We start from the raw sequence: 57671 nt of genomic DNA, 5'->3' as shown, positions 1-57671 counted from the left end.
AATTTCTTCTGATAAAGCGTCCCTATGAATGAATCTTGCGAACTCCATACGCCAGACACCCAATAAAACAGTGTTCATTATATTGATATTCGATCACTATAAACAACGACTAATACCGTACGCATGTCATAAAAAAGCACGAAAAAATATGAAGTTAGCGATATTATTAATCAACTCATTACATTGTGTAATGAGTTGATGTACCAACATAAATAATGCCAAGGTAAACGACTTGGAGACAAAGAGGCCTTTACACCAGAGCTAGCATTAAAAAAGCCCTCGTGACTAGCGAGGGCTTAAACTTTCAGGAAGGGGGATCACTTAATCAGTATCTTTTGAGAATCTCAGCAATCGCAGACTCATTTTCCGCTGCAATAATCGCTTCAACATCCTCATCGTTTTGAAACAGTTCAGACAAAGCAACAATAGTTTGTATATGGCTATTTGAATCCAACGCGGCCAAAGTGACTGAGAAGAACACATCACCATTATCTTCAGACTCTAAATCAACACCATGTTTAAACACTGTGATTTGTAATGCTGCTTCCTTCACACCATCTTCTGGTCGCGCATGAGGCATTGCGATTTTAGGAGCCAAAACATAGTACGCACCGATTTCTTTATGCTTAGTTTTAATCGCTTCTAGATAACTTGCTTCTACCTTGCCCTGCTCTAACAACTTTGAGCAAGTAATGTTTAGTGCCGCATCAACCGTTAAGTTCTGTTCATTTGAGATAACGATATTATCGCCAATTAAATTCAAAAGACTCATGATACTAACCAACCTAGAATCAGACCAACTACACCAAAATCAAAGTCAGCAAATGTTGTCGCTTCAAGCCCTAGACCACCCAGTACTGGAAGTAGCAACATAGGCAAGAAGGAAATACATAGACCTTGTGTAAATGAGCCAAGTACTGCACCACGAAGACCGCCCGTTGCGTTACCATAAACGCCAGCTGCACCTCCTACGAAGAAGTGAGGTACGACACCCGCAACGATAATAGTCCAGTCAAACATGCCCTGAATACCCATCGCCACAAGACCGGCAGAAAAAGATGACAGGAAGCCGATAAGCACAGCATTTGGTGCCACTGGGAATACCATCGGACAGTCTAGTGCAGGTTTTGCACCCGGTACCAATTTGTCAGAGATGCCTTTAAATGCCGGAACAATCTCAGCGATAAGCATCTTCACACCTTGCAGGACAATATAAACCCCACCAGCAAATGTCAGTGACTGCATGAAGGTAAAGACGACCCAGTTCTGACCACCAGACACGGTCTCAACAAAATCACCACCAGCGATAATAGATGCGAACATAAAGAACACCGCCATTGTCGTAGCAACGGCTACCGGTGTATCACGCAAGAACATAAGGCTTTTCGGTACATTGATATCTTCTGTTGTCTTCGAAGTATCACCGAACTTACTGCCGATGTAGCCTGAAACTAGGTAAGAAAAGGTAGAGAAGTGGCCCATCGCGAGTTGATCAGTGCCCATGACTTTCTCTGTATATTTCTGCGCAAGCGCTGGCATGATCACCATTAAAGAGCCGACAATCACCGAGCCCATTGCAACTAACATTGCACCCTTAATGCCTGCTGTCGATAGGATGACCGCAACAAGCATCGACATAAACATCGTGTGGTGACCCGTTAGGAAAATATATTTCAATGGCGTAAAACGAGCCAACAAAATATTAACCACGAAGGCAAAGAACATAATGAGTGCCATTTCATAGCCAAATGCTTCTTGTGCTAATGCTACGATAGCTTCATTATTTGGAATCACTCCGCTTACACCAAAAGCTTCTGTGAATACTGTTGAAAAATGATTTAACGCTCCAACAAGAGCACCAGCACCAAAACCCAAAATTAGGAAACCCATTACGGTTTTAATTGTGCCTTTCAAAATAGTAGAAATATCAGATTTTTGCGCTACAAGACCGATAAAAGCGATTAATCCAACCATGATTGCTGGCTCTTTTAATAAGCCAAGCATAAACTCAAAAAAGCTTGCCATAATAGAAGTTCCTTACATGAATTTCTTTAATTGCTCTTCAATAGAAGCTTTATCAAAAATATTAGCTAGGCTGACGATATTGTTTTTTCCTGCCTCTGCTAACTGATTTGCCACGTCTGTTGCCGCAACCCAAATATCCGCATTGCTTGATGCAGCTGATGATAAATCTTCATGATCAACTTCAGCAGTAAAGCCAAGTTTATTAACGACTTCTTTTACAGCCATTTCCATCATTAGTGATGTACCAAGACCATTACCGCACACAACCATAATCTTTTTCATAATATTCATCTCGTAGGGGTTTTAATCGAAAGCTATTTCGCTTTCGTTTCTTTGTTGAAATGAATCATATCCAAATGGCCCAAAAACAGAATAGATCGCCATCACAAAATCAAAATGACCTTGTGACGCAGATCTCGTAAATTAAAGTTTAAACCAGCGAAATTAACACTAAGCAAGCAAAAGGAGCTGTGGCAATTGAGTCTATTTCTAGTTCGTTATTTTCAGAGTGAATGGAAGTGTGATCTGGCAATATGAATGCGGTTAAATAATAGCGTGAATTATTTCCCGTAATCGGTAAGCATTTTCTTTAGAAGGCTATTAACATCTTTGGTCTTTTTATTTCTCTTAGTCAGTGCACTTAAAGAAGTTGGCATTTCTGGCTTAGAAATTTCTGATTCATCTTCTAAACGATCTCGAAGTTTTTGAACAGCAGGAAGTAGCATACGGATTTCTTCACCATATTCATTTTCAAGAACCACTATATTTTCAGACTCTACTTGAATAATGGTTAAGATACCGTGTTTAACCGATTCTACTTTTTCTCCAACCATAGAAGATTGTGGTGGAACGGAGCGATCTGAAACTTGTCCACTACGGAGTTTAGCAGCGGTAATGGATCGAATATTCCCAGTATTTTCAAACGCAACAATAACGGTATGTGTATTGTAGTATTCAATCACAGTTACATAGCCATGTTTTTTTGTTTCAAATCGAGCACCTATCTGCATATCATGTGGTGCTTCTTGTTTTTTTATTAACATCCAGTGTACCTAGGACTTCATGTAAAATCCGACATAGAGTAAGTATATACTCTATAGACAACATTATAAATGGCTACCATTTCGCATAATTCAGTTTAACTTTTAAATGACTTCGCCTTTCTTGCCGCTTTTAACACCTCATATAATACAAACAAAAAAGCGCCATTTGAGATAGGCGCTTTGATTCTGCATGATTAGCAATATTAGATAATTGGGCGCTGGCCACGGTCAATCAACTTCATCAGAACGTTGTCAGCCGCCTCTCCAGCAAGACCTGCAAGCTTTGAGGTGAGCTTCTTCTTCTCTACGTAATGAATGGCTAGTACGGTTTTGTCCTTGCACGCTTCAACGACAATGTCATCGGACGTTTTGATCTCATCAACCAAACCAAGCTTATAGGCTTGAGTCCCAAACCAATGCTCGCCGGTCGCGACTTTATCCAACTCTAATGCTGGACGACGCTCACGGATAAAATCTTTAAAGAGATCATGCGTCTCTTCTAGCTCTTGCTTGAATTTCTCGCGCGCTTTATCTGTGTTTTCGCCAAACATAGTCAGCGTGCGCTTGTATTCACCGGCCGTCAGTTGTTCATATTCAATATCGTACTTTTTCAGCACTTTATTGAAGTTTGGTAACTGGGCAATCACGCCAATAGAACCGACGATGGCAAATGGTGCTGAAACAATCTTATCGGCGATGCAGGCCATCATATAGCCGCCACTTGCCGCGACTTTATCAACAGCAATCGTCAAAGGAAGTTTCGCTGCCTTGATACGATCCAATTGAGACGAAGCAAGACCGTAGCCATGTACCATGCCACCACCAGACTCTAATCGTAGTAACACTTCATCGCCTTCACGAGCTACAGCTAAAATCGCCGTCACTTCCTCACGCAGCGAAGCCACTTCTTTAGCATCAATACTACCTTTAAAATCAAGGACAAACAGATGAGGTTCACGTTTGCTATCCAGCTCGCCCTCTTTTGATGCCTTCTTAATCTCTTTTTCGCGCGCTTTATTCTGTTCTTTCTCTTGCTTCTTCTCAGCCTTATCGCGAGCCTTGATGAAAGCGTCGTCATGTAAGTGATGTTCTAGCTGTTCAACGGTATTTTTATGCTGCTCTGTTAAGTTGGTGATTTCGAGTTCACCCTTAGCAGCGCCACTTTTTCCGCTCACTGCTTTAGCAATAACCAATATCGCAATCACCGCGACTACAACAGTCACAATCTTGGCCAAAAACAGGCCATAGTCCAACAAAAATTCCAATGTGAGATCCCCAAATGTGCGAATTAGTGTATTGTAACCACCAAGTTATGGATTCATAAAGCAGAACATTACAAAAGGATACACATCGTGGAATATGCTGTTTCTTCAGATGCCCTGAAAGGTAAAGTCATTCTGGTGACTGGCGCAGGTGCCGGCATCGGTAAGCAAGCGGCGCTCTCTTATGCAGAGCACGGCGCTACCGTGATTTTACTTGGTCGTACAGTGAAAAAGCTGGAGCAGACTTACGACGAAATCGAAGCGGCTGGTTATCCTCAACCAGCGATTATCCCGCTTGATATGAAAGGCGCGACTAAACAAAACTACCTCGATATGGTTGATACCATTGAGGGTCAGTTTGGTCGTTTAGACGGTGTTTTGCACAATGCCAGCTTACTCGGCGTCATTAGCCCATTTGATCAGATCGGTGAAGACACTTACGACGATATCATGCAGGTTAACGTTAAAGCGCAGTTTCTGATGACTCAAGCTGTGTTGCCACTACTGCATAAATCGCCAGATGCTCGCATCATTTTTACCTCATCAACGGTTGGTCACAGTGGCCGTGCGTTCTGGGGAACTTATGCGATGTCCAAGTTTGCGACTGAGGGGATGATGCAGATCCTTGCTGACGAATTGAGCGAAAGTAACATTCGTGTCAACGCCATCAATCCAGGTGCGACTCGTACAGGCATGCGTGCTAAAGCTTACCCTGCTGAAGATGCAGATTTGCTAAAAACACCTCTCGATATTATGCCGCTCTATCTGTACCTGATGTCAGCAGAAAGCAAGTCAGTGAACGGTGAGTGTATCGACGCACAACCAAAACGATAAACGTAAAAAATTATTTTACATTGTAATCAACGCCTTGTGGTCGGTTTCTAATCGCACAAGGCGTTTTTTTATCCATTTAAATCTCTCTCCTCTTGCCGTTCATACTCAATAAATTATACTGTATGTATATACAGGTAAATTATTATGTATGAATTAATCGAGCATCTGAAGCAAAAACAGTGGCTTTGGTCAGGAATCCAAACACCTGAGCACCACGATTACTACTCAACAGGCTATGAACTTTTGGATCAAAAGCTCGAAGGTGGCTTTCCAAAATATGGCGTCGTCGAGTTACAAAGTGAGACCAGCATTGGTGAATTACGCCTAGTGCTGCCACACCTGAAAAACACCAGCCAAGATCGATTATCTGTCTTCATTCAAGCACCAGGTTACTTGTGTGCTGAGCAGCTTCATCATTTGGGTTTAGATACGAATAAAGTCCTGATGATCTCCCCTCGCAACCCGCACCAAGCACTGTGGGCGGCTGAACAGTGTCTGCGCAGTGGCGCGTGTAGCAATGTGTTACTTTGGCATCCTGAGCTTGAAGTTCACCAAGCCAGACGACTGCAAGTCGCAAGTGAACGTGGCAACTGCCTACACTTTGTCTTTAAAAGCGTAGCAAAAAGTCTCTTTTCTCTACCTGTCAGCTTAAGTATGACATTACTGCCCCACCCGCTTGGTATTGAAGTGACCATCACTAAACGCAAAGGAGGCTGGCCACAGGGCAGTTTCGTCATCGATATGAGTGCAAGTTGGCCAAGTTTGACCCTGCAACCTAAAGCACCCGTGGTTATCCCATTCCCGATCCGTCAGCAAGGCTAACTATGCAAAGTTGGATCTACCTTCATTTCCCAACCTTGCAGCTGGATGCATTATTTGCAGAAAACAGCGCATCACCACTGGCGATTGTTGAATCAAGCCACTTTAAAGTGGTGCAATGTAACCAAGCGGCTCTCGACGAAGGTATTCAGCTAGGTATGGGATTAGGGAGTGCCAGTGCTTTGTGCCAGAAGCTACAAGTACACCCCTACGATCCGAAAATCGAACAGCAAACGTTGCTCAATATTGCCCAATGGCTGTATATGGTCACGTCTGATATTTGCTTATTTCCTCCGCAAGGCGTGTTATTGAAAGTCACGGATATGCTGTCACTCTACGGAGGGCTAAGCGCCTATTGGCAACGGGTCTCACACCATCTTGAAAAGTTACAGCTTAACTATCTGTACTCCATCGGTTTCTCGCCATTCTCGGCCATGCTGCTAGCAAAATCAGGTGTCGCACTACTGACGCTCGATAAAGAGAAAATTATCTCGGCGATGGCTCCTTTTCCGCTCTTCGCCACTGAATTGGAGCACAAGCAAGTTGAAAAACTACAACGAGTTGGAGTGACGACCCTTGAGCAACTTCTCGCTTTACCTATGCAAGAGGTCGCTCGTCGTTTTGATATTGATCTGGTCAACTACGTAGGACGTCTGATGGGGCAATTCAAACATCCTGTCACGTTTTATCACCCTCCTGAACATTTTGAATGCTATCAAGAACTTCTGTTCGACATCGAAAATGTCCAATGGCTAGAAAAACCTTTAACCAAGCTACTCGATAAACTCGAATGCTTCCTGACGCTACGCAATCAAGTGGGCTACGAACTGGCACTGCGATTACATCAACGCGATAAAGAAGAGTGCACAGTAAGCTTTTATTCCGCTAGTGGGGATTATCTCACCACACGGTGGCTGACACTTTGTCGCCTAACAATGGAATCAATCAAACTGGAAGCTCCGGTTCAAGGATTAACCTTGCGTCTCATTCGTGCCGGAGAGCTTGAATCCACCAGCGCCGATCTCTTTAACGGCGTGCAAGGCGAACAGACCGAACTGGAACTGATTGGCCTTCTGCAAGCGAAGCTAGGTAATGAACTCGTGCGTAAAGTCGCTCACAGCCATGATCCTCGTCCTGAAAAGGCGACCTTTCTCTGTGACCCAACTCTACCAATCCCTATACGTCATATCAGTTATCGCTTACGTCCGAGTTTATTGTTATCTAAACCCGAGCCGTTAATGGAAAAGATTGCCATTATTCAAGGTCCTGAACGTCTCGTTACTGGCTGGTGGGATGGCGATGATATGACCCGTGATTACTTCGTTGCTCGCAGTCACGCAGGACGTTGGCTATGGGTATTTCGTAATCACGATCACCAGTGGTTCGTCCACGGCATGTTTAGCTAACGAGTGTTGATATGGCTTACGCTGAACTGTTTTGTCAAAGTAACTTCTCTTTTCTTAGCGGCGCTTCGCATGCTGAAGAGTTGATCTTACAAGCGGACTTTCTTCGCTATCACTCGCTGGCTATCACTGACGAATGCTCTGTTGCGGGAGTCGTCCGAGCTTATAGCGCCAGCCAACAGCATAATCTTAATATTAAGCTGATTATAGGCAGCATGTTTTGGCTCAATGACGACTGTCAGGTCGTTCTGTTATGCCCCAACAGAGAGGCCTATGCTGAACTTTGTCGAATTATCACCAATGCCAGAAGACGTTCTGAAAAAGGCAGCTATCAGCTATCAGAATGGGATTTGATGTCGGCTAAGCGTTGCTTACTCATCTGGCTTCCTTGTCATAAAACCACTGACAATAAGTGGGGACAATGGCTCACTCAGCATCACCGCCATCGACTTTGGGTCGGCGTACAGCGTCATCTTAAATCCGATGACAAACAATACCTAGAACACTGTCAGCAACTCGCCACTCACCACCAATTACCCATTACCGCTTGTGGCGGCGTATTAATGCATACCGCGACTCGTTTACCACTGCAACACACTCTGACTGCGATAAAGTACGGTTGTAGCGTGAGTGAATTAGGTGAACAACGATTAACAAACACCGAACGAACGCTACGCAGTCAGGAAAAGCTCACTAAGTTGTTTAAAGCCGAATGGTTGCAAGAAAGTATAGCGGTTGCCAAACGCTGTACCTTCAGTCTAGGAGAGCTTCAATACGAATATCCAAGCGAACTGGTTCCTGATGGACACACGCCGATGAGTTACCTAACCAAGTTAGTTGAGCATGGCAAAAAACTGCGCTTTCCAGATGGCGTTCCAAGTGATATCGAAACGACGATTAATAAAGAACTCGCACTGATCGACGAACTCAATTATCCATTCTATTTTTTGACCATTCATGACATCGTCATGTTCGCCAAAAACAACCATATCCTCTATCAGGGGCGGGGTTCAGCCGCCAACTCAGTCGTCTGTTACTGCTTAGAGATTACCTCTGTGGATCCCAGACAAATCTCCGTCCTGTTTGAACGGTTCATTAGCCGTGAACGCGATGAGCCGCCGGATATTGATGTTGATTTTGAGCATGAACGACGCGAAGAAGTCATCCAGTATATTTATCAAAAATATGGTCGCGAACGAGCCGCACTCGCCGCCACGGTCATTTCGTACCGTTTCAAAAGTGCCGTGCGGGATGTGGGTAAAGCGTTGGGAATCGAAGAGAGTCAATTGGATTACTTTATCAAAAATATCAATCGCCGCGACCGAGATCAGGGATGGCAAGCTCAGATAGTGGAGCTTGGTCTTCAACCAGACTCGCTAAAGGGAGAACAGTTCATCTCGTTGGTGAATGATATTCTTGGTTTTCCGCGTCATCTCTCACAGCATGTGGGCGGTTTTATTATTGCCGCAGGGCCGCTATATGAGCTCGTCCCAGTAGAAAACGCATCGATGGCAGACAGAACCGTTATTCAATGGGATAAGGATGATCTAGAGTCACTGAAACTGTTGAAAGTAGACGTATTAGCGTTGGGAATGCTGACTGCGATTCGTAAATGCTTTGACCTCATTGAACGTCTCCACCACCGCACACTCACCATTGCGGAAATCACCCGACGTCAGGATGATAGCAAGGTCTACCGCATGATTCAGAAAGCCGATACTGTCGGTGTGTTTCAAATCGAATCTCGGGCACAAATGAGTATGCTGCCACGCTTAAAACCCGCCTGCTATTACGATCTCGTCATTCAGATTGCCATTGTTCGTCCAGGCCCGATTCAAGGTGACATGGTTCATCCCTACCTAAAACGCAGAAATGGAGAAGAAAGTGTCGAGTACCCATCACAAGAGGTGCGCAGCGTACTTGAGAGAACTCTCGGTGTGCCTATTTTTCAGGAACAAGTGATTAAAATTGCGATGGTTGCTGCGGGCTTCAGTGGTGGTGAAGCGGATCAACTTCGCCGTGCTATGGCAGCGTGGAAAAAGAGTGGTGACTTAGTCAAATTCAAAACCAAGCTGGTAGAAGGTATGCTCGCCAGAGGCTATGAGATTGAGTTTGCTGAACGCATCTTCGCCCAGATACTTGGATTTGGTGAATATGGCTTTCCAGAAAGTCACTCCGCCTCTTTCGCAGTACTGGCTTATTGCTCGGCATGGCTCAAGCATTACTACCCTGAGGCTTTTTATACATCGCTTCTCAATAGCCTGCCGATGGGATTTTATAGTGCCTCACAACTCGTACAAGACGCTCGTCGCCATGGTGTTCATATTTTGCCAGTCTGTGTGAATGCCTCGCAATATGATCACCACGTCGTTTGTGAACAGGGTAAGTGGGCGATTCGACTTGGACTCAGACAAATCAAAGGCTTCAGCGCTCAAAGTGCTAAACAATTGCTTCATGCCAGAGCCGAAACGGGATTTACTCATATCAATCAACTTAAACATATTGGTCTCAGCCAACGTGATCTTGAGTTGCTAGCGTCCGCTAACGCCATGCATAGCCTATGTAATAATCGCTATCAGACCCGTTGGGCAATGATGGATTCACTCTCTGAGCTCCCTCTATTTCAGCATATGCAAGAAGCCGAACTCCCCACTGTGAATGTACCTTCCGAAAGTCAAACTATCCTTGAAGATTATGCCGCAACTGGTCTATCTCTTGCCAAGCACCCTATCACTCTATTGGATGAAAACGGTGCTCTCGGTCGCTTTACTCGTATGCGTGATTTGGCACAGAAAGCGCATCAGTCTTTAGTCACGGTGACCGGTGTCGTAACGGGGAAACAGTCACCAGGAACCGCCGCAGGAGTGACGTTTTTCACGCTAGAAGATGATACAGGCAACATCAATGTCGTGGTTTGGAAAGCAACCTCACGGGCCCAAAAAGCCGCCTATTTGACCGCAAAGATCTTGCAGGTGAAAGGGATTTTAGAGAAAGAAGGGGATGTTCATCATGTTATTGCCGGCCGTTTGATCGATATGACCGATAAGCTGCAAGATTTACGCAGTAAATCGCGGGACTTTCACTAAGGTCAACGATATAAACCCATTATAAATCAAAGAAAAAGGGAGCAATGCTCCCTTTAATCAATACAGATATCGATCATTTCTATTTATTCAATACATCGCGAAGACGATCTTGCGCCACTTGAACCAATAAGTCCGGCTGGAACTTAGAAATAAAACGATCACAGCCTACCTTTTTCACCATAGCATCATTAAAACTGCCACTGAGAGAAGTATTGAGTGTGACAAAAAGGTCTTTCATTCGGGGATCACTACGAACTTCATGAGTCAGCTTGTAGCCATCCATTTCTGGCATTTCGGCATCGGTGATCATCAACAACAGGTCTTCAACGACGTTCTTACCTTCGTCGCACCACGACTTAAGTAAATTGAGCGCTTCTAAGCCATCACGACATTCAATAATATTCAAACCAAGCTGTGACAAAGTACCACGCACTTGAGCTCGTGCTGTCGAAGAATCATCAACAATCAGAACGTTACGGCCAACCATCTCGGTCACCAAATCGTGATCGAGTACCCCTTCCGAGATAGAGATGTCATAGTCAATAATCTCAGCCAGCACCTTCTCTACATCGATGATTTCAACGATATCGAGATTGTCACCACCTTTAACATGCGTGATCGCCGTTAAGTAGTTTGCACGACCTGCGGTTTTTGGCGGAGGCTGAATTTCCGTCCATGCGGTATTAACGATATTGCGCACCTGACCAACCAGAAACCCTTGTATGGTTCGGTTATATTCCGTGATGATAAGGTTTTCTTCTTGATTCTCTAGACGAGATGGAGGAAAACCAATTGCTGCACGCAAATCAATAACAGGGACGGATACACCACGAAGAGAAGCAACGCCGGTGATATGGTGGTGCGAACCGGGCATTTTGGTCAACGGTGGAACCTTGATCACTTCACGTACTTTGAATACGTTGATGGCGAAAACCTGCCTGCTATTCAAGCTAAACAACAGCAGCTCTAGGCGGTTTTCACCCACTAGATTAGTTCGCTGATCAACGGTATTTAAAACTCCAGACATACTACTTCTCGACCGATGTGTATATAACAAAAGTAGTCTATAGCAAGACTAACATAAAAATAAACCCATATATCATTCAAGATTATATGGGTTTACTAGAAAGATAAAGGAGCTACAGCTCAGAAACTACTATCCTTCGATAACCTTCATCAACAATAGACCATCATAAAGAGCTTGCTTGATTAATGCTGCTCCTGGCATCGTTGCCTGCTTATAGAAACGTGACTCTACGAGCTCTAAGTCTTGGTGATAAACGGGTAAGCTTTGCTCTTCAATACAAGTTTGAATCGCTGGGTAAAGTACTTCTTTCGCTTGGTTAATCACACCACCAATCAACACTTTTTCAGGGTTGAAGAGGTTAATCACAATGGCAATCGCAGAGCCAAGGTAACGACCAAGTTTTTCAATCACATCAACAGCGAGCGGGTCGCCATTTTCAGCCGCTTCACAGATATCTTCTACGGTGATCTCTTCTATTTCCGATAGAGAAGAAGCTTCGCCCTGAGCGATACGCTGAGTCACCTCCCCCCTAATTGCCTGAGAACTGGCAACCGTTTCTAGACACCCACGGTTTCCACAATGACATAACTTGCCATTGGGATCGATTTGGATATGACCGAGTTCACCAATATTGCCATGACGCCCTTGCAGTACACGTCCATCCAGCACAATCCCTGCACCTAAGCCGTGGTGAATAGAGATCAGAACCGAATTCTCATTATCTTGAGAATGACCAAACAGCTTCTCAGCTAAAGCCCAAGCGCGCGTATCGTTGGCAATAAATACTGGCAACCCCGTCGCCTTGTATATTTCTGGCCCTAACGGCAAATTCTCAACATTGTAGTGCGGCATCTGCAGCACTATCCCCTGCTCAGAGTTAACGAGACCTGGCAAAGTAATTGCGATACTGGTTACGCGATCTAACTGCTCTGAGTAGGTTTGAAAAAACTCATCAATTTCATGAAGTAAGCGAGCGAGAACATCATCTTGGTCCACTTCATGGATATCGATTTTGGTGTCGATTAGAACGTCCCCACCCAACTCATGCAAAGCGATCGTTAAGTAGCCGCGTCCAAGACGCATAGATAGAAACTGCCAACCTTCATTGTTGACTTGCAAACCAACAGCAGGGCGCCCACGACTGGTCGCTTCTTGAACTGTGGTTTCATGAATAAGATGCGCTTCGATGAGCTCTCGGGTGATTTTGGTAATGCTAGCAGGCGCCAGCTCACTCTGTTTGGAGAGGTCAATCCGCGAAATAGGTCCTTTTTGATCAATAAGTTTATATACGCGGCCAGCATTGACCTGCTTGATATGATCAATATGGCCGGGTTGAGCCATGTACATAGAGTGCTCCAAATATCAACAACTCGACAATTTTTTTACTTTGCGAAGTAATTGTGAAGAGCTTTGATAGATTGCCGTGACAAGTGTCACGTATAAACATGATTCTTTGTGTTCCTAATCAAATAGCGAAGGATTTATCACAAATCGATTCGCATTTTTTTGCGTTAATAAATATCTCTTCCATCACCTTTTCACAGACCGACATCGAATTGTAATGTGATTTATCAGCACAGATTTTACTCAGGTATATACTTATAGCTAACCTGACGTAAGGACGGAAAAAGCACAGGTGCCGCACGTTAATCAGTACGCGGCAAAGTCAAACCAAGGAGATCCGAATGACTGCAATCCAAAGAAGAACAAAAATTGTCTCTACTCTAGGACCTTCTACCGATCAACCCGGCATGCTTGAAGCAATTATCGAAGCTGGGGTTAATGTAGTACGGATGAACTTCTCGCACGGAACCGCAGACGATCATCGAGAGCGAGCGACTCGAGTTCGTAACATCGCAGCAAAACTGGGCACTCATGTTGCTATTCTAGGGGACCTTCAAGGACCCAAAATTCGTGTGTCCACATTTAAAGAAGGCAAAATCACCCTCTCTATCGGCGATATTTTCACTCTGGACAGCGCCTTACCTCCAGGTGAAGGCAATAAGGACGCAGTCGGCCTTGACTATAAAGAACTACCAAATGACGTCTCGACAGGCGACATTCTACTGCTTGACGATGGCCGTGTTCAGCTACAGGTCATTGCCGTTAGCGGTACAGAAGTTCGTACCAAAGTCATTATTGGTGGTCCGCTATCAAACAACAAAGGGATAAACAAAAAAGGCGGTGGTCTCTCTGCTGAAGCGCTCACAGAGAAGGACAAGAGAGATATCAAGCTCGCGGCCGAAATTAACGTTGACTACCTTGCGGTCTCATTTCCTCGCAACGGGGAAGATATGAAGTATGCCCGCAGACTGGCGACCGATGCGGGGCTACAGACTCGTCTCGTCGCCAAAGTGGAACGTGCCGAAACGGTAGAGAGTGAAGCGAACATTGACGACATCATCATTGCTTCGGATGCGGTGATGGTTGCGCGTGGTGATTTAGGGGTCGAAATTGGTGACCCAGAGCTTGTGGGTGTTCAAAAACAACTTATCCGCAGAGCTCGAGCACTCAACCGCACCGTTATCACGGCGACGCAGATGATGGAGTCAATGATGGAAAACCCAATGCCGACTCGTGCCGAAGTAATGGACGTAGCCAATGCGGTCTTAGACGGCACCGATGCCGTCATGTTGTCAGGTGAAACCGCTGCGGGCAAATACCCACTGGAAACCGTTCGCTCGATGGCAGAAGTCTGTTTAGGGGCAGAGAAAATGTCCGCTGTAAACCGTTCTAGCTACCGAATGGAGTCCGTATTTGAGACAGGCGAAGAGACGATTGCGATGTCAACAATGTTTGCAGCAAACCACATGCGTGGCATCAAGGGCATTGTGACACTGACTGAATCAGGTCGTACCGCGCTTATGATGTCTCGCTTGAGCTCGGGGCTACCAATCTTCGCTCTCTCACGCAATGAAAGTACTCTCAATTTATCGGCGCTTTATCGCGGCGTATTCCCTGTCTTCTTTGATGATAAATCAGCAACAGGGCTCGCCACAGCCGAAGCCGCTGTCGCCACCTTGAAACAACGTGGATTATTAGACGATGGCGACCTAGTGATTATTACTCAGGGGGATGTGATGGACGTCGTTGGTTCAACCAACTGTATGCGTATCTTAGCTGCATAACAAACCAACACTCTGAAAACCGTTAAGGGAGCGTATCAGCTCCCTTATTTACATACGAAGGCAATCTTGTCAGTACACTGAGAAAACGCCTCTACAAAACGAAATCCAGCGTCTAAGCCCGTCTGGTAGTCATGCAGCAGATCTTCTCGCTCACTCATTAATGAACTCGACTTCAGCGGTTGTTCGGGTCTAATTTGGATAACAAAACAGTCATCAGGTGGCGAGTGCAAAAACTCTTGGGTCAACGAATAGGTTTGGTAGTGCACCATCAGCATATCCGCTAGGCCTGAATCAAACTTGTCTCCCAACAAATGACTAAGTCGATAAACATCATCCGCCCCAAATAGCCAACGTCCCCCATTTAGTGATTCAAGATGTTTATGCTCTATTTTTTCGCGCTTAGCACGCTCAACCTGCTCGGCGAAAAACAGTTGCCAATCGTGTTTCCAGCGTCCAAGCCTTTCCTGGAAATGCCCATGGATGAGATTAAACGAATCACGTAGCCACATATTTTCCAGTTGCTGAGTCTCAACAGGAGGCTTATCTAATAGATCATCACCTTCCGTCCGAATGACAACGATGCAACGCGCCTCTCTGCGCCACGCCTCTTGGACGGGTATCGAAGCGGAAACACCCCCATCAACATACTCGCCGTGAGGAAACTGTACTGGTTGATGATATAAACGAGGAATCGCACACGTGGCTATGAGCACCTTTTTCCAATCTTCTTGCAACATTGGTAGGTAGTGGTCAAACAAACGCTCAGTATCGGTTACAGCGGCATAGGCATGCCGATTTGCCAGCACCCTTCGACCTAAATCTATATCTAGCCGGTACGGATAGTCACTAATCTTATCCAAAGCCCAATCTAAACCAAGATACTGCTTACGGCGAATGTAACGAAATAGGTGAAAAAACTCAGAGTCAGTCGTCAGGTCGAGAATAAACGAGCGGCCAATACCTCTTTGACGGCATAGGAAAGCACACAAGTTCAATGCACCAGCCGATGTGCCATAAAAGGAGTGGAAGGGATCAAAATTGGAAAGGAGAAATGCATCAAGAACACCAGAGGTAAAAATCCCCCTTTGGCCGCCTCCCTGAGCAACCAAAGCATTCTTACCGCCAGTGTACTTTTTGAGCCTTTCAGTATCGAGTTGTACAGCAGCGTTGGTGATAACACCGCAGTTTTTCATCGAATGGCTACGCCGTCATAACAGCAGTAACAGCAAATCCGAGAATAACAGCAAATACTGTCACTGTAATGATTAGGGCAAACTTCAGATCGTGTTGCATAGACACCTCCTTTATTGTGTAACAAAGTAATAACATCAATGTGAGCCATCTTCAATTAATACGTATTTTTTGTGCGGTATTATGATGTTAGCGTCACAATTAGCTCATTACTGATGGGGAAAGAGGCGATAAATGAAACTCAAACATACCATGCCAATACTGTTACTTGTAACCAGTCCCATGACCTTTGCTGAGATACATATTTCACCTTGGATTGGCTACACCGCGGGAGGAAGTGTTGAAGACCAAGCTCAAAACAAGCTCGACTTAACCAGCTCACCAAGCTTTGCCCTGTCAATTGAAAGTGATATTGACAACGGTCGCATTGGACTATTCTACAGCCAACAAAACAGTGAAGTGGAAAACATCAACCTCGACTCATCGATCCACTACTTGCATCTACAAAGCAGCGTCTACTATCCGGTCGAGGACAAGATCTCGGCTTACTTGGGTATCGGGCTTGGAGCATCTTATATCGATGCGGATTGGGTTAAAGACGAAGTAGGTTTTTCAGCGAGTATATTTACGGGGATTGAATACCGAGTATCAGACTCACTTGCGCTTAACACTCACATTCGTTGGCTGGGAACGGTCGTGGATAACGAAACCACTGGAATATGCCAATTCAACAACAGTAGCAATGACTCCTGCGTGATTAAATTCAAAACAGATTGGATGAACCAATTCTCCGCAAATCTTGGGATTAGCTGGCGCTTTTAGTCGTACACCAAAAGCGGGTAACTCGGTATCCATCACCTCTTACCCGCAATTATCAAGGTTTGTTTCTAGAAGGTATATTTAATACCTATTGCACCACCGATTTGAAGTTCTGGGCCTGTGTACAAATTCAATTCTGGCTGAATTTGTCCGTACATGTTCCAGCCTTGGCTTAGATTCCAATTCAAACCAATTGGTACTCTTGCGCCAAACTCTTTATGATCCCACTCACTCCAACCACCGACACCAACGTACCATGTTACTGGAGTGTTAGCGTCAAACTGGCCACGTTTTAAAATATAGTCAAACGCCCCGCCCTCATTACCAATCGTGAATCGGTACTGGTTGTCTAACTCAACCACTACACTCAAGTCTTGATCCCAAGCCATGCCAAGAGACAGATCATTTGACGGAGTGTCTTCGGCAAATGCTGCCACGCTTAAGCTAGCGGCAAGCACACCTGTCGCGACAGGATAAAGGAACTTTTTCATACTGGGTATTCCTATCAACACAAATAAAACAGCGTACAATTATCCATATATGTAGGATTTGGATGTCAGAGTAAAGTGAAGTAAAAGACAAGGGGCAGCAAGGTAGCTTACGCAGAATATGACTAGGAATATCAGTGCTTGTAGAGCGATGACCTATGGATACATCTTCAGGCATGAAAATAAAAAAAGGAGGCTAATGCCTCCTTTTTATCAGTATGGGGATGGATTAACCGTGGTTACGAATCCACTCATCCATTTCTGTTTTCAGGTTGTCAGACTTAGTACCGAAGATAGCCTGAACACCACCTGCTACAACTACAACACCTGCAGCGCCTAGTTGTTTTAGTTTGTCTTGGTCAACAGCTGCTGTGTCTGCAACGGCAACACGTAGACGAGTGATACATGCATCAAGACCAGTGATGTTAGCTTTACCGCCGAATGCAGCAACAAGTTCACCAGCTAGGTCAGAACCAGTAGCAACTGAAGTCTCTTCTGTTTCATCTTCACGACCAGGAGTCTTAAGATCCATCGCTTTGATAACTGCGCGGAATACCACGTAGTAGATTGCAGCGTAAACTAGACCTACAGCAACCATCAGACCCATCTTCTGAGAGTTACCAGAAAGAACTAGGAAGTCGATTAGACCGTGTGAGAATGAAGTACCGTGTACAAAACCTAGAGTGTTAGCAACAACGTACGCAGAACCAGCTAGTAGAGCGTGAATTCCGTAAAGTACAGGAGCAACGAATAGGAACGAGAACTCGATTGGCTCAGTGATACCTGTTAGGAATGAAGTCAGTGCAGCAGAAGCCATGATACCCATTACTTTCGCACGGTTCTCTGGCTTAGCAGAGTGAGCGATAGCAATAGCAGCAGCTGGTAGACCGAACATCTTGAACATGTAACCACCTGCTAGCTGACCGAAGCCATTGCCCGCAGCACGAGAAGCTTCATCAGCCACTAGGTAACAAGTAAGTACGCCGTTTTGAGTTTCGCCAGCAGCGTTAACACAAGTACCTGCTTCGAAGAAGAATGGTACGTTCCATACGTGGTGAAGACCGAATGGGATTAGTGAACGCTCAACGATACCGTAGATACCGAATGCAACTTGTGGGTTTTGGTGAGCAGCCCAGTCAGAGAATGATGCGATAGCACCACCGATTGGAGGCCAAACAACTGAAAGAACGATACCAAGACCAATCGCAGTAAAACCAGTGATGATTGGCACAGCACGTTTACCAGCGAAGAAGCCCAAGTATTCTGGAAGTTGGATCTTGAAGAAACGGTTGAATGCCCATGCAGCAACACCACCTACTAGGATACCACCAAGAACACCAGTATCGATTTTCTCAACACCCATAACACCAGCCATTACGCCTAGTGTTGCAGTCATGATGCCGTAACCAACGATTGCAGCAAGACCCGCTACACCGTCGTTGTTAGTAAAGCCAAGTGCTACACCTACTGCGAACAGTAGTGCCATTTGACCAAATACTGAACCGCCCGCTTGTTCCATCAAATTCGATACGATATCTGGAATAAAGCCTAGGTCGGCAGCGCCTACACCTAATAAAATACCTGCAACTGGTAACACCGATACTGGTAGCATCAGAGCTTTACCAACTTTTTGCAGGTTAGCAAAAAGGTTCTTAAACATGTTTATGCTCCTGAAAAATTATAAGAATTATTGGGCTCTAACGGCACACCCCCGTAGCCTTAAATGTTAGCACCCAAAGAAAATGTAACCACATATGACAGTATATTTTCTGCCTCTAAATATATATTGTTGGTAATCAAACTTTCTAGCGAGTTACGAAATTTAGTTTCAAACTAATATATAGATCACAATCCAAAACCCCATTTGAAATGGATTTCACTTTAGTAACATCTTGTTTTTATTGATAAAATTAATGACACCTATTAATTTCGATAGGTAAATAAAATAGACACGGTTGTTATTTCATGTAACAAAATTACAACCCGTACATTTTTAGTTCTCATCTTCAACATATTTAGTAAACAAGGCTAAAAATTCGGTCACACGTGATCTTGGACACAAAAAAAAGGAGCCTACGCTCCTTTTTCGTACAAATCTCATTTTCTATCTCAAAAAAAGATTTCTGAAGTTTTCGCTGGTTTTTTGCCCAACTTCACCGAGTGAACACCCTTTAAGCTGTGCAATGTAGGAAGCCACCTCCACTACATACGCTGGTTGGTTCTGTTTACCTCGATGAGGAACGGGAGCTAAATAAGGTGAGTCGGTCTCAATAAGCAGCCTCTCAAGTGGTAAAGCTTTCACAACTTCTTTCAGCTCGGTGGCTTGGCGAAAAGTCACGATCCCAGAAATTGATATATAAAAACCCATTTCCATTGCAGCTTGAGCGAAAGGAAGATCCTCAGTGAAACAATGAATAACTCCACCACATTTTTCCGCATGGCCATTCGCCAAAATATCCAATGTATCTTGACGTGCATTGCGAGTATGAATAATGAGTGGCTTGTTCAGCTTTACCGCCAACTCAACTTGCTGCTCAAAACGCAACTTTTGAAGTTCTGCGGTCTCAGGTTGGTAGTGGTAATCAAGACCCGTTTCACCAATAGCCACAACTTTGGGATGAGAGGCATATTCATGAAGCTGATCGAGTGCGAAATCGCTCTCAACATCGAGAGGATGAACACCACAAGATGCATAGACATTATCGTATGGTTCAATCAACTCGATCATATTAGGAAAAGAGTCAAGCGTAACACCAACAGAAAGTAGATCAGTCACATTGGCCGCTTTCGCTTTAGCAACCACATCCTCTATACCATTGTGTAGATCTTGATAATCTAATTTGTCTAAGTGACAGTGAGAATCTACGAACATATGTCCCCATTAAATTTGAACAGCCAATCAAGAATAAGCAACTCAGCATTTAAACCAGAGTGTAGTCTAAGCTGCTCTATGAGTTTGATTAATTCCTGAGTCTGTGTATACAACTTCTGATAGTCCACTAGCTGTGCTACTTGAGAAGCTCCAGGTGTAAAAGACGAGGAGTGCAAACCGTAGTGAACCTTTTGTGCATCTGCAAGCAGATACCATATCCAATTAAGTGATTCGCTAGGCTCTTGAGCAAGATCTTTAGCCAATTTGACAACGTCCCCTTGCTGTCGGCATAGGGCAAGAAATTGCGATTCAAGTTCAAGATAGTGACTCACTTTTCCCTGCTGAACAAACGTCAATGTCGCGAGAGGCGCATTGCCATTAATATGGGCAGCGTAAGCAGGCACTTCACCAATCGACTGTTCACTTAACCATTTGGCTACCGATTGAGATTCAGGAGCGGCCAAGTGCCACTGCTGACAACGGCTAGTAATTGTTGGCAATAGTGAATGTGAACGATGCGTTACCAACAAGAACAAACAGCTCGAAGAAGGCTCTTCTAACGTTTTAAGCAGGGCGTTCGCCGCCGATTCATTCATCGCTTCGACAGGATGAATAACAAACAGCCTTGCCCCAGATAGCTGTGACGATTCCTGCGCGAGTCGATTACATTGGCGAATCTGTTCGACAGTGATCGTCTTGCCCTCTTTTTCAGGCTGGATGATGTGATAGTCAGGATGGCTGTTCGACTCCATCAGCTGACATGAGTGACAAAACCCACAAGCCTCAGCAGGATAGTTTTGACACATCACAGCTCGACTAAACTGCTCAATTAGCTGCTCGATGCCCATCCCTTGTTGCGCGACGACAAGAGACGCGTTAGAAAAACGGTCAGTTTGTAGATTTGCCTGCCACTCCTGCCATAAGTCAGTCAGCCAAGGATAAAGTTGGTTCATAGGCTACGCGTTCACCCAATCACTTAACACGGCAGAGATATCCGCAGCAACCTTTGCAATCGCTTGCTCTGCATTGATAACCACAACCGAATCATCTTGTTCAGCAATTTCCAAATAGCGTTCGCGTGTTCTGTCAAAAAAGCTCATGTCCATTTTTTCGATGCGGTCAAGCTCGCCACGTCCTCGAGCACGCTCTAAGCCGACACGAGGATCGAGATCTAGATAAATCGTTAAGTCGGGCTTGAAATCTCCCAAGGTCGTTTTCTTGAGCGCCTGCATGGTTTCACGAGGAATCTGACGACCACCACCCTGATAAGCTTGAGAAGACATATCATGACGGTCACCAACCACCCAGATACCATCAGCAAGAGCTGGTTTTATGACATTCTCAACCAATTGAACTCTGGCAGCATACATCAATAGCAGTTCCGTCATGTCCTGCAATTCTTCGCCTTGGTGCTCTTGCTTCACAAGGGTACGAAGTTTTTCCGCCAATGCGGTACCACCAGGTTCACGTGTATGCTGAATACGCTCAATACCCGCCTGTTTGAGAGTTTCTAGAACAGCTTGAATCGCCGTGCTTTTACCAGCCCCTTCTAGGCCTTCGATAACGATGAATTTCGCGTTTTTCATTTGTTACTTCTTAATTGTTTTAGATACGCTTGAACAGCGCGGTTATGTTCAACCAATGTTTTAGAGAAAACGTGACCACCCTTGCCACTTGCGACAAAATAAAGATAGTTACTATCTTCAGGATTCAACGCTGCGGCGATAGATGCCTCTCCAGGCATAGCGATCGGTGTTGGCGGCAATCCAAAAATGGTATAGGTGTTATAAGGGGTCGGAGTACGCAGATCTTTTTTGCGAATATTGCCGTCGTACTTGTCTCCCATGCCATAGATAACCGTAGGATCCGTTTGTAGTCGCATACGTTTGTTGAGGCGATTTACAAACACCGCGGCAACACGCTCACGCTCCGATTCAACAGCCGTCTCTTTCTCTATAATAGAGGCAAGAATTAGGGCTTCGTACGATGTTTTAAGGGGTAAATTAGCCTGACGTTTTTCCCAGTGCTCATCAAGCACTGCCTGAAGCTTAGCCGCAGCTCGCTTGATAATATCCAGATCGGACGCACCAAATGTATAGTGATAGGTTTCTGCGAGGAGCAAACCCTCAAGCTTCTGATATGGCAAACCCACTAAATCCGCGATTTCGGCCTCACTGAGCCCCATTAGCTCGTGTTCTAAGTACGGCGATGTTTCTAAAATTTCTCGCCACTCTTTGAATGTAGAACCTTCGACAAAAGTGATCGCAAACTGATGTTCTTTACCTTGCTTAAATTGCATCAAGGCTTGCTTAAGATCAAGACCCGGCTCAAGGAGGTAGGTTCCTGCCCTAAGTTGGGTAAGTTCAGGATGAAAACGGCGTACGAACTGAACCATATCGCTCGTTTCTATCCAACCAGCTTTGGTTAGATTAGACAAAACACGATTAAAACTCGTTCCTGATTCAATAGTGAAAATTTCGGCTTGTTCGATCTTTATAGGTTGATCCACATAGTGTTGAACCTGCTTGGCAACATAGAAGTAGCCAGCCGCTGCGAGTGCGACTACCAATAGCAGAAAAAGAGTGATTTTTTTAATCACGAGTTAACCATCTCCTGAATTCGTTTAGTTATTGTTCCTATTGCAAACGTCTTTTCACCTATCTGGTTTACCGGTGCAACGCCAAGAATTGAATTGGTGATAAACACTTCGTCAGCGTCTAGCACATCTGTCAAAGCGAAGTTGCTGACTTCGATTGCGATGCCATTCGCCTTGGCCCACTCCAAGATGACCCGTCTCATCACGCCCGAAACCCCCGACTTAGAGAGATCAGGAGTACATAACTGGTTACCGTGAAACCAAAACACGTTTGCCATAGTAGTTTCTATGACATGATCATCGATATCGAGTGCAATGCCATCAGGCAAATGAGCGCCATCCATTTCAGCTTTCAGTAGCACCTGTTCAAGACGATTGTTATGCTTATGCCCAGCCAATAGTGGGTTGTACCCAAGCCGCGTGGTGCATATTCCGAGCGACAATCCTTGCTCTAGCCATTGTTCATAGTGAGGCGGATAAATAAAGTCGCTAATAGTAACATTTGGTGAGTCCACTTGAGTAGGGCTATATCCCCTACCCCCTTCGCCACGACTAATATGGAGCTTGATACCAGCCCTGTTATCTGATCTCGCCACTCTGTCCAACCACTGCTCTACCTGTTGCCAATCAGGATGAGGAATTTGTAACAAGTCCAAGCAAGCGTTCATGCGATCTATATGATATGACCAGTATTGAATGGTGCCATTTTTTGTCAGCATGGTGGTGAAACAGCCATCACCGTATTGGAATGATCGATCGGTTAAAGAGATAAAATCAGAGGGACTGCCGTTAACCAAAAACATGTCACTTCCTTATTTGTCTGGCATCGAAGCGAGTGAAAATCTTGGCTTATTAAATAACAAAACGGCTTAATGCCAAAGCATTAAGCCGTTTTAAACCAGAAAAAGTCTAATTAGATCTTTTTAAAGACTAACGAACCGTTAGTACCGCCAAAGCCGAACGAGTTACAGATTGCATACTCCATCGATACTTCTTTAGCTGTATGAGGAACAAGATCGATATCTAGGCCTTCCTCTGGATTATCTAGGTTGATTGTTGGTGGAACAATCTGGTCAACAAGCGACATTACAGTAATGATAGCTTCAACCGAACCCGCAGCACCAAGTAGGTGACCAGTCATCGATTTCGTTGAAGAAACCTTGACTTGTTTAGCACCCTCTTCACCTAGAGCGCGCTTAACGCCTTTGATTTCTGCCACATCACCTGCTGGAGTTGATGTACCATGAGCGTTAACGTAGCCTACCTGAGTACCAGTAATACCAGCATCACGCATCGCGGCTTCCATTGCTAACGCACCACCTGAACCGTCTTCACTAGGTGAAGTCATGTGGTAAGCGTCACCAGACATACCAAAGCCAACAAGCTCAGCATAAATCTTCGCACCACGCGCTTTAGCGTGTTCATACTCTTCAAGCACCATCATGCCTGCACCGTCACCGAGAACGAAACCATCGCGGTCTTTATCCCAAGGACGAGAAGCTTTTTGTGGCTCATCGTTACGAGTTGATAGTGCTTTCGCTGCACCAAAGCCTGCCATGCCAAGTGGCGTAGACGCTTTTTCAGCACCGCCAGCAACCATTGCATCAGCATCACCGTATGCAATCATACGAGCTGCATGACCAATGTTGTGAAGGCCAGTAGTACACGCCGTCGAGATCGCGATGTTAGGACCGCGAAGACCACGCATAATAGATAAGTTACCTGCAACCATGTTAACGATGGTTGATGGAACGAAGAATGGGCTAACTTTACGTGGGCCTTTTTCAACAAGAGCAGTATGGCCTGCTTCGATGAGATCTAGACCACCGATGCCTGAACCAATCGCTACGCCTACACGAGGTGCATTTTCTTCGTTAATTTGTAAACCAGAGTCATCTAAAGCTTGGATACCAGCTGCAATGCCGTACTGGATGAATAAATCCATTTTACGCGCATCTTTCTTAGACATGTATTCAGTACAGTCAAAGTCTTTCACCAGGCCCGCAAAGCGAGTTGAGAAATTTTCGGTATCAAAGTGTTCAATATTTACAATACCACTTTGACCAGCTAGCAAGGCTTTCCAAGATGATTCTACGGTGTTGCCTACCGGTGACAACATACCCATGCCAGTGACAACAACACGACGCTTGGACACGATTTTATTCTCCGGAATTGAAATGATTCTATGGAAGGATAGAAGTGTTAAAAAGAACACAGGCGGCCAGAAGGCCGCCTGGGAGAGATATTACTGAGCGCTGTTTACGTAGTCGATTGCAGCTTGAACAGTAGTGATTTTCTCAGCTTCTTCGTCTGGAATCTCAGTGTCGAATTCTTCTTCTAGAGCCATTACTAGTTCAACAGTGTCTAGAGAATCAGCACCTAGATCGTCAACGAATGAAGCTTCGTTTTTAACTTCAGCTTCGTCTACACCTAGCTGCTCAACAATGATTTTCTTTACGCGTTCTTCGATGTTGCTCATTTTTTCTTTTCCTTTACAGATTTCGCCTAATGCGATGATTCCGTAGTTTATTCGAACTACTGAAAGTTGCAAGAGGGACCTTGCTGGTCAAACCACAATTTTAGCGATTTTAACCGAAATTCAATACATTTTTGACTTAAATCATGCACAAATCTTGCGCATGTTCTCGTCATCAACCACAAACTATAGGCTATTTTTATGACAATAAGTAGCCTAGTTGACGACAATTCGTGCAAATTCACTTAGCTGGCAGAAATTTGAGTGAAAATTAATGAAAAAGTTCACCTTTTCTGCCAGGAAAGCGTTTTACACCATGTACATGCCGCCATTTACATGCAAAGTTTCGCCAGTAATGTAAGCTGCTTCTGGAGAAGCAAGGAATACTACTGCTGAAGCAATCTCACGTGGATCACCTAGACGACCAGCTGGAACGTTCGCCAGTGTGGTAGCGCGCTGATCATCGTTTAGCGCTTTCGTCATATCAGTTTCAATGAAACCTGGAGCAACAGTATTCACCGTTACGCCGCGCGAAGCCACTTCACGAGCCATCGATTTAGTGAAACCAATAACACCCGCTTTTGCCGCTGCGTAGTTTGCTTGACCTGCATTACCCATAGTGCCAACAACTGAGCCTACGTTGATAATACGACCTGAACGCTTCTTCATCATACCGCGTAGTACCGCTTTAGACATACGGAAAATTGGCGTTAGGTTAGTGTCGATGATGTCATCCCACTCAGAGTCTTTCATTCGCATTAGTAGGTTATCGCGAGTGATACCAGCGTTATTCACTAGAATGTCGATTGCACCGAACTCGTCGTTAATAGTCTTAAGCGTTGCTTCAATAGACTCAACGTCAGTTACGTTTAGTGCTAGACCTTTACCATTTTCACCAAGGTACTCGCTGATCGCTGCAGCACCACTTTCAGACGTTGCTGTACCAATAACTGTTGCACCGCGCTCAACAAGCAGTTCAGCGATAGCGCGACCAATACCACGACTAGCACCAGTTACTAGAGCAATCTTGCCTTCTAGGTTCATCATGTTCGTTATTCCTTAAATTCTTTATTACTTAGCAGCTTCTAGAGATGCAACATCATTCACGGCTGCGCCGCCTAGTGTCTTAACAATGCGTTTTGTTAGGCCAGTTAGAACTTTACCAGGACCAAATTCCAATAACGTCTCAACTCCTTGCTCACTCATCAGTTGCACGCTTTCAGTCCAGCGAACTGGGCTGTATAGCTGGCGTACCAGTGCGTCTTTGATTTTCGCTGGGTCAGTTTCTGCTGAGACATCAACGTTGTTAATGACTGGGAACTGAGGTGCGTTAAATTCGATCTCTTCAAGAGCAACCGCTAGCTTATCTGCCGCAGGTTTCATTAGTGCACAGTGTGAAGGTACTGATACAGGTAGAGGAAGTGCACGCTTAGCGCCCGCTTCTTTACAAAGTGCACCTGCACGTTCTACCGCATCTTTACTACCAGCGATTACGACCTGACCTGGAGAGTTAAAGTTCACTGGTGATACAACGTCACCTTGTGCTGCTTCTTCACACGCTTTCGCAATCGCATCATCGTCTAAACCGATGATTGCGTACATTGCGCCTGTGCCCGCTGGCACCGCTTCTTGCATTAGCTGACCACGAAGCTGAACAAGCTTAATCGCTTGTTTAAAGTCAATAACACCCGCACAAACTAGCGCAGAGTATTCACCTAGGCTGTGACCTGCTAGGTTAGCTGGTTGCTCAAGGCCAAGCTCTTGCCACACACGCCAGATAGCAACAGAAGAAGCTAGCAATGCTGGCTGAGTACGGTGCGTTTGATTGAGATCTTCAGCAGGACCATTTTGAACCAACGCCCATAGGTCGTAGCCAAGAGCGTCAGACGCTTCAGCAAATGTTTGTTTAACTACGTCATACTGTTCGCCAAGTTCAGCAAGCATACCTACAGCTTGAGAACCCTGACCTGGAAATACGATAGCAAACTTGCTCATTTTCTTTTCCTTAAAACTAAGTAAGAAAGATGCGATTAAGCACCTTAATCATAAATTTCGTTTGGCTTAGAATTTGACTAAAGCCGAGCCCCATGTGAAGCCGCCACCGAATGCTTCAAGCAACAGTGTCTGGCCACGCTTGATACGCCCATCACGTACAGCTTCATCTAGCGCGGTTGGTACCGTCGCCGCCGACGTGTTGCCGTGCCTATCTAGGGTAATGACCACTTGGTCAAGTGACATTGATAACTTTTTGGCCGTAGCAGAAATAATGCGATAGTTCGCCTGATGCGGAACTAGCCAGTCTAATTCAGACTTGTGCATGTCGTTCGCGGCAAGCGTATCTTTAACCAACTTAGAAAGCTGAGTTACCGCAACCTTAAACACTTCATTACCTGCCATGTGTAACCACTTGTCAGCATCTTTACCACGTTCAGGTACTTCAAGGCTGAGTAGTTCACCAAAGCGACCATCTGAATAAATGTGAGTCGAAAGAATGCCTGGCTCTTCGCTCTGCCCTACTACTACTGCACCCGCACCGTCACCAAACAAAATAATGGTCGAACGGTCTGTTGGGTCACAAGTTTTAGAAAGTGCGTCAGAACCAATCACCAGCACATTTTTGCACATGCCCGATTTGATATGTTGATCCGCAACAGACAGAGCATATACAAAACCTGAACATGCCGCTGCTAAGTCAAATGCTGGACAACCTTTTATCTCAAGCTTGGCTTGAACCTGACATGCAGACGATGGGAAGGTATGGCTGCCACTCGTTGTGGCGACAATAATAAGGTCAATATCGTTTTTATCGATACCTGCCATTTCAATCGCATTTTTCGCAGCGATATAACCCATGTCGGCAACTGTCTCGTTCTCAGCAGCAATGCGACGTTCTTTAATACCCGTGCGAGTAACAATCCACTCATCACTAGTATCTACCATTTTCTCTAGGTCTGCGTTAGTACGCACCTGAGATGGCAGGTAGCTGCCAGTACCTAAAATTTTGCTATACATGAAGACTAATAATGCCTCTCGAGTAAAACCGCTTCCAAACGATCGCTAATACGGCTGGGTACTTGTCGTTTGACCTCATGCAGTGCTTCACCAATCGCGTTGATGACTGCGTCTACGTCAGCACTTCCGTGGCTTTTTATGACAATGCCGCGCAATCCTAGCAAACTTGCGCCGTTATACTGGTCGGGGTTCAATGTTTTTAGCTCATTAAATAAGCCAGAAAATAATTTTCTTGCAATCCAACCCTTTAGAGATGAGGTCATCATGCTCGATTTTAACTTATCAATAAATAGCTGAGCTGTGCCTTCACAGGCTTTAAGACAAACATTGCCCACGAAACCATCGCAAACAACAACATCTGCGGCATCGTGTAATAGCTGGTTACCTTCAATGTAACCAACAAAATTAACCGAATGAGTTTGAGCGAGCATCTCCGCGCAACGCTTTACAAGGTCATTACCTTTAATTTCCTCAGCGCCGATATTGAGAATCGCGACACGAGGCGCTCGCTGCAAATATTGCTCGGCCAGAGCGCTACCCATGACAGCGAATTGAAACAGTGAATCGGCATCACTTGATACATTCGCTCCTAAATCGAGCATCCAGGTTCGTCCCCCGGAGGCGGTAGGTAACGCAGAGATAAGAGCAGGTCTTTCGATTCCAGGTAACAATTTCAACTTGAAACGAGACAGTGCCATCAAGGCGCCTGTGTTACCACAACTTACGCAAGCGTCCGCTTGATTTTCAGCGACCAATTCAATTGCAGTGGCCATCGACGTGCCGTGGCTATTTCTAAGTGCAAGAGAAGGTTTTTCTGAGTTGGAGATCACTCGGTCAGTATGCTGGATACTCAAACGCGTATCCTGTTTATAACCAAGAGAAGATAATTGAGACGTGATCGCGGTTTGATCACCAATAAGGATCACTTTTAGCTCTGGGAAATGCGACAGTGCCTGCACGGCGGCAGGCACTGTGACGCGAGGACCGAAATCCCCGCCCATTGCATCAAGTGCAACGGTTATATTTTGCAAAGGTCAACCTTACTTGTTGATAACCTTTTTGCCACGGTAGTAACCTTCAGCAGTTACGTTGTGGCGTAGGTGAGTTTCACCTGAAGTTGCGTCTACAGAAAGTGCTGCTGTAGTTAGTGCATCGTGTGAACGACGCATGCCACGCATTGAACGTGATTTCTTGCTCTTTTGTACGGCCATTGACCCTACTCCTATGTAAGTTCTTAAAGAATTACTTCTTTAAGCTTTTTAAAACGTCAAATGGATTCGGTTTCTTTTCTTCCACAATTTCTTCTGGAAGTTTACCAAACACCATATTATCTGAATCAACGCTACAGTCCGCTTCATCGTGCATTGCTATTTGAGGCAAGTTTAGAATGAACTCGTCTTCAACTAACTGTATTAGGTCTATTTCACCGTACTCGTTCAGATCTACCAAATCGTACTCTTCCGGTGCTTCCTCTTCAGTCTTTTCACCGTAATACGGTGTATAAGTGAATTGGACGTCGCACTCATGTGCGAAAACCTCATTACAGCGTTGACACTCTAAGTCGACCACGATGTTAGCTTTACCAGAGATAACAACGAGTCGCTGCTCATCTAAGTCAAATGACATTGACACTTGGGCGTCGCGTTTAACGCCTTCAACTGATTCCTCTAAGCGCTTAAAGAGACTAACTTGAATAATACCTTCAACATCTAGTCGCTTTTGAGCAGCGCGTGACGGATCAATCGTACGCGGTATTTTTACCTTTTGCATAGGGCGCGAATTTTATCTTCCAAATCGTTTAGAGTCAAAGAAAAAGGGCAAAAAGTTGTACTTTTTTTCCTTCTCCTCAAGAGAGCTAGTATCACAACCATAATATAGATTAAGCTCACACTAACCCGCTGTTAGATTGTAAATTAAAATGCAGAATTACCAACTAGTTTTAGCTTCAACATCACCATACCGCCAACAACTGCTCAATAAATTGGCAGTTTCATTTATTACTGCCTCTCCACAATTTGATGAAACACCCTTAGAGCACGAAACACCTATCGAGCTAGTTTCACGCTTAGCCAAAGGCAAAGCAGAGTCATGTCAGGTTGAAGAACCTGCTTTGATCATTGGCAGCGACCAAGTGTGTGTGATTGACGGTCGAATCATTGGTAAGCCACTTACCGAGCAAAAAGCGATTGAGCAATTGACACAACAAAGTGGTCAATCGATTCAGTTTTTCACTGGTCTGGCTGTGCACAACAACCTCACCAAACAGACTGAGGTTAAAGTCGACACCTTTACAGTTCACTTTCGCTCACTAAGCCAACAGCAAATAGAAAGCTACGTGGCTAAAGAGCAACCACTATACTGCGCTGGCAGCTTCAAAAGTGAAGGCTTGGGTATCGCACTATTCGAACGACTCGAAGGTAAAGATCCAAACACCTTGGTCGGCTTACCATTGATCGACTTGATTGATATGTTGCACAACCAAGGCTTTGAAGTGCTCTAACGAGCAGTATTTGCTCTTAGCCCTGCTAGAGTCTTTTCTAACTTCGGTTCCATCGGCGCATTAATTTCCATCCATTCATCATTCGAAGGATGTTGAAACTTAATATTAGCCGCATGAAGGAAAAGACGATCTAGCCCTACTTTCGCCGTGTATGCGTCAAAACGTCGGTCACCATATCTGTCGTCCCAAGCTATCGGATGACCCGTGTACTGAGTATGCACGCGAATTTGATGGGTACGGCCCGTAATAGGGCTTGCTTGTATCAGTGTCGCATCGGCAAACTTCTCGATAATCTTAAATCGAGTTTCTGATGGTTTACCGTTAGGGTTCACTCGCACAATGCTGTTAACTTCATTTTTAAGCAAAGGGGCGTTGACAACCTTACAACTACTTTTCCACTCACCCATGACTAAAGCGAAGTAATACTTCTGAACGGTCTTTTCACGAAATTGCGCTTGCAAGTGACGTAGAGCCGAACGTTTTTTCGCCACCAACAAGATTCCTGACGTATCTCGGTCAATGCGATGCACCAGTTCAAGGAAACGTGCATCTGGACGTAACGCCCTTAACGCTTCAATGGCTCCAAACTTTAGCCCACTTCCGCCATGCACTGCTGTACCTGAAGGTTTATTTAAGACCAACATATGATCATCTTCATAGATAATCATGTGCTCGAGTTCAGCCACCTTATTTAACTTTGTACTAGGGGCGACTTCATCGGCTTTTTCTTCAACGGTGACGGGTGGAATTCGGATTAGATCCCCAGCTTTCAGCTTATATTCCGCTTTGACACGTTTTTTGTTTACTCGCACCTCTCCCTTACGCAAGATTCGATAAACCATGCTTTTAGGGATACTTTTCAACTGGTTGCGTAAGAAGTTATCAATACGCTGACCCGCCATGTCTTCGTCTATGTCGACAAACTGGACTTTTGTTCTTATTTCACTCATCTGATTATTCTATCATTCAAAGTTGCGCAAAATCACATTTTCTTCGCAACATATTGGAAAATTGCTCAACTAATAATGGATGCAAGATCCGCTACGAATAAAAATCCATCGACTTTATTACAATTTCATAAATCAGGCTCAATAAAACCTATAAAACAGATACTTACGGAAAATAAAATCGGCTTTTTTAGCGAATTATTATAAAGCAGATTGCTGACTTTAATGGGTACTGCTATAGTTCACCCCTGCAATAAGTGATTTGGTTGCCTTTTAAACAAACCAACTCATTTTTGAGCAATAATTTGAGTAGCCCGTTAATTTACCAAAATGCAGCACACGGCGTAAGACATTTTTGAAATTAACAATCTTGTCACCCTACTCGTCGCCGATCATGTTGAGTGTTTACCGCCAATAATGCGGCTCACAAGCTAAACGAGAAAGCTTGTGAGACTGAAGTGCCCGAGCGCATCCCTCCAGCCGGGAGGCTGCAACGATTAAGCCATGGGATCTGGCACCATGAAAGCGATAGCAATGACAAGTCATAAAACAAAGAATGACAACGAGATTTATCAATGAAAAGAATGTTAATTAACGCAACTCAAAAAGAAGAGTTGCGTGTTGCTTTGGTTGATGGTCAGCGCCTGTACGATTTGGATATCGAAAGCCCTGGACATGAATCAAAAAAAGCAAATATCTACAAAGGACGTATCACTCGCATCGAACCTAGCCTTGAAGCGGCTTTCGTTGACTATGGTGCAGAAAGACACGGCTTCCTCCCTCTTAAAGAAATTGCCCGCGAATATTTCCCTGAAGGTTACACCTACCAAGGTCGTCCAAGCATTAAAGAAGTGCTTACTGAAGGCCAAGAAGTAATCGTACAAGTTGAAAAAGAAGAACGCGGTAGCAAGGGCGCAGCTCTTACTACGTTCATCTCGCTTGCGGGTAGCTACCTAGTTCTTATGCCAAATAACCCTCGTGCCGGTGGTATTTCTCGCCGTATCGAAGGTGATGAGCGTACTCAACTAAAATCAGCACTTAGCACATTAGAACTGCCGCAAGGTATGGGTCTAATCGTTCGTACTGCGGGTGTTGGTAAGAGTGCAGAAGAACTTGAGTGGGATTTAAACGTGCTTTTGAACCACTGGGGCGCGATTAAGCAAGCTTCAGATGCAAACGCGGCACCTTTCCTAATCCACCAGGAAAGTAACGTTATTGTTCGAGCGATTCGTGATTACCTACGTCGTGACATTGGCGAAATTCTTATCGATAGCAACACCATTTACGAACGTGCTCTTGAGCACATCCGTTTGGTTCGTCCAGACTTCGTAAATCGTGTTAAGAAATACGATGGTGAAGTTCCGCTGTTTAGTCACTACCAAATTGAGAGCCAAATTGAGTCGGCCTTCCAACGCGAAGTTCGTCTTCCATCGGGTGGTTCAATCGTTATTGACCCAACAGAAGCTCTTACATCTATCGACATTAACTCTGCTCGCGCAACAAAGGGCGGAGATATCGAAGAGACAGCATTAAACACTAACTTAGAGGCAGCGGAAGAAATTGCACGTCAACTTCGTCTACGCGATCTCGGTGGTCTAGTGGTTATCGACTTTATCGATATGACTCCAGTTCGACACCAGCGTGAAGTAGAGAATCGACTACGCGATTCTGTTCGCATGGATCGTGCACGTGTACAAATAGGCCGAATTTCTCGCTTCGGTTTGTTAGAAATGTCTCGTCAACGTCTTAGCCCTTCGCTAGCAGAAGCAAGTCACCATATTTGCCCTCGCTGTACAGGTACTGGCGTCGTTCGCGACAACGAATCTCTTGCATTGTCTGTTCTTCGTCTGATTGAAGAAGAGGCATTGAAAGACAATACAGCTCAGGTTCTTGCAGTTGTACCTGTGCCTATCGCTTCTTACCTATTAAATGAGAAGCGCCGCTCAGTTAACCACATTGAGCGCATTCAAGACGTTAAAATTACTGTTGTACCAAACTCTGATATGGAAACACCGCACTTTGACGTGATCCGTATCCGCGAAGGCGAAGAGTTTGATCTGCTCTCTTACCTATTGCCTCAGAAAATCGAAGCAATGAAAGAGGCTGAAGGTAAGGAACCTGCAGAAGTTGATATTAAGCCTAAGAAAATTGAAGAGCCAGCTCTGAAAGGTTTCGCGGCACCAACACAATCAGCACCTGCTCCTAGCCCAGTAAAAGCGCCTGAGAAGAAAGCAGACAGCGCGGAACAGCAAGAGTCACAACCTGGTCTTGTAAGCCGCTTCTTTAAAGCTTTAGGTAGCTTCCTTTTCGGCTCTTCACAAAAAGAGCAAGATCAAGAGAAGCAACAGCAGAACGAGCGTAAAGACGGTAACCGTAATAACCGTAACCGCCGTAATCGCAATGATAACCGTCGTCGCAGCAACCGCGATAACCGCAACGAAAGTCGTAACGAAAACCGTGAAGACAAACGCGATAACAAGCGTAAGAACACGCGTGACGAAGCGAAGAGCGAAGTAAAAGCGAACGAACGTAGTAAGCAGCAACAAAACCGTAAGCCTAAACAGGAACCACGTCGTAACAAGCGTGACGATGTTAAGGCAAGCAAAGTTGCTGAAGAAGGTCTGAAACTGGCGGCTGATGCGCAACTCAATGAGAAGCCAGAAGCGGCTAAAGAACGCTCTGAAGAGAAAGCGGCAAAAGTGAAAGAGCGCCGCCAGCGTCGCAAACTTTCTAAGCAAGTTCGTGTTAAAGATCAAGAAGCACAAGCTAAAGCTGACGAAGAAGCGAAACTAATTGCTAGCGATGCTAAAGCAGAGATGTTCGAAGAGGCCGTAGTGGAAGCCGAAGCAGAAGAGTCTGCAGAGCAACCAAAACAACGTCGTAACCGTCGTTCACCTCGTCACTTACGTGCTAGCGGACAACGTCGCCGTCGCGGTCGTGACCGTCGTCCTAATCCATTCCGCTTACGTAAGGGGGGTGTAGCCTCTCCTGAGATGGCGATGGGTAAAGTGATGCCAAGCTACGGCATTATCAAGCCAGCACCTAAACACGCTAAGGCTGATAAGGTTGAGGCTCCTGTCGTTGAAGCGGTTGCCGTTGAAACAACAACGAGTACTTTAGGTGGTTTTGCTTGCCCAGAAATGGCAATGGGTAAAGTCATCATTCGCCGCGAAGAACCTGTGATTGTTGAAGCGCAACAAGCTGTGGTTACCGAAGTGGCTGAAGTGGCTCCTGTGATTGAAAACGAAATCGTTGAAGTCGTTGAAGCGGTTGAAACTGCTCCAGTAGTAGAGGTTGTTGAGCAATCTGAACCTGCCGTTATTCAAGCGGAGCCAGTTATCGAAGTCACAACTTCTGAAATCTTGGTACCTCAAGGCTTTAAAGGTCACGCAAGTGCTCCTATGGCAAAAGCTCCAGGCAATACAGAGATGAAAGAGATCACTGTAGTCGCAGCACCACTTAAAGAAGACCGTTACCAGTCTCGTGGCGCAGGCAGCCAAGTTGCTACAAATCAAGCTGGCGCAGTAATGACCAAACCTCAGTTTTAGTCATCACTGATCTGTTGATAAACAGCCTCTAATTAGAGGCTGTTTTTTTATATCTTGCAAACTTCAATGTAAGCAAACGCCTACAATGAAACTGATTAAGCGATTTGCATCTATTGATCACAAATATGGTTCAATATGGGCTCCAATCTTGAACTTAATCACACTTTTCGGTAGCATTCGCCGACTCGACCTGAATCTATACTCTACGTAGTTAACCACCGAGAGTATTTCATTTAGTCACTCTGCTCTTTTACATTGCACTTTGCCCAGTGGCGACTAAATACAATTCAGACTACTTATAACCACTTAGCCAAACTGAGCAAACATGTTTGAATTTCCACAATTTTCAAAACACTCTGTAAAAAATGATGTTTTATCAGGTTTAACCGTCGCACTTGCCTTGGTTCCTGAAGCCGTCGCATTCGCATTTGTTGCGGGTGTTGACCCAATGGTCGGCTTATATGCCGCTTTCATCGTTGGCCTAATCACCTCAATTTTTGGCGGTCGTCCAGGTATGATCTCTGGTGCAACAGGCGCGATGGCCGTTGTGATGGTCTCTCTGGTTGCGTCACACGGCGTACAATACCTCTTTGCCGCTATCTTACTCGCAGGTATCCTACAGATTGCTGCAGGTCTATTTAAACTCGGCAAATTCATTCGTATCGTGCCACATCCTGTTATGATCGGTTTCGTTAATGGTTTGGCGATTGTGATCTTCTTAGCTCAGCTTGGTCAATTTAAAGCGCCGGATCTCAATGGTATGCTGACTTGGTTACCACAAGACCAGATGATGTTGATGCTCGGTCTCGTTGCGCTTACGATGGCTATCATTCATTTCCTACCTAAGTTCACAACTGCAGTCCCTTCATCACTGGTGGCTATCGTCACGGTAAGTGCTCTAGTTATTGGCTTAGATCTGGAAACACGTACCGTTGTTGACTTCTTACGCACTATGTCCGGGGACGAAGCCGCAACGCTAGCAGGTTCATTACCGACGTTCTCGCTCCCAGCAGTACCGTTCACATTTGAGACACTGCAAATCATCTTGCCATACGCCATCATTCTTGCGGCTATCGGCCTGATTGAATCTCTGCTTACACTGACAGTGCTTGATGAGATGACGAACACTCGTGGCCAGTCTAACCGTGAATGTATCGGTCAAGGTATGGCAAACATGACCTGTTCCGTATTTGGGGCAATGGGCGGTTGTGCGATGATTGGTCAATCAATGATCAACGTAAACTCTGGTGGTCGTGGTCGTCTGTCGGGTATCGTCGCGGCAGTTGCACTACTGATGTTCATTCTGTTTGCTTCCGCGCTGATCGAAATGATTCCACTCGCGGCACTGGTTGGTGTGATGTTCATGGTTGTCATCGGCACATTTGAATGGGCAACCTTTAAACTCGCTCGTCGTGTACCGAAGCAAGATTTCTTTGTTATTGTATTGGTAACCGTAGTTACAGTACTCACTGACCTCGCTATCGCTGTCTTTGTCGGTGTGATTGCGTCCGCTCTGATGTTTGCTTGGCAGCACGCTAAACACATTTACGCGGATACCTGCATTAACGAGGAAGGCTCAAAAGAGTACAAGATCCACGGTCCAGTATTCTTTGGCTCAGTGGCTAATTTCCTAGAAATTTTCGATGCAATCAAAGACCCTAGCGATGTTATTGTCGATTTCGCAGATTCACGCGTCACTGACCATTCTGCTATCGAAGCGATTGAAACCCTTGCAGAACGCTACTCTGCTCAAGGTAAGACATTACATCTGCGCCATTTAAGCCCTGACTGCCGTAAACTGCTTCACAAAGCGGGTAGTCTGGTCGAAATTAACGTCAAAGAAGACCCAAGCTACAAGGTTGCGACTGACGTGCTTGCGGGCTAATCCGCTCAGATATGCAAAGGGCTTCCAAATGGAAGCCCTTTTGTTTGATATATCGCTAGCCTTATCAGGGCTGTTTACAGAAGCTTATTCAGTTTTTCGCCAAACAGTTCCAAACGCCAACCTTGCATCACATCAGGAAGCGAAGAAGGGTCACGGTCTTTTTTCCACACCCAACTAATAAGCTGATTTAATTGCTTTTTCGATGCTAAGAATTCCGTGGCTAATCCACTCGCCTGAGAGGCGCGTTTAACCTCATCTTTAAGCACTTTAAACTTCTGCTTATAGCCAGGCATATCCATTAGACGCTCAATTTTTTGTGGATACTCCTCTTGCGGAGTCATCAGCGCTGATTTGACGATGGAAATGATGCGAGCACTGTGACGCTGAACAGAACGCAAGTCCATCCCCTCCTGTTCCATTCGTTTGCGGCTCTCAATACCCAAACGAGCGACATTCAGAAGGTCATTTTCTTTGAAGATAAAGTTCAGCGCTAAGTCACGCTTCAACGCCTCTTTTAGTCGCCATGTAGCTAGAGGTTTCAATACGGCTAGTTCACTAGGTTTTAATTGCCACGCCCCTTTCACATCAAGGTATGCGCGCTCAGGTTGAATTGTTTTAATTCGTTTCGATGCAAGCAAATCACTTTCTTGCTGAGCGGCCTGCCACCAGCCGGCCTGAGTAGTTTTCTCAAATAGCTGTTCATAAAGGGGAAGCAAGTAATATACATCGGCCGCGGCATACTCTAGCTGTTTCTCGGTCAATGGTCGCGCCAACCAGTCTGTACGTGACTCGCTTTTGTCCAACTCTACGTCTAGGTAATCCGCTACCAGTGCAGCAAAACCTGTCGATAAGCCGTGGCCGAGGAAGGCAGCCATTAGCTGCGTATCGACCATAGGGTAAGGTAAGCAGTCAAAGCTATTGTGAAATACTTCCAAATCTTCACCACAAGCGTGCAGGACTTTTAGGACTGACGTATCTTGCAGTAGCTGGACAAACGCCGTCATGTCCTCGATGACCGTTGGGTCAATGAGCGACAGGTTTTCTCCATCAAAAAGTTGAATCAAACCTAGCTGCGGATAATAGGTGCGAGTACGCACAAATTCGGTATCCAACATCACAACGTCCGCTTCCCTAGCGCTGTTACACACTGTTTCTAGCTGTGATGACTGAGTAATAATCTGATATTTCACTAACTTCTCACTATGAGCGATTTCCATCGACATAAAAAATGCCGACTATGTATAGTCGGCATTCTATCACCAATCATTGCGGCTTGCTGAGTTAACTCACTTAGCCTTGTTGCGATTCTGCTAGCTTGGCATCGTTTTCTTCACGAAGTACACGGCGTAGAATCTTACCTACGTTGGTTTTCGGCAGATCTTCCTTAAACTCAACAAGTTTAGGAATCTTGTAGCCCGTTAGGTGCTGACGACAGTGAGCGATAATCTCATCTTTAGTCAAACTAGGATCACGTTTAACAACATAGATTTTAACCAGTTCACCAGACACTTCATGTGGCTGACCAATCGCAGCAACCTCAAGAACTTTACCGTGCAAAGCTACGACATCTTCAATTTCGTTTGGATACACGTTAAAGCCAGATACCAAGATCATATCTTTCTTACGATCAACAATGTGGATTAGCCCCTCATCATCAAACTTCACGATGTCACCAGTCGATAACCACCCTTCAGCATTGATCACCTCTTTGGTGGCTTCAGGGCGTTGCCAGTAGCCTTGCATGACCTGTGGACCACGAACCTGAAGTTCACCGACTTCGGTATTCGGGAGAGGATTACCTTCATCATCAACGATACGGACTTCCGTTGATGGTACCGGTAAACCAATCGCCCCTGTGTAATCAGTCAGGTCATACGGGTTACCCGTTACTAGTGGTGAACATTCTGTCAGGCCATAGCCTTCAAGTAGATGAATACCCGTGGTTTTCTTCCATTGGTCTGCGACTGCGCGTTGAACCGCCATGCCACCACCCACTGCCAGCTTAAGATTACTGAAGTTCAGTTCATGGAAGTCTTCGTTGTTAACCAATGCATTGAACAGGGTATTAACACCGGTAATCGCAGTAAATGGATATTTTTGTAGCTCTTTGACGAAACCTGGAATATCACGTGGGTTGGTAATCAATAGGTTCTGACCACCCATTTCGATAAACAGCAGACAGTTCACCGTCAAGGCAAATACGTGGTAGAGCGGTAATGCGGTTACGACTAACTCACGACCTTCTGACAGAACCGGACCATACGCGCCTTTCGCCTGCAGTACGTTGGCAATCATGTTACGGTGAGTAAGAATCGCCCCTTTAGCTACTCCGGTTGTACCACCGGTGTACTGTAAGAAGGCAATATCGTCACCCGACATAAATGGCTTCACGTATTGAAGGCGACGACCTTTGTGTAACGCCTGACGCATGGAAATTGCGCCCGGTAGGTCATATTTAGGAACCATCCCTTTGACATACTTAACTACGAAGTCGACCAATGTGCCTTTTGCACGCGGCAGCATTTGCCCGAGACTGGTCAGAACAACGTGCTTCACTGATGTGTTTTCAACGATTTGCTCAAGCGTGTTGGCAAAGTTAGAAACAATCACAATCGCTTTCGCACCAGAGTCGTTCAGTTGGTGCTCAAGCTCACGAGGTGTGTAAAGTGGGTTGACATTGACAGCAATCATGCCTGCTCGTAAAACGCCAAACAGCGCCACTGGATATTGCAGCAGGTTAGGCATCATCAAAGCGACACGGTCGCCTTTTTTCAACTTCAGCTCATTCTGCAAGTAAGCCGCAAATGCACGGCTACGCTCTTCCAGCTTGCGAAAAGTCATTACCGAGCCCATGTTCATAAATGCAGGCTGGTCAGCGTACTTTTGTACTGACTGTTCAAACATCTCCACTAAGGATGGATATTGATCTGGGTTGATGTGCTCTGGCACATCACTTGGATAACGTGATAACCAAGGTTTATCCACGGTAAAACTCCTCGAAATTAGCTGGCTGTCTACTATGTGAAACGCTCTATTTGCAATGTCGTCTATTACAGCACAGGCGGGCTGCTTGAGCACGAAAGACTCAAACACTTGTTTAAATTTTGTTAACTAAGCCAAAAATTAGGCTAGCTACTCTAAAAGGGGATTGCAGATGACAGTGATGACCACCTTCGATCATCTCTACATGAGTGGAATCGGGAGTATCATTCTGAAAAGACTGCAAATAAGAGAAACCTTGCTCACCAAGAATAACCCATTGAGGTAGGGTGAGCTGCTGGCGATATACTGCCGCTTGTTCCAGCGACATTCGATACAGTGATTGGCTCTGTAGCTTAACGTCATGTCGCCACTGCCAACCATTTTCTATCTCGATTAGGCCGCGCTTTACGACAGGAGCAATCAACTCTGCGTCAAGTTCGTTCACTTTTGCTCGACGCTCTATCGCTTCTTGGACTGACTGCATGGCACGCATCGGTTTTCTACGGATTCTTTGCCGACTCAATACCCCTTCTCGTAGTCGAGAAACGGCATTTTGTGATGATTCAGCCAAAGATCCATACCCTTCTATCTGAACTAATCCACCGATTTGCTCAGGAAAGGCGGCACTATAGCAACTTGCAATCAAAGCACCAAGCGAATGACCCACTAGTACCAGTCTGTTTGGCGATAAGTTAGCCAAAAACTGGTAAACGTCCTCTATATAGTCGTGAAATGGGTAGAAATTGCCGCCATTTTTATGGCTAGAAAGGCCATGACCAGGTAAATCGATTGCGCAAAGGTGGAGTTGAGGACTGATTGCGTGTAACTCGCTCATCACGCTTTCGAAACTGGCCGCGTTGTCCAACCAACCATGTAAAAAAACGACGGATAGTTCAGCCGTTTCTTTGCAGCCGTATTCGATGGCTGCAATATGGCCATCGGCAATATTCCATCTACGTTCAACGCGCATTATTTGACTTCTTGAATGACTTTGCCTTGCTTAGGCCCGTAGCGAGATTCGCGACAATACAGCCCATGACATGGAGAGAGGTAGCTGTCGAAGTCATGAATGATGACACGTTCTTCAATCCTCCATAGGTGATAACCTTTGACCTTCATTACAGGAAAGTCATAGCTATACTCACCTACCTTTCCTTGTTCTCTAGGTTGAGTGTCACCAAGTAGTGAGATCAGTCGTCCTGTTGATAGGGTCACAGGATCCGCGAATCCCTGAATGTAACCAACAAAACGCCCTTGAGGCTCTTGAGTAATATCCGGTTTGCCCGATGCGCTAATTGGCAGATTGACCACTTCTACACGAGTGGTGTCTTTAAGGTTGGTCACGCTGGCAACCAAACCACCGAGACGCACTTCATCGCCGCTATTAGGTGTAGACTGCCAAACCGTGTAATCGGTGATTAGCTGTGGATTATCGGACTTCAAGGTTTCTGGCAACGAACTACAGGCCGACAGCAATGCTGCACCGACCAAGATGAACAATGGTTGTAATAGACGAAGAGACATAAGGTTAGACAAGCCCATAGCGTTAGATGTAAATATCGACACCAAGCATTTGCGATAGTTCATCACGCTTGGCTTGCGTCATCACGTTCATATACTCCTCCATCGCCTTACGTCCTCGTCCTTCCGGAAGGTCGTACTGAACTTGTGCTTTATGGAGTTCAGATTCGCTGACATGGCGGATAGAATGTGCCACCGCATTCGCCACCTTACTCGGTTGACTAACGGGTGTTTTATCACTTGATTTTTTGACCTCATTCTTCTTATTGGTCTTATTTGCCCTATTAGGGCCAGGGACCGAAGGAGGTAAACCGTTAATTGATACCATACTATCCGCTTATGCCGTTTATCTGATGAACGTCGTTATTCTCTGCCCGGAAGTTTCTTCCAAGCAACCGTATCGCGAAGGTAGACTGGGCTCGCTTCTTCGACATCCACTGCGTTACCTTTAGCCAGTTCAAATTTTGCTAGTTGAACAATATCTTCTGCATCAGGGAACAATACATCACTCTTCTGCGTGTTGAACTGTAGACCATTTAGTTGTTCTGGGTAAGCATCCCAACCCGTCCCTGCCGTAAACCATACCTGTTGATCGGCTTGACTATTATCGGCGACTCGTTGAGGTGGCGTCACACACTCACTATCCACTGTTAGCCAAGTGCCATCTTCTTGACGAGTGAAACGTCCCCAATAAACCTCATTCATACGCGCATCAATCGCAGTCGCGACATGGCTTTGAGCGTGTTTACGGTAGACTCCCTGAGCCATCGCTTCTAGTGTCGACACACCGATCATAGGTAAATTCGCGCCGAACGCTAAACCTTGTGCAATACCAATGCCAATTCGCACACCAGTAAAGCTACCCGGGCCACGCCCATATGCGAGTGCATCCAGTTCCGCTAAGGTTAACCCCGCTTCTTTCAGTACTTCATCTACCATAGGCAGTATTTTCTTGGTGTGATCACGTGGTGCAACTTCACTGCGTACGTACACTTTATCATCTACTAAAAGAGCAACTGAGCAGTTCTCAGTCGCCGTATCTAGAGCAAGGATCTTTACACTCATTGATATCTCTGATTGTTTGTTTAATTTTGACATGACTTATGTTCAAGAAAGTCCTGTACCACCGCTAGGTCACGTGTGCGGGGTATCGGAGGCAAACTGGCAAGGAAGACCCCACCGTAATCTCGGGTTACTAAGCGATTATCACAGATAATCAGAGCTCCCCTATCTTTCTTGTCGCGAATTAGGCGCCCAACACCCTGTTTGAGGGTGATTACTGCATCCGGTATTTGAACCTGAGCAAAGGGGTCTCCCCCTTTTAGCTGGCAATCTTCAATGCGAGCCTTCAATAGTGGGTCATCTGGTGCGGTAAAAGGCAATTTGTCGATAATAACACAGCTAAGCGCATCACCTCTAACATCAATCCCCTCCCAAAATGCCCCCGTCGCCACCAGCAGCGCATTACCCAGCTCCATAAATTCCGCGAGTGTTTTTTGTTTGCTCGTTTCACCTTGCATCAATACAGGTATAGTCAGATGCTGGCGAAAGCGCTCACACAGCTCTTTCATCATGCTATGCGATGTGCATAGAAAGAAACAGCGCCCTTGGTTTTGCTCGATGACAGGGCTTAGCATCGTGACTAACTTGTCGGCCATTCCCGGACTATTCGGCTCTGGCAGATAACGGGGAACGCACAACCTCGCCTGACTTTGATAGTCAAACGGACTTGGTAAAGACATTTGAACTTGGGGTTTCAATCCTAACCGAGCGGTAAAGTGTCCAAAATCGTTGTTCACCGCCAAGGTCGCTGAAGTAAATATCCACGCTCCCTGCTTGAGCTCAATCTGCTCATGGAACTTGTCGGCTACGGTTAATGGGGTGATATGCAGACTGAAATGTCGTGGACTCGTCTCATACCAATAAGAGTAACCGGTAATCGAGACATCACAAACCCTCACCAATCTTGCTTTGATGGTATTGGCGCGTTCAAACGCACTATCCAATAACTGACTACGCCCCAAGGCGAGCTTGAGCACTTCGATAACAAAATCCAATGTCTCTTCGAGTCGGCGCAACTCTCGGCCAATCGAAGGGGAATTAATGGCTTCGCGCCAATTACCACGAAACCCGGGCTCACCAAGAACTATACGTAAATCCATCACCGTCTGATAGAGCTTCTCACCCGCTTTCTGTAGCTGGCGCATATCGCGAGCTTCCGTTCGATAGGCGATTTCAATGTCTTTACATAACTCATGAACTTGCCTGCTTGATAGAGATTGGCCAAAGTATTGGCTGGCAATGTCCGGTAGCTGATGAGCCTCATCGAAAATAAAAACGTCAGCTTCCGGGATCAATTCCCCAAAGCCCGTTTCTTTAATCGCAAGATCAGCTAAAAACAGGTGATGGTTGACGACCACTATGTCTGCATCCATCGCCTTTTTACGTGCTTTAAGAACAAAGCATTCCTGATAGCTCGGACACTCTTTACCAAGGCAGTTGTCATTAGTGGAAGTGATGGTCGGTATCACAGGGCTGTCTTCTGCTATCGCATCGCAATCACCCAAGTCTCCGGTTTTCGTTTCGGATGACCAGCTACGCACTTTAACTAACTGACTGAGTAGCGTCGGATCTGCGGTCTGATTGTGGCTTTCCACCATCTGTCGGCTAAGGCGATCTAAGCAAAGATAGTTCGCGCGTCCCTTAAGTAAGGCTACTTGACCATAAAATCCGAGGGCATTGGTCATCAACGGCAGATCACGGTGGAACAACTGCTCTTGGAGGTTTTTAGACCCTGTACTGATAATGGTTTTTTTACCGCTAAGCAGTGCAGGAACCAAGTAAGCAAAAGTTTTACCTGTACCTGTACCCGCTTCGACCACAACCTGACCTTGCGACTTGATTGCATTGGCAACGACTTCGGCCATGTCGAGTTGTGCTTGGCGCGGTTGAAAACCGGGAATGGCTTTTCCTAATGCGCCTTCAGAAGAGAAGGTTTTTGAAATCATTAAATGCAGAGCGTTAATCTTAAGGGGAGGTAATTATGGCAGTTTTAAGGCCAAGGCGCGAACAGGATTTCGCGCCCTAGGCAATTTGCAGATTAACGTTTATTGAGGTAGCGAGTTAGCCAAGCAGGACCAGTGAAACCTTCTTGCTGACAATCGGACAAGGCTTTTGCAGCTTCCGCTGGGGACGCACGGTTTTCCCACATTTCGTCGAGTAATTCTTCGTCTAATTCCTTTCCACCTGTTAGGGCGCTCACTCTTTCTGAGTACAATTTTCGGGCTAATAACTCTCTATCCATAAATACCACCTAAAAAACGCGATAAGAGAAAAAATACCAACATCTAAATTGAGCAAACGGTTAACTCAGATTAATTGTTGAAACCATTTCGATATTAGTTTAATTGTAGCTTCAATAATGCGGGTGAGCTCACCGTTCGCAATCCCGTAAAAAATTCATTATTCAAAAAAAATAATTCACGGAAGTTTTAACTAAATGGAAAAGAAAACACTACTGACACATTGTACGGACGCCCCTGGTCTTATTTCGAAGATCACCAATATCTGTTACAAACACCAACTCAATATCATTCACAACAACGAATTTGTCGACAACACCAGCGGCCACTTTTTTATGCGCACGGAGTTGGAAGGTTACTTCAATGATCAGACATTTCTCGCTGACCTCGACCAAGCGTTACCACAGGGCGCTAAGCGCAAACTCATCGGCTCAAATCGTAAGCGTGTCGTTATCCTTGTCACCAAAGAAGCGCACTGTCTTGGCGATATTCTCATGAAGAACTACGATGGCAGCCTAGATGTTGAGATTGCGGCTGTCGTGGGTAACTATGATACGTTACAAAGTTTAACTGACAAGTTTGGCATTCCTTACCATCACGTATCGCATGAAGGGCTCAATCGTGAAGAGCACGAGCAAAAGCTACTCACTGTGATCGACCAATACCAAGCAGATTACTTAGTGTTGGCGAAATACATGCGCGTGTTGACGCCATCATTTGTTGAGAAGTACCACCATAAGATCATCAATATCCACCACAGTTTCCTTCCTGCCTTTATCGGTGCGAAACCTTACCAACAAGCGTATGAACGTGGCGTTAAGATCATTGGTGCTACGGCGCACTTTGTGACGAATGATCTGGACGAAGGCCCAATCATCAAACAAGACGTGATACCTGTAGACCACAATTTCAGTGCTCAAGACATGGCGCAAGCAGGACGCGATGTAGAGAAAAATGTATTAAGTAAAGCACTCAACAAAGTGTTAAACGATCACGTATTTGTCTACGGCAACAAAACCGTCATTTTGTAATTCAAGCGATAAAAAATAAGGCCTCCAACTGGAGGCCTTATTTATTTGCTATCTGACTTATAATTTAACCGCCAGCTCTACACCCTGCTTAATCGCTCTTACCGCGTCAAGCTCACCCGCATAGTCTGCGCCGCCGATAACATGCAGCTTGTCACCGAACTGTTCCCATTGAGCTTCAAAAGGACGTACCGATTCTTGTCCTGCACAGATGATCACAGTATCTGCATCAAGTAACTGTTTCTTGTCATCAACGCTAATGTGAAGGCCTTGTTCATCGATTTTCTCATAGTTCACGCCACCGAGCAGATTAACACCGCGCTTTTCTAAAGTGCGCTTGTGAATCCAACCTGTCGTTTTACCCGGACCTTTACCTACACGACCCTTGCGACGCTGTAACACCCATACGGTTTTATCACTCAACGATTCAGGATACGGGTAAAGACCACCTGGATGAGAAATTTCCTTGTCGATCCCCCATTCATGCAACCAATCGTCAAGATTGTGCCCATTGGGTTCAGTCAGCATAGTGGCAACATCGACACCAATGCCTCCGGCACCAACAATCGCTACCTTATTACCAACAAAGGTCTTCTCTTTGATCAATGTCTGATAGTCGATCACTTTTTCTGGTGTATCAATGCCTTCAATATTGACTTTACGTGGTTCAACACCCGATGCCATCACGACTTCGTCATATTCAGCGAGCAGGTCATAGTTAGCGTCTGTATCAAGGTGAAGCTTCACTCCAGTTTGGTCAATTCTGTTAGCGAAATAACGAATCGTTTCTCTGAACTCTTCTTTACCCGGGATCTGCATCGCCAGACGGAACTGTCCACCAATTCGGTCATTACGCTCAAACAAATCAACACTGTGGCCTCTTTCCGCCAGTGTTGTAGCACAGGCTAGACCCGCGGGACCTGCGCCAACCACGGCGATGTTCTTTTTCACCTCAGCGGGTTTGACAACCAGCTCTGTTTCGCGGCAAGCAAGAGGGTTGACTAAGCACCCTGCGCGTTTACCTTTGAACACGTTGTCGAGGCACGCTTGGTTACAACCAATACAGGTATTAATAAATTGCGACTGATTCTGTTCTGCCTTAATAACAAAATGAGGGTCCGCTAGGAACGGTCTTGCCATCGAGACCATATCGGCATGACCATTGGCGAGAATCGATTCCGCTTCTTCAGGAGTATTGATACGGTTACAGGTAACAATCGGCACATTGACATGTGGACGAACTTTCTCAGTAACCCAAGTAAATGCTCCGCGTGGTACCTGAGTCGCGATGGTAGGAATTCTTGCTTCATGCCAACCGATACCAGTATTGATAATGGTCACACCCGCTTTTTCAAGCTCCTGCGCTAACTCAACCACTTCATCAAAGGTACTTCCCTCTTCCACTAAGTCGAGCATAGAAAGACGGAAGATGATAATAAATTCTTGCCCTGCGGCTTTACGAATCGCTTTTACAACTTCCAATGGGAAGCGGATACGATTCTGATAGCTACCGCCCCATTCATCGTAACGAGTGTTGGTTCGTTTACAGATAAACTGGTTTAGGAGATAGCCTTCTGACCCCATCACTTCAACACCATCATAGCCAGCTTCAACCGCTAAAGCGGCACTCTTAGCGAATGCTTCGATAGTATTGTTGATTTGACGCGTGCTCATTTCGCTCGGTGCAAAACGTGCGATTGGCGCTTTAATTGAGGAGGCACTTTGAGCAAAGGGATGCATGGCATAACGACCGGCATGCAATAGCTGTAATGCGATTTTGCCACCGTGCTTATGAACCGCTTCAGTCACGACCTTATGCGCTTTAGCATGTTTGGCTTTACTAAACTCAGCACTAAATGGATGCAGTCGACCACGTAAATTTGGCGAAAAACCTCCGGTAACGATTAGGCCTACTCCACCCTTCGCTCTCTCTTCGTAGAACGCAGCAAGCTTGCCGAGACCTTCTTTTTGTTCTTCGAGCCCCGTGTGCATTGAGCCCATCAACACTCGGTTTCTCAATTGGGTAAATCCGAGGTCTAGTGGTTTTAGTAGGTTTGGATACATGGAAGACATCACTTTACTCTATTTTTATTGTGGTCTGACCAGAATACGAAGTCATTAATTAAAAATCAAACACCCGTTTACATTTTTGTAACACCGATCAATCTTACGGTTGTTTGGGTATACTAGTTTAAGTAGGATATAACTATATCTTGAATTCTAAGGTCTTACATTGGATAAGCCCTAACCTGCGAAATTCGCAGCGGAGAAAAAATGAAGAGTATTTTTAAGTTTGTTGGCATGTTTTTCAAAGGGATCTGGAAGCTGATCACTTTTATTCGTCTTGCCCTCGTCAACCTGATTTTTCTGGCAAGTATCGGTATTATTTATTTCATCTATACCAATGCCGAATCGCCTGTACCGACGGTTTCTAAAGAGTCCGCGCTGATCGTCAATATTTCTGGCCCAATTGTTGAACAGGCAACTTATGTCAATCCGATGGATTCGTTGACAGGTTCTTTGTTTGGGCAGAGCTTACCGAAAGAAAACGTCCTCTTTGATATCGTTGAAACCATTCGACGTGCAAAAGATGACTCACAAATCAGCGGTATCGTTCTCGCGCTACGCGATATGCCAGAAACCAATCTGACTAAACTGCGCTACATCGCTAAGGCATTGAATGAGTTTAAGGCCTCTGGAAAGCCAATCTACGCGGTAGGCGACATGTACAATCAGAGTCAATACTATCTCGCTAGCTATGCGGATAAGATCTACCTTGCACCTGATGGTGCTGTAATGTTGAAAGGTTATAGCGCCTATTCACTTTACTACAAATCTCTCTTAGAAAAGCTCGACGTTAATACCCATGTATTCCGTGTTGGCACCTATAAGTCTGCCATAGAACCCTTTGTTCGTGACGATATGTCGAAAGAAGCAAAAGAGTCTGCCTCGCGCTGGTTAGGGCAACTTTGGGGCGCATATATTGATGATGTCGCGGCCAACCGTCAGCTTGATGCCAAAACACTCAATCCTGATATGAACGAGTTTCTCGCTCTGCTTAAAGCAAACAATGGTGATCTAGCTTCATTATCGCTAAATGTCGGCCTTGTCGATCAACTGGCGACACGCCAACAAGTAAGAAAAGAGCTTGTCGATGTTTTTGGTAGCAATGGAGAAGACAGCTATAACTATGTCGACTTCTATGAGTACCAGTCGACAATGACGCCTAAATTCAACCTAGCTTCTGATGATATCGCGATTGTGGTCGCAAGCGGTGCCATTATGGATGGTTCGCAACCACGCGGCACTGTTGGGGGGGATACAGTTGCAGCCCTACTTCGCCAAGCACGCAATGATGACAAAGTGAAAGCCGTCGTACTGCGTGTTGACAGCCCTGGAGGCAGCGCATTTGCGTCAGAAGTCATTCGCAACGAAGTCGAGGCTCTAAAAGAAGCAGGTAAACCTGTCGTTGTATCGATGTCTAGCCTCGCCGCTTCAGGTGGTTACTGGATTTCAATGAGTGCAGATCGCATTATTGCACAACCGACAACCTTAACCGGTTCAATAGGCATCTTCAGTGTGCTCACGACGTTTGAAAAAGGTCTTAACAAACTGGGTATCTATACCGATGGTATCGGTACTTCGCCTTTCTCTGATGTCGGTGTCACTACAGGTCTTTCAGATGGCGCTTCCCAAGCGTTCCAAATGGGGATCGAACATGGCTATAGCCGTTTTATCGGTCTAGTGAGTCAATCACGTCAAATACCTATCGATAAAGTAGATGATGTGGCTCAAGGTCGCGTTTGGACAGGTCAGGACGCATTGGAATTCGGCTTGATCGATAAAATTGGTGACTTCGATGACGCAGTCGCATTGGCAGCGGAACTGGCTAAAGTTGAGCAATACAATCTCTATTGGGTTGAAGAGCCACTGTCTCCAGCTCAGCAGTTTATTCAAGATTTCATGAATCAGGTCAGTGTCCACTTAGGGATTGACGCGACGTCGATGCTGCCGCAAGCACTCCAACCAGTCGCTAAACAAGTGCTGCAAGATACGAATATGCTGCAAAGCTTCAATGATCCAAAAGGACAATACGCTTTTTGCCTAAACTGTCAGGTTCAATAACATCGCTTCACAGCATGGTGACTAAACCGACCAGATGATTTAGGGGGGATTCCTGTGCGGAATCCCCCTTTTTATTGGCCTAGATTAAGATATAATTCCCCGCTCTGTTCCCCCTACAATTAACTGGTTTCAAAGCAATGGCAAGAAAACATATTTATATCGCATACACCGGCGGTACCATTGGTATGCAAAAATCCCATGATCACGGCTATGTTCCTATCGCTGGCTTCATGGAGAAACAACTCGCTAGCATGCCAGAGTTTCATCGACCAGAAATGCCTGAGTTTACTATCCACGAGTATGATCCTCTGATTGACTCGTCAGATATGACACCTGCAGATTGGCAACAAATCGCGGATGATATCCGTGATAACTACGATAAGTACGATGGTTTCGTGATCCTGCATGGCACCGACACCATGGCATACACTGCGTCTGCGCTATCGTTCATGCTGGAAAACTTGGGTAAACCTGTCATTGTCACTGGCTCTCAAATTCCATTGGCTGAACTGCGCTCTGACGGTCAAGCCAATCTGCTAAATGCCCTGCATATTGCTGCGAATTACCCGATTAACGAAGTGACGCTGTTCTTCAACAACAAGCTGATGCGTGGCAACCGCAGTACAAAATCTCACGCTGATGGTTTTAACGCCTTCACTTCACCAAACCTACCTCCACTGCTAGAAGCGGGTATCAACATTCAAATCAGCAGTGATATTGAAGTAGGTAAGAAACCAGAAGGTGAGTTTAAAGTTCACGACATTACACCACAGCCTATCGGCGTGATTACTATGTACCCAGGAATTTCTCACGAAGTCATTCGCAACACGTTGCTTCAGCCTGTCAATGCAATGATTTTGCTGACGTTCGGTGTTGGTAATGCTCCGCAAAATCCTGAGCTACTCAATCACCTCAAAGATGCGTCCGAGCGTGGCGTTCTCGTCGTCAACCTGACTCAATGTCTCGCTGGTAAAGTCAATATGGGCGGTTACGCAACGGGTTGTGCCTTAGCAGAAGCCGGCGTGATCAGTGGCTATGATATGACGCCAGAAGCAGCGCTCGCGAAACTGCACTACCTTTTAAGCCAAGGTCTGAGCTACGAACAAGTTAAGGTTAAGATGCAGCAAGTTCTTCGTGGCGAGATGAGTATTTAATCTCTCCCCAGCATCTCTTGTAGAAAAGCCGACTAACTGTCGGCTTTTTTATCGCGGATTGATAACAAAAAAGGCGACTGTATCAGTCGCCTTTTGCTTTATATCTCTCTCGCGCTTAACCGATGTGCGTTGCGCCGCCCATGTACTTCTGAAGTACGGTTGGAACCGCGATACGACCGTCAGCTTGTTGGTTGTTCTCTAGAATCGCAACCATAGTACGACCTACAGCAAGACCAGAACCGTTTAGTGTATGAACAAGCTCAGGTTTCTTCTCACCTTTACGACGGAAACGCGCTTGCATACGACGAGCTTGGAAGTCCCACATGTTTGAACAAGATGAGATTTCACGGTAAGTCTCTTGCGCTGGAACCCAAACTTCAAGGTCGTAAGTCTTACGAGCACCGAAGCCCATATCACCAGTACATAGAACAACTTTACGGTAAGGAAGTTCTAGCAGTTGAAGAACTTTCTCTGCATGAGCGGTTAGCTCTTCAAGTGCATCCATTGAGTCTTCTGGCTTAGTGATTTGTACCAATTCAACTTTGTCAAATTGGTGCATACGAATAAGACCACGAGTGTCGCGACCATAAGAACCCGCTTCTGAACGGAAACATGGTGTATGAGCTGTCATTTTAAGTGGCAGATCTGCTTCGTCGGTAATCGTGTCACGAACCATGTTAGTAACAGGAACTTCCGCCGTTGGAATAAGCGACAGTTTACGAGGCTCTTCATCGTTCACTTTCTCTTCTAGCGGCTCTGTATGGAAAAGGTCTTTACCAAACTTAGGTAGCTGACCTGTACCAAATAGGCTGTCAGAGTTGACTAGGTAAGGCACATACATTTCTGTGTAGCCGTGCTCTTCAGTGTGAAGATCAAGCATGAACTGAGCAATTGCGCGGTGAAGACGAGCAAACTGCCCTTTCATCACGATAAAGCGTGCACCTGTAATCTTAGTGGCACTCGCAAAATCAAGACCGCCGCCCATTTCGCCTAGGTCAACGTGATCTTTCAATTCGAAGTCGTAAGTTTTTGGTTCACCCCAACGAGAAATCTCTACGTTGTCATTTTCATCTTTACCGTCTGGCACTTCATCTGCAGGCAGGTTAGGAACCGAGAGAGTAATTTCATCAAGTTTCGCCATTACCGCGTCAAGTTCCACTTTTTTCGCGTCTAAATCGCTACCAAGTGTACCGATTTGCTTCTTGATTTCCTCTGCACCTTCTTTATCGCCTGCTGCCATTTTCTGGCCAATCTGCTTGGAGATGGAATTACGCGTGGATTGTAAATTTTCAACTTCTACTTGAATGGACTTACGTTGTTCTTCAAGTGTACGGATTGTCTCTACGTCTAGCTTAAAGCCACGACGTGCTAGTTTTGCAGCTGTTTCATCCAGCTCTGTACGAAGTAATTTAGAATCCAGCATTGTTAATCCTATGCTTTTTTTAGTAGTGAAATCGCGCTCAAGCTTCATGCTCAAGCGCTAAAAATATTAACCGAATAAATGTATCTAAAATGGACGCTTATTCATAGCGTTTTTGTGGGCTTTTTGCGTCTAAACTAGCCAAGTAATCTAACTTTTCGCCAATTTTAGTTTCTAAGCCGCGATTGGTTGGCTGGTAGTAAGTTTTTCCCGACATTTCTGGTGGCAAATATTGCTCACCAGCAGCATACGCTCCTGGCTCATCGTGGGCATAACGGTACTCGGCGCCATAACCAAGATCTTTCATCAAGCTGGTGGGAGCATTACGAAGATGAGGCGGCACTTCATACTCTGGTAAGTTATGCGCATCGGCCAGTGCTTGCTTCCAAGCGGTATAGACGGCGTTGCTCTTTGGCGCACATGCTAAATAGACAATGGCCTGAGCTATCGCACGTTCGCCTTCGGCAGGTCCCACTCGTGTAAAACAGTCCCATGCTGATAGAGCTACCTGCATAGCACGCGGGTCGGCATTGCCGATATCTTCTGACGCAATAGCCAACAGCCTGCGAGCAATGTACAGGGGGTCACAACCAGCTGCTATCATCCGAGCAGACCAATAGAGCGCGGCATCGGGGTTGGAACCGCGAATCGATTTATGTACCGCTGAAATTAAGTCGTACCAGATGTCTCCCTTGTTGTCGAAACGAGAGACCTTCTCCCCGGCCACTTCAGCCAACAAAGCCAAGGTAATCTGTTTTTTGCCTTGCGCGTCTTCTTGAGCCATATCATACAGCAGCTCAAGGTAGTTTAGGGACATGCGGGCATCACCGTTGACAAGTTCAGATAAACGATCGAGAACGTTGTCGACAAATTCAGCCTCTACTCCACCTAAACCACGCTCTTTGTCATCAATGGCCTGTTCAAGCGCTAGACGGATATCTTCTTTGGCCAACGACGTCAGTTTGTAAACGCGGGCACGTGACAGCAAGGCGTTATTGAGTTCAAAAGAGGGGTTTTCGGTGGTTGCACCAATAAAGGTTACCGTGCCATCCTCGATATGAGGGAGAAACGCATCTTGCTGGGATTTGTTGAAGCGATGTACCTCATCAACAAACAAGATAGTACGTCGACCTGCCAGTTTGTACTCACGAGCTTTTTCAATGGCAGCACGGATCTCTTTCACACCCGAAGTGACGGCCGATACACGCTCAACCTCTGCGTTAGCATAATTGGCAGCCACTTCAGCGAGAGTGGTTTTCCCTGTACCCGGCGGCCCCCAAAGAATCATCGAGTGAATATGCCCAGCTTCTAGAGAACGTCTTAGCGGCTTGCCTTGACCAAGAATATGCTGCTGACCAATATACTGTTCGAGTGTTTCAGGGCGCATTCTGGCAGCAAGGGGGCGAAAGTCTTCATCCCCCGAAAAATCTAACGTGTAGTTACTCACACTTAGTTCCTTTGGTCATCGACCTCTACACCCTGCGGAATAGCAAACGTAAAACGATCAGCACTTGGTTTGCCAAGGTGTACATTGTTAAACGTAAAAGTACTTTGCTGGCCGTCTTGTTCAACCACACTAAATCCTTCTACCTTACCTTGAGGGTCGATTTTTAGCTTAAATTGACCTTGATTGCTGTCAGCCGCGGTTGGCGTTAAGGTGAAGGTATTTCCTTGTTGTTCAACCTTGTAGTTATCCCAGTCGCTCGCGCGATTGCGAGTCAGAAGAACAAAGGGGGTTTGCTCTGTTGCTTGCTCTTGCCAATAGATACTCACTTGTTCAATGAATGGGCTGTAGTACCACAGGCTCTTGCCATCAGACACCAAGACATTTTCGTCCGGAGCGGTTGTCGTCCAACGAAATAGACTCGGACGTGCGATCTCTACATTACCCTGACCTTCCATCACAATGTCGCCTTCAGGGCTGATCAACTGTTGAGAAAAATCAGCACTGAATCCATCGTTCATTTGTAGTCGTTGGCTAAGCTCATCTTTAGGCGCCGCCATAACTGAAAAGCTCATCATTAGTAATACAGCAAGTTTTTTCATTCGATTGTTACCCTAATTGGTCGCGTACGTACCACTTATAACTTCTAATTCGTTCTAATATGACCGAACAAGGTTAACTTTGTTCGATCAGTTTTTTTTATTTTCCGCAGCACTGCTTGAATTTTTTACCGCTCCCACACGGACATTCATCGTTACGACCAATGTTTTTGTATGGGTTAACGCTTTGGGCTTTGGCACCTGTCATTGCTGCGTCAGCGGCTTGCGCTACTTCAGCAATCATCAGGTCTAACTGGTCAATAAAGTCACTCAGTGACGGTGGATTTTCAATGCCTGACGCTTGCATTTGACTGCGAGTTTGCTCTTCATCAACCGCTAACATAAAAGTGGTTAACATTGCCTGAAGCATACGGAGTGTGCCATCTCCTACACTGGTCTCCATCCACTGTTCTTCGACAGTCGGCCACAAGGTCATAAAACCTTCTGCGAAGTCCCCCAGTTGTTCTGCTTGGCGTTCAGGTTCGAGTAAGCTCAACAGCGAGTATTCACCTCGCTGCAAATAAGCGTATTGCTGATGAATATGCGCTTCGATACTCGGCCTCGCCTCTGATGCTCGCTCAGAAAAAACCGACCCTAACCAACTTTCGGGGGCTAAAGGTTTGGTTGCCATATTGGCCGCGAGCGTTAAGCCTTCAATAAACAGTGGTGATTCGGCAGTAATTGAGTCTTCGAGTGTCAGAATTTGATACTTCATTTTCTTGTTCTAGTGTTAATCGTTGTTTAGCCACATTATAACCCTATGCAAGGTCTGCGGTCACTTCGAGACTTTCCTCCCTGATTCGATGGCCATACCTTGCTGAAACTTTTGGTACTGTTCCCGTCACGGCTAGTCTCAACGTTTGGTTCCTAGCCTTTTCTTTTCTCTCATTGGTTTTGCACAATCCTAGTTGAGGGATGACTTTATCGGCTAATACCTCTAAAATCACGCCTCCTAAATTTGAGGTGTTAGTTATGCGTGTAGTTCTGGGTCCTATGGAGGGCGTGTTAGATCACTTAATGCGAGAGATCTTAACGGATATCAATGACTATGACTTGTGTGTCACTGAATTCGTCCGTGTTGTAGATCAACACTTGCCTGATCACGTCTTTCACCGCCTGTGTCCAGAGTTACTACAAGGCTCTCAGACGAAATCTGGGGTTCCTGTACATGTGCAACTGCTTGGCCAAGACCCGCATTGGATGGCTGAAAATGCCGTTCGTGCAGCACAACTTGGCGCCAAAGGCATTGACCTCAACTTTGGCTGTCCGGCTAAACTCGTCAACAAAAGCAAAGGTGGCGCGGCATTGCTTCAACATCCTGAGTTGATTCACAATGTGGTTAAAGCATGCAGAGAAGCTGTTAGTTCAGATATTCCCGTCACAGCCAAGATTCGTTTGGGCTGGGACAACCCTGAAGACTGCTTCGAAATCGTCGACGCGATTCAAAGTGCCGGGGCGAATGAATTGACCGTCCATGCCAGAACCAAAACGGGTGGCTACAAAGCGAGCGAAATCAAGTGGGAGTACATCAATAAAATTCGCCAACGTTTCGATATTCCGCTGATTGCCAATGGTGAGATATGGAATTATCAAGATGGTCAAGCCTGCATTGACACTACTGGCGTTGACTCTTTAATGGTCTGCCGTGGTGCGTTCAACGTGCCGAATTTGGGCAATGTGGTCAAACACGATCATGCGGTGATGCCTTGGTCACAAGTTGTTGAACTGCTCTTGGTGTATTCTCAGTACGAAATGAAAGGCGACAAAGGTCTTTACTATCCTAACCGAGTTAAGCAGTGGTTCGCGTATTTACGTCATCAGTATCCACAAGCAAATACGCTATTTAGAGAAATTCGCACCTACAACAAAGCTGCACCCATTGTTGAACACATCACCCGATACCGAGATACACTCGTCGCAGCTTAGAATACCAACTGGTCTTTACCGGCGTTTTTCGCTTGATAGAGTTTTTCATCAGCAGCTTTGAATAACACATCGAAGCTGCTTGCTCCTTCTGCTTCAACCACTTCAACACCACCAGACACAGTAAAACCGTTTTCTACAGCCGCCTCTGAATGCTGACAAATATCGTTTCTTACTCTGAGCATACTTTTCTTCAACGGCTCTATCGCGTTTCCTGTCATATAAATCACAAACTCTTCGCCGCCAATGCGAGCCGCAGCATCACTACTACGAATGCCTAGACTGATCTGCTCTGCCATATATTTAATAACGGTATCCCCGACATCATGGCCGTGGTTATCATTAATTTTCTTAAAATCATCAATGTCGAACACCCCGAGCGCGATATAGTGACCGTGTAGAGCATTATTGGTTAAAAACGCTTCTAAGCCACGTCGATTTAGCAGGCCTGTCATAGGGTCTGTCGCGGCAAGCTCTCTGAAATAACCATGCTCAACCCTCGTATTGATCAAAAAGAGCACCACAACAGAGAATACATAGATAAAGGCCGTCACTAGGAGGCTGTATCGTTCAAAGTAGAAAAAGTGGCGAATCTCTTTTTGTAGTTCAAAGAGATAATAAAGAGCATAGGTACTTGCTACCCCTTCTATGTCAATCATTTTCAGCCTAAACGCATTGTCAGGTGGAGAGAGGTAACTGGTGTTTAGGATATGCAATTCGCCCGCTAATTTGCCTTGGGTTGCGAGCAGGCGTTGGTAAGAGATATCTAATGACAACATCCCCTGATGCACATCATTTAGGTAGACTGGCATCGTCATACTCAAAATGGTGTCATTGCTTGCAATGATTGGGGCAGGCCCAGACAAAGTAATTTTTTCTCGGTTATTGGCAGTCACTTGCCAGTATGGGCGAGCTTGGATGGTGTCGAGTAATTCCACCGTCAGACTCTTTGCATAGTCATCAGGCGAAGACATCACATAGCCCGCTCTGTCGATATAGTGGATGCCTAGCAGATACTCATCGATATCGTGTAAGAATGACAGAATTGGAGCAAGTGATACTTGGTTGGAAACTCGCTGATAGATCTCACTACCCGGAGTACAAAGGCTTTCTCTGCCAACCAACATATAGTTAATATCGACAGCGGGAATATCATAATCCCGCCCTTCGGCTCTCAGCAGAGCGTCAATCGGCCACATCTGACATAGACCA

52 protein-coding genes (1 of these 52 cut by a window edge) are annotated in these 57671 nt (G+C 45.6%); 13 read left to right on the top strand and 39 right to left on the bottom strand.

What is annotated here, in order from left to right:
• Nucleotides 1-325: 325 nt before the first annotated feature.
• From ACQEXP_RS04360 to sohB, 5 genes are all read right to left on the bottom strand, one after another.
• A complete protein-coding gene (locus tag ACQEXP_RS04360; protein WP_269376010.1) occupies nt 326-772 on the bottom strand; it encodes a PTS sugar transporter subunit IIA in 447 nt (148 codons plus the stop codon).
• Nucleotides 769-2025, bottom strand: a complete 1257-nt coding sequence (locus ACQEXP_RS04355) for a PTS ascorbate transporter subunit IIC (RefSeq protein ID WP_269376011.1) — start codon at nt 2023-2025, stop codon at nt 769-771. The genes ACQEXP_RS04360 and ACQEXP_RS04355 overlap by 4 nt, the downstream gene beginning before the upstream one ends.
• Nucleotides 2026-2037: 12 nt before the next feature.
• Nucleotides 2038-2307, bottom strand: coding sequence for a PTS sugar transporter subunit IIB (locus ACQEXP_RS04350; RefSeq protein WP_269376012.1), 270 nt, complete (start codon nt 2305-2307; stop codon nt 2038-2040).
• Between the two features lie 278 nt (nt 2308-2585).
• Nucleotides 2586-3068: a hypothetical protein gene (locus ACQEXP_RS04345; protein ID WP_269376013.1), complete on the bottom strand. Its 483-nt coding sequence runs from the start codon at nt 3066-3068 to the stop codon at nt 2586-2588.
• 203 nt (nt 3069-3271) lie between these two features.
• On the bottom strand, nt 3272-4333 hold the full coding sequence (gene sohB, locus ACQEXP_RS04340) for a protease SohB (protein WP_269376014.1): 1062 nt from the start codon (nt 4331-4333) through the stop codon (nt 3272-3274).
• 87 nt (nt 4334-4420) lie between these two features.
• Between sohB and ACQEXP_RS04335 the strand changes: the two genes are divergently transcribed.
• The 4 genes from ACQEXP_RS04335 to ACQEXP_RS04320 all read left to right on the top strand — a co-directional run bounded on the left by ACQEXP_RS04335 (nt 4421) and on the right by ACQEXP_RS04320 (nt 10472).
• On the top strand, nt 4421-5164 hold the full coding sequence (locus ACQEXP_RS04335; RefSeq protein ID WP_269376015.1) for a YciK family oxidoreductase: 744 nt from the start codon (nt 4421-4423) through the stop codon (nt 5162-5164).
• A 144-nt stretch (nt 5165-5308) separates the two neighbouring features.
• Nucleotides 5309-5986, top strand: coding sequence for a translesion DNA synthesis-associated protein ImuA (gene imuA, locus ACQEXP_RS04330; protein ID WP_426968417.1), 678 nt, complete (start codon nt 5309-5311; stop codon nt 5984-5986).
• A gap of 2 nt (nt 5987-5988) precedes the next feature.
• Nucleotides 5989-7389 carry a Y-family DNA polymerase gene (locus tag ACQEXP_RS04325; protein WP_426968415.1) on the top strand — a complete coding sequence of 467 codons (1401 nt, stop codon included), beginning with the start codon at nt 5989-5991 and terminating at the stop codon, nt 7387-7389.
• Between the two features lie 11 nt (nt 7390-7400).
• Complete coding sequence (locus tag ACQEXP_RS04320) at nt 7401-10472, top strand: error-prone DNA polymerase (protein WP_426968413.1); 3072 nt, start codon at nt 7401-7403, stop codon at nt 10470-10472.
• 79 nt (nt 10473-10551) lie between these two features.
• Here ACQEXP_RS04320 and ACQEXP_RS04315 read toward each other — a convergent pair whose 3' ends face one another.
• Together ACQEXP_RS04315 and mlc are read right to left on the bottom strand one after the other, a co-directional pair.
• Nucleotides 10552-11499 carry a chemotaxis protein CheV gene (locus ACQEXP_RS04315; RefSeq protein ID WP_269376019.1) on the bottom strand — a complete coding sequence of 316 codons (948 nt, stop codon included), beginning with the start codon at nt 11497-11499 and terminating at the stop codon, nt 10552-10554.
• A 129-nt stretch (nt 11500-11628) separates the two neighbouring features.
• Entirely contained in the window at nt 11629-12846 is a 1218-nt protein-coding gene (mlc, locus tag ACQEXP_RS04310; RefSeq protein WP_269376020.1) for a sugar metabolism global transcriptional regulator Mlc, read from the bottom strand.
• Between the two features lie 338 nt (nt 12847-13184).
• Between mlc and pyk the strand changes: the two genes are divergently transcribed.
• Nucleotides 13185-14627: a pyruvate kinase gene (gene pyk, locus ACQEXP_RS04305; RefSeq protein WP_269376021.1), complete on the top strand. Its 1443-nt coding sequence runs from the start codon at nt 13185-13187 to the stop codon at nt 14625-14627.
• 44 nt (nt 14628-14671) lie between these two features.
• Here pyk and ACQEXP_RS04300 read toward each other — a convergent pair whose 3' ends face one another.
• Together ACQEXP_RS04300 and ACQEXP_RS04295 are read right to left on the bottom strand one after the other, a co-directional pair.
• Nucleotides 14672-15820, bottom strand: coding sequence for a patatin-like phospholipase family protein (locus tag ACQEXP_RS04300; protein ID WP_269376022.1), 1149 nt, complete (start codon nt 15818-15820; stop codon nt 14672-14674).
• Nucleotides 15821-15827: 7 nt separating this feature from the next.
• Entirely contained in the window at nt 15828-15920 is a 93-nt protein-coding gene (locus ACQEXP_RS04295; RefSeq protein WP_269376023.1) for a YnhF family membrane protein, read from the bottom strand.
• Between the two features lie 132 nt (nt 15921-16052).
• Here ACQEXP_RS04295 and ACQEXP_RS04290 point away from each other — a divergent pair, with 132 nt between their 5' ends.
• Nucleotides 16053-16640, top strand: coding sequence for an outer membrane protein (locus ACQEXP_RS04290; RefSeq protein ID WP_269376024.1), 588 nt, complete (start codon nt 16053-16055; stop codon nt 16638-16640).
• Nucleotides 16641-16705: 65 nt separating this feature from the next.
• Here ACQEXP_RS04290 and ACQEXP_RS04285 read toward each other — a convergent pair whose 3' ends face one another.
• From ACQEXP_RS04285 to yceD, 15 genes are all read right to left on the bottom strand, one after another.
• Nucleotides 16706-17128, bottom strand: coding sequence for a hypothetical protein (locus tag ACQEXP_RS04285; RefSeq protein WP_426968409.1), 423 nt, complete (start codon nt 17126-17128; stop codon nt 16706-16708).
• Nucleotides 17129-17354: 226 nt separating this feature from the next.
• Nucleotides 17355-18785 carry a PTS glucose transporter subunit IIBC gene (gene ptsG / locus ACQEXP_RS04280; RefSeq protein ID WP_269376026.1) on the bottom strand — a complete coding sequence of 477 codons (1431 nt, stop codon included), beginning with the start codon at nt 18783-18785 and terminating at the stop codon, nt 17355-17357.
• Nucleotides 18786-19229: 444 nt separating this feature from the next.
• Nucleotides 19230-19997 carry a TatD family hydrolase gene (locus tag ACQEXP_RS04275; RefSeq protein ID WP_426968407.1) on the bottom strand — a complete coding sequence of 256 codons (768 nt, stop codon included), beginning with the start codon at nt 19995-19997 and terminating at the stop codon, nt 19230-19232.
• Entirely contained in the window at nt 19988-20950 is a 963-nt protein-coding gene (locus ACQEXP_RS04270; RefSeq protein ID WP_269376028.1) for a DNA polymerase III subunit delta', read from the bottom strand. Before ACQEXP_RS04270 ends, ACQEXP_RS04275 begins: the two co-directional genes overlap by 10 nt.
• A gap of 3 nt (nt 20951-20953) precedes the next feature.
• Nucleotides 20954-21583 carry a dTMP kinase gene (gene tmk / locus ACQEXP_RS04265; protein WP_426968405.1) on the bottom strand — a complete coding sequence of 210 codons (630 nt, stop codon included), beginning with the start codon at nt 21581-21583 and terminating at the stop codon, nt 20954-20956.
• A complete protein-coding gene (gene mltG, locus ACQEXP_RS04260) occupies nt 21580-22596 on the bottom strand; it encodes an endolytic transglycosylase MltG (protein WP_269376030.1) in 1017 nt (338 codons plus the stop codon). The genes tmk and mltG overlap by 4 nt, the downstream gene beginning before the upstream one ends.
• The gene (gene pabC, locus ACQEXP_RS04255; protein ID WP_426968403.1) at nt 22593-23396 is read right to left on the bottom strand and encodes an aminodeoxychorismate lyase; all 804 of its coding nucleotides are present in this window, start codon (nt 23394-23396) and stop codon (nt 22593-22595) included. The genes mltG and pabC overlap by 4 nt, the downstream gene beginning before the upstream one ends.
• A gap of 110 nt (nt 23397-23506) precedes the next feature.
• A complete protein-coding gene (fabF, locus tag ACQEXP_RS04250; RefSeq protein ID WP_269376032.1) occupies nt 23507-24748 on the bottom strand; it encodes a beta-ketoacyl-ACP synthase II in 1242 nt (413 codons plus the stop codon).
• 90 nt (nt 24749-24838) lie between these two features.
• Nucleotides 24839-25072: an acyl carrier protein gene (gene acpP / locus ACQEXP_RS04245; protein ID WP_004406112.1), complete on the bottom strand. Its 234-nt coding sequence runs from the start codon at nt 25070-25072 to the stop codon at nt 24839-24841.
• Between the two features lie 306 nt (nt 25073-25378).
• Entirely contained in the window at nt 25379-26113 is a 735-nt protein-coding gene (gene fabG / locus ACQEXP_RS04240) for a 3-oxoacyl-ACP reductase FabG (protein WP_269376230.1), read from the bottom strand.
• 27 nt (nt 26114-26140) lie between these two features.
• Nucleotides 26141-27064, bottom strand: a complete 924-nt coding sequence (gene fabD / locus ACQEXP_RS04235; protein WP_426968400.1) for an ACP S-malonyltransferase — start codon at nt 27062-27064, stop codon at nt 26141-26143.
• A 66-nt stretch (nt 27065-27130) separates the two neighbouring features.
• Nucleotides 27131-28081, bottom strand: a complete 951-nt coding sequence (locus tag ACQEXP_RS04230) for a beta-ketoacyl-ACP synthase III (RefSeq protein WP_138970792.1) — start codon at nt 28079-28081, stop codon at nt 27131-27133.
• A 5-nt stretch (nt 28082-28086) separates the two neighbouring features.
• On the bottom strand, nt 28087-29112 hold the full coding sequence (gene plsX / locus ACQEXP_RS04225; protein ID WP_138970791.1) for a phosphate acyltransferase PlsX: 1026 nt from the start codon (nt 29110-29112) through the stop codon (nt 28087-28089).
• Between the two features lie 9 nt (nt 29113-29121).
• Nucleotides 29122-29292, bottom strand: a complete 171-nt coding sequence (rpmF, locus tag ACQEXP_RS04220; protein WP_004414666.1) for a 50S ribosomal protein L32 — start codon at nt 29290-29292, stop codon at nt 29122-29124.
• Between the two features lie 31 nt (nt 29293-29323).
• Nucleotides 29324-29851 (bottom strand): 23S rRNA accumulation protein YceD, encoded by a 528-nt coding sequence (yceD, locus tag ACQEXP_RS04215; protein ID WP_138970790.1) that lies wholly within the window; start codon nt 29849-29851, stop codon nt 29324-29326.
• A 148-nt stretch (nt 29852-29999) separates the two neighbouring features.
• Between yceD and ACQEXP_RS04210 the strand changes: the two genes are divergently transcribed.
• A complete protein-coding gene (locus ACQEXP_RS04210; RefSeq protein ID WP_269376034.1) occupies nt 30000-30581 on the top strand; it encodes a Maf family protein in 582 nt (193 codons plus the stop codon).
• Here ACQEXP_RS04210 and rluC read toward each other — a convergent pair.
• Complete coding sequence (rluC, locus tag ACQEXP_RS04205; protein WP_269376035.1) at nt 30578-31531, bottom strand: 23S rRNA pseudouridine(955/2504/2580) synthase RluC; 954 nt, start codon at nt 31529-31531, stop codon at nt 30578-30580. The genes ACQEXP_RS04210 and rluC overlap by 4 nt on opposite strands.
• Before the next feature lie 572 nt (nt 31532-32103).
• Between rluC and rne the strand changes: the two genes are divergently transcribed.
• Nucleotides 32104-35076 carry a ribonuclease E gene (rne, locus tag ACQEXP_RS04200; protein WP_426968397.1) on the top strand — a complete coding sequence of 991 codons (2973 nt, stop codon included), beginning with the start codon at nt 32104-32106 and terminating at the stop codon, nt 35074-35076.
• A 325-nt stretch (nt 35077-35401) separates the two neighbouring features.
• Nucleotides 35402-36961: a SulP family inorganic anion transporter gene (locus ACQEXP_RS04195; RefSeq protein ID WP_426968395.1), complete on the top strand. Its 1560-nt coding sequence runs from the start codon at nt 35402-35404 to the stop codon at nt 36959-36961.
• A 74-nt stretch (nt 36962-37035) separates the two neighbouring features.
• Here the strand turns inward: ACQEXP_RS04195 and rnd are convergent, their stop codons facing one another.
• The 8 genes from rnd to ACQEXP_RS04155 all read right to left on the bottom strand — a co-directional run bounded on the left by rnd (nt 37036) and on the right by ACQEXP_RS04155 (nt 44768).
• The gene (gene rnd, locus ACQEXP_RS04190; protein ID WP_426968561.1) at nt 37036-38151 is read right to left on the bottom strand and encodes a ribonuclease D; all 1116 of its coding nucleotides are present in this window, start codon (nt 38149-38151) and stop codon (nt 37036-37038) included.
• Between the two features lie 100 nt (nt 38152-38251).
• Nucleotides 38252-39946 carry a long-chain-fatty-acid--CoA ligase FadD gene (gene fadD, locus ACQEXP_RS04185; protein ID WP_269376038.1) on the bottom strand — a complete coding sequence of 565 codons (1695 nt, stop codon included), beginning with the start codon at nt 39944-39946 and terminating at the stop codon, nt 38252-38254.
• A 112-nt stretch (nt 39947-40058) separates the two neighbouring features.
• Nucleotides 40059-40913 carry an alpha/beta fold hydrolase gene (locus tag ACQEXP_RS04180; RefSeq protein ID WP_426968393.1) on the bottom strand — a complete coding sequence of 285 codons (855 nt, stop codon included), beginning with the start codon at nt 40911-40913 and terminating at the stop codon, nt 40059-40061.
• Nucleotides 40913-41467, bottom strand: a complete 555-nt coding sequence (locus tag ACQEXP_RS04175; protein ID WP_426968559.1) for a Slp family lipoprotein — start codon at nt 41465-41467, stop codon at nt 40913-40915. Before ACQEXP_RS04175 ends, ACQEXP_RS04180 begins: the two co-directional genes overlap by 1 nt.
• Before the next feature lie 22 nt (nt 41468-41489).
• Nucleotides 41490-41792 carry a chromosome partitioning protein ParA gene (locus ACQEXP_RS04170; RefSeq protein WP_426968391.1) on the bottom strand — a complete coding sequence of 101 codons (303 nt, stop codon included), beginning with the start codon at nt 41790-41792 and terminating at the stop codon, nt 41490-41492.
• 35 nt (nt 41793-41827) lie between these two features.
• Complete coding sequence (gene tsaB, locus ACQEXP_RS04165; RefSeq protein ID WP_426968389.1) at nt 41828-42529, bottom strand: tRNA (adenosine(37)-N6)-threonylcarbamoyltransferase complex dimerization subunit type 1 TsaB; 702 nt, start codon at nt 42527-42529, stop codon at nt 41828-41830.
• 20 nt (nt 42530-42549) lie between these two features.
• On the bottom strand, nt 42550-44472 hold the full coding sequence (locus ACQEXP_RS04160; RefSeq protein ID WP_269376041.1) for an ATP-dependent DNA helicase: 1923 nt from the start codon (nt 44470-44472) through the stop codon (nt 42550-42552).
• 92 nt (nt 44473-44564) lie between these two features.
• On the bottom strand, nt 44565-44768 hold the full coding sequence (locus tag ACQEXP_RS04155) for a hypothetical protein (protein WP_269376042.1): 204 nt from the start codon (nt 44766-44768) through the stop codon (nt 44565-44567).
• A 195-nt stretch (nt 44769-44963) separates the two neighbouring features.
• Between ACQEXP_RS04155 and purU the strand changes: the two genes are divergently transcribed.
• On the top strand, nt 44964-45797 hold the full coding sequence (gene purU, locus ACQEXP_RS04150) for a formyltetrahydrofolate deformylase (protein WP_426968388.1): 834 nt from the start codon (nt 44964-44966) through the stop codon (nt 45795-45797).
• A 57-nt stretch (nt 45798-45854) separates the two neighbouring features.
• Here the strand turns inward: purU and ACQEXP_RS04145 are convergent, their stop codons facing one another.
• Nucleotides 45855-47867 (bottom strand): FAD-dependent oxidoreductase, encoded by a 2013-nt coding sequence (locus ACQEXP_RS04145; protein ID WP_426968386.1) that lies wholly within the window; start codon nt 47865-47867, stop codon nt 45855-45857.
• A gap of 201 nt (nt 47868-48068) precedes the next feature.
• Here ACQEXP_RS04145 and sppA point away from each other — a divergent pair, with 201 nt between their 5' ends.
• Both sppA and ansA read left to right on the top strand, forming a co-directional pair.
• Nucleotides 48069-49919, top strand: coding sequence for a signal peptide peptidase SppA (gene sppA, locus ACQEXP_RS04140; protein ID WP_426968384.1), 1851 nt, complete (start codon nt 48069-48071; stop codon nt 49917-49919).
• Nucleotides 49920-50056: 137 nt separating this feature from the next.
• Nucleotides 50057-51073, top strand: coding sequence for an asparaginase (gene ansA / locus ACQEXP_RS04135; protein WP_426968382.1), 1017 nt, complete (start codon nt 50057-50059; stop codon nt 51071-51073).
• Between the two features lie 115 nt (nt 51074-51188).
• Here the strand turns inward: ansA and serS are convergent, their stop codons facing one another.
• The 4 genes from serS to ACQEXP_RS04115 all read right to left on the bottom strand — a co-directional run bounded on the left by serS (nt 51189) and on the right by ACQEXP_RS04115 (nt 55251).
• The gene (gene serS / locus ACQEXP_RS04130) at nt 51189-52496 is read right to left on the bottom strand and encodes a serine--tRNA ligase (RefSeq protein ID WP_269376048.1); all 1308 of its coding nucleotides are present in this window, start codon (nt 52494-52496) and stop codon (nt 51189-51191) included.
• 97 nt (nt 52497-52593) lie between these two features.
• Entirely contained in the window at nt 52594-53940 is a 1347-nt protein-coding gene (locus ACQEXP_RS04125; protein WP_426968380.1) for a replication-associated recombination protein A, read from the bottom strand.
• A 2-nt stretch (nt 53941-53942) separates the two neighbouring features.
• A complete protein-coding gene (gene lolA / locus ACQEXP_RS04120) occupies nt 53943-54539 on the bottom strand; it encodes an outer membrane lipoprotein chaperone LolA (RefSeq protein ID WP_269376050.1) in 597 nt (198 codons plus the stop codon).
• Between the two features lie 97 nt (nt 54540-54636).
• Nucleotides 54637-55251 (bottom strand): YecA family protein, encoded by a 615-nt coding sequence (locus ACQEXP_RS04115; RefSeq protein WP_426968378.1) that lies wholly within the window; start codon nt 55249-55251, stop codon nt 54637-54639.
• 257 nt (nt 55252-55508) lie between these two features.
• Between ACQEXP_RS04115 and dusC the strand changes: the two genes are divergently transcribed.
• The gene (gene dusC, locus ACQEXP_RS04110) at nt 55509-56462 is read left to right on the top strand and encodes a tRNA dihydrouridine(16) synthase DusC (RefSeq protein ID WP_426968376.1); all 954 of its coding nucleotides are present in this window, start codon (nt 55509-55511) and stop codon (nt 56460-56462) included.
• Here the strand turns inward: dusC and ACQEXP_RS04105 are convergent.
• A protein-coding gene (locus tag ACQEXP_RS04105; protein WP_426968374.1) for a diguanylate cyclase crosses the window boundary here: on the bottom strand, nt 56459-57671 show its 3' portion. The gene runs 251 nt beyond the window's last position; only the last 1213 of its 1464 coding nucleotides appear in the window; the start codon falls outside the window, past its right edge; the stop codon is at nt 56459-56461. The genes dusC and ACQEXP_RS04105 overlap by 4 nt on opposite strands.

This window comes from Vibrio sp. TRT 1302 (assembly GCF_050113875.1).
Lineage (GTDB): Bacteria > Pseudomonadota > Gammaproteobacteria > Enterobacterales > Vibrionaceae > Vibrio.
The sequence above is the reverse complement of the archived record's forward strand: the minus strand, read 5'-3'. Positions and strand labels throughout refer to the sequence as shown.

Bases quoted from the DNA above. Each gene is read 5' to 3' on its own strand.
- ACQEXP_RS04360 (WP_269376010.1), bottom strand. From the start codon at position 772: ATGAGTCTTTTGAATTTAATTGGCGATAATATCGTTATCTCAAATGAA.
- ACQEXP_RS04355 (WP_269376011.1), bottom strand. From the start codon at position 2,025: ATGGCAAGCTTTTTTGAGTTTATGCTTGGCTTATTAAAAGAGCCAGCA.
- ACQEXP_RS04350 (WP_269376012.1), bottom strand. From the start codon at position 2,307: ATGAAAAAGATTATGGTTGTGTGCGGTAATGGTCTTGGTACATCACTA.
- ACQEXP_RS04345 (WP_269376013.1), bottom strand. From the start codon at position 3,068: ATGTTAATAAAAAAACAAGAAGCACCACATGATATGCAGATAGGTGCT.
- imuA (WP_426968417.1), top strand. From the start codon at position 5,309: ATGTATGAATTAATCGAGCATCTGAAGCAAAAACAGTGGCTTTGGTCA.
- ACQEXP_RS04325 (WP_426968415.1), top strand. From the start codon at position 5,989: ATGCAAAGTTGGATCTACCTTCATTTCCCAACCTTGCAGCTGGATGCA.
- ACQEXP_RS04320 (WP_426968413.1), top strand. From the start codon at position 7,401: ATGGCTTACGCTGAACTGTTTTGTCAAAGTAACTTCTCTTTTCTTAGC.
- ACQEXP_RS04315 (WP_269376019.1), bottom strand. From the start codon at position 11,499: ATGTCTGGAGTTTTAAATACCGTTGATCAGCGAACTAATCTAGTGGGT.
- mlc (WP_269376020.1), bottom strand. From the start codon at position 12,846: ATGTACATGGCTCAACCCGGCCATATTGATCATATCAAGCAGGTCAAT.
- pyk (WP_269376021.1), top strand. From the start codon at position 13,185: ATGACTGCAATCCAAAGAAGAACAAAAATTGTCTCTACTCTAGGACCT.
- ACQEXP_RS04300 (WP_269376022.1), bottom strand. From the start codon at position 15,820: ATGAAAAACTGCGGTGTTATCACCAACGCTGCTGTACAACTCGATACT.
- ACQEXP_RS04295 (WP_269376023.1), bottom strand. From the start codon at position 15,920: ATGCAACACGATCTGAAGTTTGCCCTAATCATTACAGTGACAGTATTT.
- ACQEXP_RS04290 (WP_269376024.1), top strand. From the start codon at position 16,053: ATGAAACTCAAACATACCATGCCAATACTGTTACTTGTAACCAGTCCC.
- ACQEXP_RS04285 (WP_426968409.1), bottom strand. From the start codon at position 17,128: ATGAAAAAGTTCCTTTATCCTGTCGCGACAGGTGTGCTTGCCGCTAGC.
- ptsG (WP_269376026.1), bottom strand. From the start codon at position 18,785: ATGTTTAAGAACCTTTTTGCTAACCTGCAAAAAGTTGGTAAAGCTCTG.
- ACQEXP_RS04275 (WP_426968407.1), bottom strand. From the start codon at position 19,997: ATGTTCGTAGATTCTCACTGTCACTTAGACAAATTAGATTATCAAGAT.
- ACQEXP_RS04270 (WP_269376028.1), bottom strand. From the start codon at position 20,950: ATGAACCAACTTTATCCTTGGCTGACTGACTTATGGCAGGAGTGGCAG.
- tmk (WP_426968405.1), bottom strand. From the start codon at position 21,583: ATGAAAAACGCGAAATTCATCGTTATCGAAGGCCTAGAAGGGGCTGGT.
- pabC (WP_426968403.1), bottom strand. From the start codon at position 23,396: ATGTTTTTGGTTAACGGCAGTCCCTCTGATTTTATCTCTTTAACCGAT.
- acpP (WP_004406112.1), bottom strand. From the start codon at position 25,072: ATGAGCAACATCGAAGAACGCGTAAAGAAAATCATTGTTGAGCAGCTA.
- fabG (WP_269376230.1), bottom strand. From the start codon at position 26,113: ATGAACCTAGAAGGCAAGATTGCTCTAGTAACTGGTGCTAGTCGTGGT.
- fabD (WP_426968400.1), bottom strand. From the start codon at position 27,064: ATGAGCAAGTTTGCTATCGTATTTCCAGGTCAGGGTTCTCAAGCTGTA.
- ACQEXP_RS04230 (WP_138970792.1), bottom strand. From the start codon at position 28,081: ATGTATAGCAAAATTTTAGGTACTGGCAGCTACCTGCCATCTCAGGTG.
- rpmF (WP_004414666.1), bottom strand. From the start codon at position 29,292: ATGGCCGTACAAAAGAGCAAGAAATCACGTTCAATGCGTGGCATGCGT.
- yceD (WP_138970790.1), bottom strand. From the start codon at position 29,851: ATGCAAAAGGTAAAAATACCGCGTACGATTGATCCGTCACGCGCTGCT.
- ACQEXP_RS04210 (WP_269376034.1), top strand. From the start codon at position 30,000: ATGCAGAATTACCAACTAGTTTTAGCTTCAACATCACCATACCGCCAA.
- rluC (WP_269376035.1), bottom strand. From the start codon at position 31,531: ATGAGTGAAATAAGAACAAAAGTCCAGTTTGTCGACATAGACGAAGAC.
- rne (WP_426968397.1), top strand. From the start codon at position 32,104: ATGAAAAGAATGTTAATTAACGCAACTCAAAAAGAAGAGTTGCGTGTT.
- ACQEXP_RS04195 (WP_426968395.1), top strand. From the start codon at position 35,402: ATGTTTGAATTTCCACAATTTTCAAAACACTCTGTAAAAAATGATGTT.
- ACQEXP_RS04180 (WP_426968393.1), bottom strand. From the start codon at position 40,913: ATGCGCGTTGAACGTAGATGGAATATTGCCGATGGCCATATTGCAGCC.
- ACQEXP_RS04175 (WP_426968559.1), bottom strand. From the start codon at position 41,467: ATGTCTCTTCGTCTATTACAACCATTGTTCATCTTGGTCGGTGCAGCA.
- ACQEXP_RS04170 (WP_426968391.1), bottom strand. From the start codon at position 41,792: ATGGTATCAATTAACGGTTTACCTCCTTCGGTCCCTGGCCCTAATAGG.
- tsaB (WP_426968389.1), bottom strand. From the start codon at position 42,529: ATGAGTGTAAAGATCCTTGCTCTAGATACGGCGACTGAGAACTGCTCA.
- ACQEXP_RS04160 (WP_269376041.1), bottom strand. From the start codon at position 44,472: ATGATTTCAAAAACCTTCTCTTCTGAAGGCGCATTAGGAAAAGCCATT.
- ACQEXP_RS04155 (WP_269376042.1), bottom strand. From the start codon at position 44,768: ATGGATAGAGAGTTATTAGCCCGAAAATTGTACTCAGAAAGAGTGAGC.
- purU (WP_426968388.1), top strand. From the start codon at position 44,964: ATGGAAAAGAAAACACTACTGACACATTGTACGGACGCCCCTGGTCTT.
- ACQEXP_RS04145 (WP_426968386.1), bottom strand. From the start codon at position 47,867: ATGTCTTCCATGTATCCAAACCTACTAAAACCACTAGACCTCGGATTT.
- sppA (WP_426968384.1), top strand. From the start codon at position 48,069: ATGAAGAGTATTTTTAAGTTTGTTGGCATGTTTTTCAAAGGGATCTGG.
- ansA (WP_426968382.1), top strand. From the start codon at position 50,057: ATGGCAAGAAAACATATTTATATCGCATACACCGGCGGTACCATTGGT.
- serS (WP_269376048.1), bottom strand. From the start codon at position 52,496: ATGCTGGATTCTAAATTACTTCGTACAGAGCTGGATGAAACAGCTGCA.
- lolA (WP_269376050.1), bottom strand. From the start codon at position 54,539: ATGAAAAAACTTGCTGTATTACTAATGATGAGCTTTTCAGTTATGGCG.
- ACQEXP_RS04115 (WP_426968378.1), bottom strand. From the start codon at position 55,251: ATGAAGTATCAAATTCTGACACTCGAAGACTCAATTACTGCCGAATCA.
- dusC (WP_426968376.1), top strand. From the start codon at position 55,509: ATGCGTGTAGTTCTGGGTCCTATGGAGGGCGTGTTAGATCACTTAATG.